The following is a 57671-nucleotide window of genomic DNA, read 5'->3' as shown; positions in this document are numbered from 1 at the left end:
CCAACAATACCGTCAAAGCAATCTCGTTGGGAGTCTTGCTGCGTTCTGCCCCTTCTACAAGGGAAATCATGCGATCAATAAAGCCTTGACCAGGATCAGCACTAATCCGAATTGTCAATTCGTCTGAGAGGAGGCGTGTACCGCCTGTCACCGAACTGGCAATATCCGTACCTGGTTGCTTCAGAACAGGGGCAGATTCTCCAGTAATGGCAGACTCATCAACTGAGCCAATGCCTTTAATTACATCCCCATCGGCGGGAATCATATTATTTGCAACCACTTTTACTAAATCGCCCCGTCGCAGTTCCGTAGAATTAACTTTTTCTATCGAACCATCAGGAAGGATTTTGTTAGCGATCGTATCCGATCGCGTCGATCGCAGTGAATCAGCCTGGGCTTTACCGCGTCCTTCAGCTACGGCTTCGGCAAAGTTGGCAAAAACGAGCGTGAAAAAGAGAATGAAGGTAATCAACCCGTTTAACAGGCGTTGTTGGTTGACATCTGCCTGGACTGTGCCAAACAGATTTGGGTTAAGGGTAACAAGGAAGGTGACAATTGTCCCTACCCAAACAACAAACATAACTGGGTTTTTGACAGTAATTCGAGGATCGAGCTTGACAAATGACTCACGAATTGCTCTCTGGTAAAGTCCCCGCATATCTGTTTTGGGGGTGTGCTTGCGCGAGTCACGAGTTCCAGATGGAATATGGGGCGAAAGAGAATCAGTAGTAGTTGGCATAGATTAAATTTTGGAAATGGGGCATGGGGCATTGAGCATGAGTATCAAAGGTGGATGAATGAGTATCAAAGGTGAATGAATGAGTATCAAAGATGGATGAACGAGTATCAAAGGTGGATGAATCCAGTTCTAACTCCCCCCTGCTTCTCCTGCTCCCTTACTCCCCCTTGTCTTCCTTGTCCCCCTTGTCCCCTCACTCCCCCTAGCCCATGCCTTTAGCGATAAAAAAAGCTTCACCGATGGGCCCCAATGCCAGCACTGGGAAGAATGTCAGTGCGCCCAAGATTAAAATTACGCCTGCGGTGACACCTGTAAATAGTCCGGTATCAGTTCGCAATGTACCAGTTGTGTAGGGAACAGCTTGCTTGCGGGACATGCTATCTGCCAAGAACAGCAAACCCAAAATTGGAATATAGCGTCCAGCTAGTAAACTGAAGCAGGTACTTAGATTCCACCACAAGGCAGTTGCAGTGGTTTTTGCACCCGTAGCGATCGCAAAAGGTGAAGGTTGTGAATCGCCTAAGCCTTCAAATCCAGAACCGTTGTTAGCAGCAGCAGAGGCATATTCATAGATTACTTGAGCAAAGCCGTGGAAACCGGGATTGCTAATTCCTGATAATTGGTCAGGAAATGCCAAGGCGATACCTGTGGGAATCATAATTGCAATCGGGTGAACTAGCAGAATCAGGAAACTAGCAAGTACAACCTCGCGCTTCTCAATTTTGCGTCCGAGAAATTCTGGTGTGCGTCCCACCATCAACCCTGTAGCGAACACAGCCAGAATCAAATAAGCAAACAGGTAAGCGGTTCCTGTACCCTGTCCACCCCAGATAATTTGCAGGAACATATTGGAAAGGGTAATAAAACCGCCGTTGGGCATGAAGGAGTCGTGCAAACTGTTGACTGCACCGCACATGGTGCCAGTTGTACTTACTGCAAATAGCACAGATTGCGCCCAACCAAACCGGACTTCTTTACCCTCTAGATTCGGTTGCTGATTACCTAGCAGTGTATTCACAGCCGGATTGCCGTTGTATTCACCAATGGCGGTGACGATGATAAATACTATATAGAGAATCCCAACCATGCCATAGACTAACCAGGCTTGCTTAGTGTTGTTCGCAAACAAACCATAGGTGTAGATTAGGGACGTAGGAATTGAAAGCATGGCCACAATCTGAATCAAGTTTGAAAATCCGCTGGGGTTTTCAAAAGGGTGTGCCGAGTTGATGGCAAAAAAGCCGCCGCCGTTTTCCCCTAATTGCTTAATAATTTCAAAATGGGCAACAGGGCCACGAGCGATCGCCTGACTAATATTCGGATCTTCCAAGGTAGGGAATACAACTGCACCCGCCAGGGTTTCTGGAACGCCAGCTGCCATCAAGGCGATCGCGCCCACAATACAAATAGGCAGTAAAATTCGGGTAATCGAGCGAATTAGGTCTACATAAAAGTTGCCCAACGATCTACCCGTCAATCCCCGAATAAAAGCAATTCCTACTGCCAAACCAGTCGCAGCAGAGGTGAACATGTGATAACCAAGTCCCCACATTTGGCTGGCATAACTCATGTAGGTTTCACCAGAATAGTGCTGCTGGTTGGTATTAGTAATAAAGGAAATGGTAGTATGCAGCGTTGTGTCCCAAGTTGGGGCATTTATCCCTGTGGGGTTGAGGGGTAACCATCCTTGATTCATGATGATCAAGAAAATCAGCAACCCCATTGCTACATTGCTATACAGGATTGCCCGCCCATACTGCCAGCCCGTCATGTTTTCTTTGGTTTTAACGCCAACCAAGGAATAAAGTACTCCTTCAACTGGATTCAAAATTGGGTCGAGAAAAGTACTTTGCTCTAGGTAGACACGCGCCATATAGCGCCCAAAAAAGGGAGTAAGCGCTACTACAATTAGTAGCGTTAATACAATTTGAATCCATCCTTCTAGCATTGGATTAATCGAACTCCGACATGAATAATTTTCAGATTAATATTAGATATTTTCTTGCCATGAATCAGAAAACATAACGAAGTCTATTGGCATTATTGTTAACTAACCTATAACTATGTGCTTCTTCAATCAATCATGGAGCTTTTTATTAAAGAACACAAGGTATAAATTAATATTTAAACTAGCCTATACAAGGAATATATTTGTCTATATATACAAGTCTTCCAGGCATTTATATCAATATATATAGGACTCATATTTGATTTATGAAAAAATTTAAGTATCTATAGCTCACCAAAACCCTTATGTGGTAGGCATTGCCAGTTATAAGTATATTTCAATATTCAAGTATGAATCCTATATCTGCAAGTATAGAAGGATAGCTAAATGCTAAACAAACAGCTATTTTGTGCTGGGAGCATCTCACTTTGGCTTGTGAACCATAGACTGAAGCTACTGGCTCACAAGCCAAGCTTGCGAAGGCAGTTGTAATACGTCTGTGAGAGGTTAAAATAAAGCGCCTTTTGTCAATCAGTTAAAATACTCAAAATATTCTTAATAATGTGGAGATGGTGAATGTCGTTCACCTCCTCCACTCTTTTTTTAACTATCATTATCGCCAAAGATTTTGACAACTCAAATAGGGCATGAAAAAGCAGGCGATCGCACAGAATAACTTTATAAAAAAGTGAGTTTAATTCTCAGGTAAATAGGACTTACGCAAAATATCTCTCGAACTCTGATTTCTCCGTGTCCCCTGCGCCTCTGCGGTAGCCTGCGGCAAGCCGCTCCGCGTCTACGTTACTCCGTAACTAGTGCGTAAGTCCTGGTAAATTCAAGTAGCAAACGAGGTCACGTCACTTCTCTACGAGACCAAGGCGTAGCTTGCTTAAGAGAAGGGGTACGCTCTGAATTCAAAATTCCAAATTAACAAGCCCCTAAATTTATTTAGGGGCTTGTTAATTTTCCGTTTCAGTCAGGAGTCTAATTCATAATTCATAACTGATTTTGGCGACAAATTCCAAATGCTGAAGTGTAAGCGTGTAAGAAGGTTCTGCCACCAACAGGGCCGATTTCACCGCCACAGAAAAAGCCGCCCACAGGAATATCGTTAAGGTAGCGCCGAAATAGTTCAGAATCGAAATTGGGTTTACCATACAGTCCTTCACCTCGCCCCAGACAGGAAAACATCAAGGCAGCTACGGCAGAGGGTTCAGATTCTCGTTGGTGTTGATAACTTTGGAGGAGTAATTCTAGGTCTTCAGCAGAGGCTTGGGCATCGCGTAGGTGGAATTGCAGCCTTTGACCAGGACGGACGCGATCGCCAATTGCGATCGCCCCAGCTGTTGGATCGACCCCAAGAATACCACGAATTAAAAAGTCTCCTTGCTGCAAAGCCATCTTAAATTCATCCATTGCCACACCAACAAACAGAGAGTGCTGTGCTAAAGTCCGTTCTTGTTCGCTGAGACTGGCAATCAAATCTCGCAACACCATCAGAGGTACTTTCTCATCTAACTCCAAAATAATATTGCGATCGGCTTTTGTGACTTGCAATGGTTTGCCAATCGGTCGGCATCCTTGGGCTACAATCGTCTCCAAAACAATATTACCAGTCAAAGCTATACCAACAGTGCCCTCACGATACAGGCTTTGGTGTTCCTCACTGCTAGCATCGTTACAAAATAGGGCAACACGACCACCCATACCCCCACCACTAGCCTGTCCCCCCACTATCACCGATCCTGGGTAAGCAAAATCCAACCCCTGCAACAAATCGTTGATTCCAGAGGCGAAAGAACTAGACAGCAAGATGAACTGGGGTGTCGGTGATGCTGGCACACCGATCAAATCAACCCAAGCATCTGGTGAACTGTCTAAGTCAGGTAATTCTTCAGCAACAATATGAAAAACTTGAACCTTCACTCCTGGAAGGTGTGCTAAAGTCAAGCTAATAGCTGGTTCTGTTTCCAGTTCTTGGGTATCTCCGCTAACTGTTGTCCCAATCACACCTCCACCACTACAGCCAATTAGCACTGGCACAGAAAGTTTCTCAGCTAACAAGGGTAACAGTCGGGAATACTCACTCGTAAAAGCAGACGAAATGAATACCAGTCCTAGATCCGCAGGTGCTGTTAACGATGAGACAGCTCGTTCCACCACATCTGTAACAGCGGCTTCCAAAGAATGACGGGTTGACAGGGCGTTTGCCCACTGCATTTGGTCTGCCATGAGTTTTGAGCTTCTTTCTCTTTTTAGGCTAGTAGGTTTTGATTTTTTATTTTGGGAAGAATTGCATCCTACAAGAATTGACGCCAGCCCTTCGTCTACTTCATCCCAAGAAGCTGGGGTTGTCATTCCCTAATATATTGCATCTAAATATATTGTATGATTATTTATCTATGCTACTGATTCCACAAAATCTTAAAAAATAAAGGTAAATGCATTACAGATGCGCTAGTTTGCTGTATTGGTTAGAAATCAATAGGCAAAAACCCTAACTTATGATCAGCTAAATGGTTAGAATGGTTAATAATCAAGCCAAAAACTGCCATATCTGAACTTTTTCTATACTAGTATTAACAACACACAACGAGATTAAAGCAATGACCAACATCCAAGAAACAGTAAAGAGCGACATCCAAGAACAAATCCAACAAGAAGTGGAACAAGCGCGTACTGTCTGTGATCTAAGTGGTAGCAACTCACCAGAGTGTGCTGCTGCTTGGGATGCAGTAGAAGAATTGCAAGCCGAAGCTTCCCACAAGCGCCAAAGCAAGCCAAAAAACTCTCTAGAACAGTATTGTGATGACAACCCAGATGCAATTGAATGCCGGGTTTACGATGATTAGAAATTAAGGCAAGTGAATTTTCTGTTCGGTGGGTCAGCAAGCAACCAGGATTGACCAAAAAAGACGCAAAGAGTGGGGGACGCGGCGAGTTGCCACGTCCCCTGCTTGCAAGCGTTTAGTTTAAAGCGCCCGACTTTAGTCGTCGTGTAGACAAAAAAATAAATTCCTTATTTGGGCTATTGGTGACAATTTAAAACAAAATTATTTTTGTCAACAATAATTAAGCTATAAATAAACTGAATATTGAGTATTACATTTAGCTTCATACCCTGGTTTGAGGACAAGGGTAAACGATGCTTTTAAAATATGACGTGAGCGCTAGCTTAAAAATTGTGTTTCAACCTCGATTTCGGACAAGCTTTTAAGCACTATTGCTTATTTAAAAATAGCTCATAACCTTAAGTTGTCACCAATGGACAGAGGTTCTTAACGAGGTTTGAAAAGGTTTTGGCTTAAGTTGCACACCAGTGTGCATGTAGACGCCTCTACAAACAATGTTTATAGTAAATTTTGTGAAATCCTATGAGTTGGAGAGCCACTCAATACGGTTCGGTTAAGATCCCCCGCCTGCCTTTACCCACTTAAAAAGGGGGTAAAGGAAGAAAAGAGCAAGTGGCGTGGGTTGGGGGGAGCTTCACAGGGTAAACAAGCTAACGAACCTGGAGATCCACTTGCTTACAGAAAGAAGTTAGAGCGCAGTCTTGAGGCTAACTACTGAGCTTTGTGCTTTGATTAAACTATTATCAAGAAGAATTCATGCTGAATTCAGGAGTCAAAATTCAGCATGAATTGGAGTCCGATTGACTCCTGAATAAAAAGGTTTAAGACCCCTGCCTTATTAAGCGGTCTACAATCAGGTAGTGGTATAAAATACCACTAGATTAATTCTGACTCTTGACTTCTGAATTCTTTTTTATCTATTGTTTGAGAAAAACTATGGACTATAATACTTGGTTTCGCCCTTTTGTCTGGATTGATTACCGACTGGCAGTATTATTCCTGGTAATTATTCCGCTAATTCTTTTGATTTGGGCATTTGTGCAAAAAGCAGAAAGCATACAACGCTTATTGAGTATATACTGGCGAGTATCAAGCCTAGTAGCAATCACGATTTACTTAATGATTGCCCAGTATCCAGTTAGCTTTATCTCTGGGTTGACGGCTCGGATTTTGATCCCGATTTCGCTGTGGTTCTGGGTGGATCTCAACGATGAAATTGAGTATCAAACCAGTGGCTCTTTGAAATTTATTTTTACCTCTTGGCGCTGGGCTACAACTGTTTATTGTATTTTGGGTACACTAGCTTTTATCCCTTTTTTGGGTTGTGCTTTTTCTGGCAATATGCTGAAGACTCCCAATTGTCGCGTCTGGTTCGAGGCTCCCTTGCTATTCAAAGAATATTTCCATGCTAATAGCAAGGCTGAGTTCTTAGGTTTTCTTGGCATAATTAGTTTAGTCATTTATGTGCTTTACTTAAGCTATTTTGTTCTGATTAAGCTGGGCAAGCAGGGACGCTCGGCAACACCACAGTAATGATCGCTGCGCCACCGTACCCCTACTCTTAAAAAAATGAATTCCATTGGCAAGCGACTGGAACAATACACTGCTAAACGCCCTCAAGAAGTCTTACTTGTAACGCTGGAAATTGCTGATGAGCAAGATACAATTGCTGTTTTCAAAGGCTTTTCCAGTTCTTTGATGCGTCCAACAGCATTTGATGCAGATGTACCAGTTCTACCAGATGGGGCAAACATCCTCAATATTGACCGAGTAGCTAGTCCTTACAATCCTGAAGCACCCCGTTATATTCAACAAGGACTCTCTTGGGAAGCTATGCAAGCTCTATTATCAGAAGTGGGAGTCTAACTATTTAATTAGGCAGTTATGTGGAACTAGCAAAATAGGGAGCAGGTGGTGTAATTAACTAAAATGCCTACTGCTGCTCAAGTAGCAAGTTTGTATTGTATTAGCTATCAGCTGACGTATATCATGCTTCAGCCCATATATCTCATTTGCATTGATAATTGGACTCGTAATGTATACATCCTTGCTGGGTATGACGAAGAGATTGAATTCCAAATTTTACCCAACAGAGAGTTGTCTGATGAGCCGAATTAATTACGATTCAATGTCTGATGTTGAATTGAAACAGTATTTTCTCAAACATCGCGGTGATCAAGCTGCTTTTCAAGCATACTTGGACAGGATTAATCAGCGCCCGCGTAGGATTGTTGCAAGCCCCGACGATCCCGATTTTGATGAGAAGGTTCAAGCAGCGATTCGCCAAAAGCTAGAAGCAGCAAGAGGCAGTAATCAGCAGGCTAACACTGCGTTAAAGCCGACTGACCAAGAGTGATCTTTGAGAGCCAAAGGTTATCTGCGGCGGCTCAACTGTGCCATTGTGCAGCTTCGTCTTTTGGTGATAGCGTAGTTAAGAATCTGTCTTTTCGTGTTCAAAGTTAAAGTAGTTTGAGATTTTTGATCGAGCGATGTCTACGATGGGCTGTGAGGCTCGTTCGCGTAGCGTGTCGCAGACAAGACTCGCTAACGCCTCGCTATCGGTAACGCACTGGGAGCATTATTATTCGGGATATAATGCCGAATTGGGCAGTTATGAGGAAAATTTCGGGATAATGTCTGAAAAGAGGTGTTATCAAGAAATATTCAGTATAAATACCCTGTGTGGGGTAGTTATTTGGAAAATTTCGGTATATTTAGCTGTATTAGAGTGTTATATACAAAAATCTGTATAATTACTCAATATAGGGTAGTTATATAAAAAGTTTCCGTATAATCAATAGTTAGATGCATTACGCATACCTTACAATCGGGAGCTTCTAAAAAATAATTTTGTAGACTAAAATGATGGCAACGTCAGGTGTCGGCGAATCGGTAGGAGCTAATGAGTACAAGTAAACGCATAGAACTTAAATACGAATTACTCATTGAGCAGTGGAATTTGTTAAGCGAAAAGCTTAGCCGATTGAGAAGCGTTTACGTAATTGAAACTGATATTGCTAGAAAATTCCAATCAGAAAAACAAATTGAATCAGTTGTAGTCGAACTAAACACAATAGAACAAGAACTAGATTATCTAGAAAGAGAACTCCGTCTCAAAAGTACAAAAGAAGAGAAAGGCAATCAACAAATTGATGATGAACAGGTAATTAGAGAACCAAAATCTCAGCGAGAAACTCCAGTCACTATCTTCTGCTCTTACTCAAGAATAGATTTAAATTACTATGCACAGTTAAAAACGCATATGTCTATTCTTAAAAGACAAGGAATTATTGATGCTTGGTATGAGCGAGATATAGATGCTGGTAATGATTGGAGGGAAAATATTTCCGAACAATTAAAGCAGTCTCAAATCTTATTACTTTTTGTTAGCTCAGATTATTTAGCTTCAGATTATTCTTATACAAGAGAGATGGAATATGCTTTGCAAAGACATAGAGCTAAAGAAGCAATAGTAGTTCCAATAATAGTAAGGCCTGTAGATTGGTCTGATGCACCCTTCAGCAGTTTACAAGTACTTCCGCGTGATGGCAGACCTATTTCTCGGTGGGAAAACCGTGATGAGGCATTTATTGAAATCGCACAGGGTATCCGACTAATAGCAGAGCAATCAAAAACAGCGCGAGAAGTACAAACGCCTAATACTCACGACTTTAATTTAGCACCTGAAAAAAAGTATCTACTTTATGAGGTTTTCAAGGAATCGGGTGTACCTAAAATCACGTTTGTAGAACCTGCGAATTTTTACCGATTAAAAATGGCTTTAGCTCACCCAGGGAGAGGTGTAGTTATCGAAGGGCCATCTGGTATCGGAAAAACAACAGCATTAAAAGAGGCACTTTTTCAGCTAGAAATAGTTGGTGATGATAGTAAGGTTACAATTTTGAGTGCTCGTTTCCCAGAGCATGTAGAAAGACTAAGAAATATAGATGTATGGCAAGAAGGAATTATAGCCATAGATGATTTTCATTTTCTTGATCGAAATCTTGGGAATCATTTAGTGAATCGCCTCAAATACTTTGCAGATCAAGAGTCTTCTCAAAAAATTGTTATTGTTGGAATTCCACATACAAGGACACAACTCATTGATGTTGGCTATGACGTAGCCACAAGAATTGAAGTAGTATCAATGGGCAAAACTTCAGATATTCTCGTAGAGCAGATGATTGAAAAAGGTGAATTAGCTCTAAATATTCGTTTTTCAAGAAAGGCTGAGCTTGTTAATGTCGCTAATGGAAGCTTAAATATTGCACAAATGCTTTGTGCAAAGCTGGCTGCCCGTGAGGGTGTTACACAAACTGAAGAAAGACTTAAGACAATTCATGACTATTTAGAAGAAGAGATAGAAGAAACTAAAAAAGTAATGGATTTGAAATATGGAAATTTCATACGCTTCTTCTCTCTTTTAAACGGGCGTAAAAATCATAATTTTCTCAATATTTTACTAGAGCTTGCAAGATGCGAAGAAGGTTATTTACCTCTTGTTCATACCAAAAAGACTCATCCTCACCTGCTATCAGGAATCGAGGAGTTTTTAACGCAGAACTATATAGATAAATTGGAAAAAGAATATCCTCAATACAAGCAGTTCATTTTTTATGATAAATATGCACTGGCTCTAGTGATAGATGATCCTCAACTTATATTTTATTTACGACAATCTTCTCCTAGTTATTTACGCAAAGCAATTGGTATGAGTGAATCTAGCACACGCAATAAAGTTTTCATAAGCTATAACCATTCAGATAGTGAATGGCTAAAAAAACTACAGATTTATCTTAAGCCATTAGAAAAAAAAGGTTTGGTTGATCGTTGGGACGATAGTAGAATCAAAACGGGCATGAAATGGAGGGATGAAATAAAGAAGGCTCTAGATTCAGCAAAAATAGCTATCTTACTCGTCAGCTCAAACTTTCTAGCTTCTGATTTTATTTCAGAGAATGAGTTGCCACAACTTCTGAAAGCTGCTGAAGATGAAGGTGCTCTTATTTTTTCTATCATCCTTGATCCTTGTAAAACTGCTTTCTCATTATCTGAACTAGAGCAATTTCAGACGCTTAATCCACCTAGTAAACCTATAAGTGGAATGGAACAACATGAGCAAGGAGAAATGTTTGATAAGTTGTTGACGGATATTGTAGGCACTCTAAATTTTAAGTCTTAAAAGAGTATCTAAAGGCTATAGGATGCATCTAACAACCCCAATGCAGCCGGACAGACGAAAGCCGTTTGTGCTGTTGCCGAAGTTATCTACTGCCGCTGAATGGGAACGTTACCCTGAAGGAAGCAAGCAGCTACAGTTGGGATCTAAATTGCTGTCTGAAACTGTCTTCTCTACGAGACGCTACACGAACAACTTTGAATAATTATTTTGACTTCTGAATTGAAAAAATGTCCCGTTCTGGATACACACTCCCGGTATTTGCGTGCGCTGCTGCTGTTGCAGCTTTACATTGGTTGCACGATCGCCAACCATTAACCATAGCGTCCATATATCTAATTGAACCCAGCCAAATCGCCGAAATCCCCATTGAACAGGTAGCAGGATTATCTGAGAATACAGCTTTAGCGATCGCTCGTAGTGACCCTGGTGATAATCTTGACCTGACTAAAGATACACCGATTTGGGCACTGGTGGAGTGGAGGGAAGAGGGGGAAGCAGTAATTATAAAAGGCGGGGAAGGAATTGGCAGACAGATGAATGCTGATGATAAGCCGGCTATTTATGCCTATGCTCAAAGGCTCTTAAAAGAAAACTTACAACGGATGCTAGCACCGGGGGAAAAAATCACGGTGACGATTATTTTACCCCAAGGGCGATCACTAGCTGTTAGAACTTCAAATTCTGCTTTTGGTGTGGTTGAAGGACTTTCCCTTTTAGGCACAACCGGCATTTCTCAACCCTTAAGTACACCAGATCAGCTTGCAATTTTTCGGGCGGAATTACAAAATAAAGCCAGTCGTTTTGAGAGTTTAGTATTCTGTATCGGCGAGAATGGCCTAGATTTGGCGCCCAAACTAGGGATTAATCCTGAGCAATTGGTCAAGACTGCTAACTGGCTCGGCCCAATGTTAGTAGAAGCTGATGTATTGGGTGTGAAAGAAATCTTATTATTTGGCTATCACGGTAAGCTGATGAAACTGGCTGGGGGGATTTTTCACACCCATCACAATTTGGCTGATGGACGTCGAGAAATTTTGGCAGCGCACTGTGCGATCGCAGGTTTAAAATTACCAGATATCCAAGCTGTGTTTAACAGTGCGACTGCAGAAGCAGCACTAAAATACCTGAGATTGCTAGATGCTTCCACAGGCAGTGATTGGGTAAATCAAGTTTACACTGCGATCGCCGAAACCATCGATGTTCGTTCCCAAGAATACATTCAAAGCCATAGCGAAAGGCGCACAGGAGTAACAGTCTGTGGCTCTATCCTCTTTGATCGCGATCGCAAAATTATCGTGAAGAGTAAAACTGCTGGTCTGTTAATCGGAAAATTATGTTAATTTATTATGAATAATCGTAAACAATCCAAATAAATAATCTCTTAAGTAACCACTTTCGGGTAAGTTTATCGTTCTAATACCATCTCTGACTCCGGGACTAGACAAATGCACATAAAGTTGCGTTTGTAAAGGCTCTCTATACCATTATCAGCCTGCCCAGGCTGAATAATAGCATCACCATAGACCACAAAGCATCTATTTATCCTTAACAGATATAACTTTCCCGTCATGAATACAGCGGTGACTCTACCAACAGAACTAGCGCCCCAAAGATTGGAAAATTTTGGGCGGCTTGATCGTCAATTGATTGTAATTCTGGACTTCGGCTCTCAATATTCTGAGCTGATTGCCCGTCGCATCCGCGAGACTCAAGTATACTCGGAAGTTTTGTCCTATCGCACGACTTCTGCACATCTGCGCCAACTCAATCCTAAGGGAATCATCCTCTCCGGTGGCCCGAGTTCGGTTTATGGTGATAACGCTCCCCATTGTGACTCAGAAATCTGGAATTTGGGAATACCCATCTTGGGTGTTTGCTATGGGATGCAGCTGATGGTGAACCAACTCGGTGGGGAAGTGGCAAAGGCCGATCGAGGTGAATACGGCAAAGCCTCATTATATATTGATGATCCCACAGATTTGCTCACTAATGTCGAAGATGGGACTACCATGTGGATGAGTCATGGAGACTCAGTTACCCAAATGCCATCAGGGTTTGAATTGCTGGCACATACAGAAAATACCCCCTGTGCGGCGATTGCCGACCACGAAAGGAAACTTTACGGCGTTCAGTTTCATCCAGAGGTGGTGCATTCTGTTGGCGGTATAGCATTAATCCGTAATTTTGTCTATCATATCTGCGATTGCGAACCTACTTGGACAACAGCGGCTTTTGTCGAAGACGCAATTCGAGAAATTCGCGCCAGAGTTGGTGAAAAGCGGGTGCTGTTGGCGCTGTCTGGGGGAGTGGATTCTTCTACCCTGGCCTTCTTACTGTATAAAGCGATTGGTGAACAACTGACTTGTGTGTTTATCGATCAAGGCTTTATGCGAAAGTATGAGCCAGAGCGATTGGTAAAGCTATTCCAAGAGCAGTTTCACATTCCTGTAGAGTATGTTAATGCTCGCGATCGCTTTTTAGCTAAGGTTGCCAATATCACAGATCCTGAAGAAAAACGCCGCCGCATCGGACACGAATTTATCAGTGTATTTGAGGAAACATCCAAGCGCCTCGGTCACTTTGACTATCTGGCTCAAGGGACTCTTTATCCAGATGTGATCGAATCTGCTGACACCAACGTTGATCCCCAAACTGGTGAGCGGGTAGCGGTAAAAATTAAGAGTCATCACAATGTTGGCGGTTTGCCCAAAGACCTAAGATTTAAATTGGTGGAACCACTGCGGAAACTATTTAAAGATGAAGTCCGCAAAGTTGGGCGTTCCATTGGTTTACCAGAAGAAATTGTCCAACGGCAACCTTTTCCTGGGCCTGGTTTGGCAATTCGCATTCTGGGGGAAGTCACATCTGAGCGGTTAAACATTTTGCGCGATGCCGATTTGATTGTCCGGCAAGAAATTAATCAACGCGGCATGTATCATGATTTCTGGCAAGCATTTGCTGTATTGCTGCCAATTCGTAGTGTTGGCGTTATGGGGGATCAACGTACTTACGCTTACCCGATTGTTTTGCGGATTGTGACCAGTGAAGATGGCATGACTGCTGATTGGGCCAGAGTCCCTTACGATGTACTGGAAGTGATTTCTACTCGGATTGTGAATGAGGTGAAAGGGGTGAATCGGGTAGTTTATGACATCACCTCTAAGCCGCCTGGAACCATTGAATGGGAGTAATCAAGTTTGAGTTGACTTAACTAAAAGTTAATCACCAAATTTACGATGTTTAAATTTGGGATTTTGAATTGAAAGATTCAAAATCCCAAATTTAAACAGGTCTGTTCGCGTACTGTCCGCACCAGGAGTGAGCGACGCTCAACTTTTCCTTACTTGTACAGGACTTACGCACGGATCATGGAAGAACGAACCACTCCAGACACAGAGAAGCCAGTGGGTTGGGCGGGTTAAGAGACTTGTTCGCGCAGCGTCTCCGATAGGAGAAGCAACTGGCGCGACACGGAGGAATAAGAGTTTGAGAGGTTTTTTGCGTAAGTCCTATTGTATTAGATTATCATTATCAATAATGTGGAAAAAATTCAATTTGGGGTGGCGATCGCTAACTTTTAGTCTAAACTCCAGTTATAAAGCAGTCAGTAATTAGGGACTTCCAGTTAAAAAAATATCCCATCTCCGTGGGATCTTGGACAAAATCCTCTACAAATTTACAAAGAATTTTGGATAATTTATTTTTTGTCAGTCCCTTAGCAAGATTATTCTTGAACTCCAACTATTCGTTAAAGTTATTTTTTTAAATATAAAGGAATTTAAACAATAAGATAATTTTATCCAGTCAATAATTATAAATGCCAGCGAATAATTAACCATCAATTAGATGGTGGCTAGACAAATTGAGCTATTGTCTAGGAAAATAGGCGCGATCGCAGTAAAATTACCAATGGTGTGGTCACTGAGAAAAAAACAAGCAGCTCATTAAAAATAACTTTCATTTGATCAACGTTAATGAAGATGTCATGGAACCTCCTCTCCCCCTTGCTAGCTTAAACATCCTCGTAGTTGATGATGATGACGATAGCCGCTTTTACATTACTACCGTGTTGGAAGCTGATGGAGCCACCGTCATGGCAGTTGCATCGGCAGCGGTAGCATTGAAAGTACTACCAGAGTTGCAACCAGATGTCTTGATTTGTGATATTGCTATGCCTGGTGAAGATGGCTACACTCTCATCCGCAAAATCCGGGCGTTGAAGCCTGATATTTGGGGAAAACTTCCCGCTATCGCCTTAACTGCCTATGGCGATAGTGAGTATCGTAGCCGTGCCCTGGAAGCAGGCTTTCAGACTCACGTGGCTAAACCAGTTGATCCAGGAGAACTAGTTGTGATCGTCGCAAATTTGGTTGCTTCTTATAAGAGTTAACACAAAGATGCATTCATTTGTCGGTCGTTATTTGTTATTTACCTGATTTTTTCTCATGTTCCTCATGATATTTTTAAAACAAAGAAATCAAGGTGCTACAACATCATTTTGGTGAGGTGTTGGTTTTTGAAAAAAATGTTGGTAATAATAAGTTTTTAAGGGGAAAACTGTTTCATCCTCTAAAAGACGCTGCTTTACATTTGAACAAGGCGTGATTTGGAATTGCTGAGACTACTTAGCTCCGGTTTCAAAGCTAATTTGCTCAGACTTATATGCTGGTGGCTCGACGTGAATTAAAATCCTCACTGGACGGAACCGCTCTTCTAATCGGCTTTCTACTTCTTCGGTGATATGGTGGGCGGTTTCTACGTCTGGTGCATCTACTATTAAATGCATTTCAATAAACACCTGACGACCAAGAACGCCGCGAGAAGCGATCGCATGACAGTTAATTACACCTGGAATAGAAGTAGTGATCGCATGTATTGCTTCTGGTGCGATCGCCATTTGATCCACAAGTGAAGGCAAATTCTCTTTTAAAACTGACCAGCCACTCCAAAATACCAACAAAGCGACAGGAAAAGCTAACGCCAAATCCATCCATTGATAACCTAGCCAAACTCCTATCAAACCGCCAATTACAGAGATTGTCACCCAAATATCGCTCATGGTATGTGTCGCGTCAGCTATGAGGATTGAGCTACCTACCCGCCTACCCACACTGCGTTCGTAAAACGCCACAAAAATATTCACACCCAGCACAATTAGTAATAACCACAACTCAGGTGGTGATATTCTCACAGGTTCACCACCACCTTTGAGAATTCGTTCGATTGCTCCTTGCAGAATTTCAAAACAGGCTATTCCTAAAAATGAAGCAATTCCTAGAGCTCCTACGGCTTCAAATTTGTGGTGTCCGTAGGGATGTTCGCGATCAGGTTGTGGAGAAGAAAATTTACTTGCAATTAATCCTAAAACATTGTTAGCGCTATCTGTCACACTATGCAAGGCATCAGCTAGCAAACTCAAAGAACCTGTCCAGTAGCCCACAAGTGCTTTCAATCCCATTACAAACAGGTTGAGCAGTAGGGTAATAATTAAAACCTTTCGCACTTCGGCGCGATTATCGTAAGTCATAAATAATTTATCACATCAAGTTCTATGACTTCTAATGTAGAACTCAAAATACAAATAAATACAAATAAAGTGTATCAAAGTCTTACGCAGTAAGAATTAAGTCTCTCTATAGTCTCTATGTTTTATCCCAATTTGTTGAGATTCTTTTTAACTAACAACAGCTACAAGCTGGATAGACATTAGTAATGGCTTTACAGAGCACAGCGTATTTTTAGCATTAATTACAGAAATATTTTAATTAATTTTGTTATTCATACATCCACTTAGGTCATACCGAATTGTATTGAAAAAGAGGCAAGTGAGCAGAGAGCAATAAGCAAGAGGGACAGAACAAAATTGGGATTAGACCCCATATCTCCAACAAGTTAACCCGGAATCTGAGTCAGAATTGGCAAGGTAATCACAAATTCTGTTCCTTCACCTGGAGTAGAATTCACATCCAAAGTTCCACCATGTTTTTTTACAATAGACTGAGCGATCGCTAGTCCTAAACCCGTACCTATGCCAACACCTTTGGTAGTAAAAAGATGGTCAAATACTTTTTGTTTTACTGATTCACTCATGCCTTTACCATTATCAGCAATCTTCACCTCAATCTGTTTCTCTTTCAATGAGGTGGTAATTGTAATTCGGTTGGGATTAACTTCAATTTCTTTAAAACTCCGACCTGTATTTGATTCATCCAATGCATCAATGGCATTCGCTAAGATGTTCATAAATACCTGATTTAATTGCCCTGGAAAGCATTCAATTTTTGGTAAATTGCCGTACTCATAGTTTACTTCAATGGCTGGACGTTCTTCGTTAGCTTTCAGGCGATGTTTGAGAATTAAAATCGTACTGTCAATACCTTCATGGATATTAAACAGCACTTTGTAGGCTTGGTCTGCACGAGAGAAAGTGCGGAGACTGGTACTGATATTTTTGAGCCTGTCACACGCCATAGTCATCGAATCCATCATTTTAGGCAAATCTTCTAAGCTATATTCCAAGTCGATTTCTTCAGCATGGGTGAGAATTTCATCTCCGGGAGTAGGAAAGCTTTGTTCATATAATTTCAAGTGTTCGATAATATCTGCAAAGGTAGGTTTAGCTTGTTTGAGACTCGCAGCAATAAAACCCAAAGGATTATTCATTTCGTGAGCCACCCCTGCGACTAAGTTACCCAATGCAGACATCTTTTCACTTTGGACGATTTGTAATTGAGCCTGCTGGAGTTCTTGTAAAGCTGCTTGTAGTTGTTGAGCATGTTCTAAGGAACGCTGATAAAGTCGGGCATTTTCTATGGAAATTGCCGCTTGAGCGCAAAGTAAGTTAAGCAGTTCGACGCGCTCATGGGTAAAGGTTCCAGTCGCCAGATTGTTTTCTAGGTATAACACACCCAGCAACTTTCCTTGATGTAAAATCGGACTGCACAGAATACTTTTGGGCTGCTGTTGCTGGATATAGGGGTCATGAATTAATTGCGGATGTACTATGGCATCAATAATCACGGCAGGTTGTAAGCTGCGTTTGACAGTATTAATTAAGCCAACTGGCAGATGCGTTGACTCTTCAATTGGCTGTGAGTTGAGCAACATTGAGGAAAAATTGACTTTAGTATTTCCCTTGCTCTCTATAGCGGTAGCACTACTAGTAAGTTCTGCTGATGCCTGAATCAGTAAATTACTTGACTCCACAAGCATTAACACGCACTTATCTGCTCCGGCATTTTCAATCACGATATGCAGCAATGATGAAAGCAGTTTTTCAAATTCGATTTCGCCTGAGATGGTTTGGGAAGCTTTGAGAATGGTAGCTAAATCTAAAGCCAAAGAGATACTGTTACTACCGGAAGTATGATAAGTGCTAGCGGTCTCCAAGGTGAAGACAGTTTCGTTAGTTGAGAGAGGAAAATGGGTTTGCTCTAAGATGGGGGCGAGTAATTGGGGATAACGTTTTTCCAGATCGGCAACTTTGGCTTTGGCTCCCCAGCGTGCGTAGCAGTAGTAAGCTTCTTGCATATATGCTTGAGCCACTTTTTTTTTGCCCCAATCAAGGTAAAATTTAGCTGCTAGTTCGTTAGCTAGAGCTTCTTGTTGAATACATTCGTTTTCTTTAGCTCCAGCGATCGCGCGATCGTATAAGTCAAGTGCCTCAAATCGCTGACCTAAAACCCAATGACGCTCTGCCTCTACTAAATCAAATTGATGCTGAAAATTCATCGGTGCAACTATGGCTCGAACTTTTAGATGTTTCTGATTTTCGTCAACCTTCAAGAGCAATTTTGCTTGTTCAGAGGGTTCAACTTGAGAATAGATAGATAGACGAGCCAAAGAATCGTAGTAACAGAAAACAGACACAGATAGCATTCCTGCACCACCTTTAAGGTAGCGCTCTCCTTTGTCTCCATTGCTAACTGCCACTAGAGGATCATCAAACAAGTAGCTAATAATTAACTTAATTAGGTAAAATTCATGGAGTGTAAACTGATCATTCTCTTTGAGTAGAGCAGGTACAAGTTTTTCATCATTCCAGGATTCATCAATTAATAAATTTGAATTTTGACTAGATTCAGTTATGACTTCAATCGTTTGTCGAAGAATACTAAATCGAATCGAAAAAGATTCGCTACTTGCAAAATTAGACTCAGAGACTTTGATTTCTTCTAGCAAACTATCTAAATCTTCTGCACTCATCAAATAGGTATAAAGAAGTCGAAAAAATGTTGATACAATTATATGTACAAAATCTCCCACTTCTAGTCCAAAAATATAAGATTTTTTTAATAGATCGATGGCATCTTGGACAGGTAGTTTGTTAAATTGATTAAATGCAGCTACTTTGAAAATAGTCATGCTTTGAACAGATTTTGCTTCAAATTTGTCTACAACTTTTAAAGCCAACTGCCCAAATTCATAGCCTTTTTCTAGTTTATTTAATACTGCATTTAAAACAATGGCAAAATCAGCATATCCTGGTGCTGAGAGTGGTGCATTGCCATATTTAAGCGATAAATTAACTTGTTCACAGGCAATAATCGGAAATAGGTGGGGAGCAGCCTGATGCACAGAAGGAGTGAGGCTGATCATAATTTTCAGGGCAACTAAAGCTTGAGGATCAGTCATTAAAGGTAGATCAATTAAGCTTTCAATCTGACGCTCTCCCAATATTGACAACGTGTTTTCTATAGCTTGACCAATGTCTGAAGAGGTAACAGATTCAGATAAGGGTATTCCAAGCTGTTGGAGAGTTTGACACCCAATTTCAATTGCTTTAAGCAGCTGCCCTTGTACCTGATAAGACTGGAGCTTAATTTCATAAACCTTCACTTTATCTAATAGAGTTGTCGCTTGTTGGAGCACAACTTTAATCAGCGATTCCATCTGCTCAAATTCATTACTGAGAAAGGCAACTTCGGCAGCAGCTTGATATAAATTTCGTATTAAAGTATTAGCATTTTCCCAGCCATCACTAATTACTAACTGAATGCCCTGATTGAAATATTGTAGAGCTGCACCATAAGCGATCGCTTCTTTAGCTTTGCAACCTGCATTGAGATTTAGTTGAGCTAATTGTTGACGTTTACTTGGCTGGGTAATGAGTGGAATTCCACAATTTAAATGACCGACAATCTCAAAAAGCTGCTCTGCTTGCTGGGCTGATGACGTATTTTGTAAAAGTAATTGCCCGATTTGGAGATGGATCAACTGTTTCTGTTCTTCTGGAATCATAGAAGAGGCAGCTTGTTGGATACGATCATGCAAAAATTTGTATATAGCTACTTTTTCTCCTACGCTCCGATCAGCCGTTTGCGCTTCTATATTCTTTGTTATCTGGTCGCTGTTTTCTAATGACAAATCCTGATAAAACTTATAAGCTTCACTAGTAGGTAAAATTAATCCTGATTGTAAAGCTTTCCATAAAATAGCTGCCGTTTCTATTTCAGATTGTTCTGAAACTATTGCCAAAGTTGCTAAATCAAATTGATTTCCAATACAAGCAGCTAACTGTAAGACTTGTTGAGTGGATTCAGGGAGTCTGCGTAATTGACCTACCATAAATTCTACAACATCATCTGTAACTGCTTGCTGATTTATTTGTGTAATATCACATTCCCAACAACCAGAATCAAAGTCAAATTTAATGAATTTCTCTTGATGCAATACTTTGAGAAACTGTGTTGTAAAAAACGGATTACCTTGAGTTTTTTGATAGATCAATTGAGAAAGAGGCGATGCTAAATTTTCTATACATTTTAGTGTGTCAGCAACTAACTGATTCAATTGCTCTTGACTCAGAGGTGTTAAACTGATTGTATTAATTGTTACTTGCATTTTTTGAATCTCGCTCAAAGTCAACATTAATGGATGTGCTGGATTGACTTCGTTATCACGATATGCACCAACTAACAAAAGATAACCTGTATCAGCTATCAATAGCTGGATTAAGTTTAGGGATGCCGAATCTGCCCATTGCAAATCATCTAAAAACATCACTAATGGATGTTCAGCACTAGTAAAGACTTGAGTAAACTTTTGGAATAATAAATTAAATCTATTTTGTGCCGCAGTTCCTGATAATTCTAGAGCAGGTGGTTGTTCACCAATAATTCTTGATAACTCAGGGATAACTTCAATAATTATCTGTCCATTTTCCCCAATAGCTGCTAATATTTGACTTTTCCATTGCTGAATTTGAGCATCGTTTAGAGTTAACAATTGCCAGATTAAATCTCGAAATGCTTGTACAAATGCACTTAAGGGAATATTACGTTGAAATTGGTCATATTTCCCTTTGATAAAATAACCGCGTTGACGAACAATGGGTTTATGAACTTCGTTAATAATCGCCGTTTTCCCAATCCCCGAAAAGCCAGCTACCAGCATTATTTCTGTCGTACCTTTGCTGACTCGCTCAAATGCTTGCAGGAGGGTTCCTACTTCTGTTTCTCGTCCATAGAGTTGATCAGGGATAATAAAGCGATCGCACACATCTCGTTGAGCAATTGGGAAACTCTTAATTTTACCTGTTGACTGAAGTTGAGTTAAACAATTTTCTAAATCAAATTTAATTCCTAATGCACTTTGATAGCGCTCTTCGGCATTTTTAGCCATCAATTTGATCACGATGTCACAGAGAACTTGGGGAATCTCTTTTCTGTTCCCTATTAAGAGTTGTCTATTATTTAAAAGTGGTGCTTGTTTAGCAATATGACAATGCACTAACTCCATCACATCGTTTGATTTAAAGGGTAACTCTCCTGTAAGTAATTCATAGAAAGTGATACCTAAAGAATAAAAATCAGTCCGGTAATCAATCCCTCGATTCATTCTTCCTGTTTGTTCTGGAGAAATATAAGCGAGTGTCCCTTCTAACACATTAAGACTGATCAGCGTTTGAGTTGATCGTGGTAATAGAGATGCAATACTAAAGTCAATTAATTTAACTTGTTTGGTTTCTGGATTAATTAAAATATTCGCGGGTTTAATATCTTTATGAATAATCTGAGCGCGGTACAGTATATCTAAGCTATTGCACAGGGCGATCGCTATTTGTAAAAATTCCGTGAGATTTCGTAGACTTTTCCCTGTTCCCCATTCTTTAAGAGAAATTCCCCCAAAGTCTTCCATCACTAACGCATAACCATTTTGGTATGTTATCAAACTGTAGCTTTGGATGATTAGAGGTGAGTTGAGATTTTTGGTAATGGTGTATTGATTGCGAAACGACAAGAGTTCACAGAAGCGAGGATAAGCATTTTTCAGTAGTTTAATCACCACAGGTTTGTGATCAGTCTCTCGATACCCGCGATAAACTAGAGTCCTCGAACCATTGTAGATTTCTTCTGTTGCGTAGTATCCGGGAATACTGACAAGAGTGTTGACCATGCTGCTAAATTCTGGTGATTTTCAATTTATTGTTCCCAAATCAGTAAGGCCAGTTTGATGTCAGATAGTAAACATCAATAATTTACAGGCTGAGAAAGCCATCGCTACAACGGAAGTTCTTCCCAAGGGGAGCAACGCCAAATAGTGAGGTGCTAAAATCTGGGTAATGACTCAGGCTTTTTCTGTTGCCAGAGATGCAGTCCTGGCTGTTGATACCGCTTGGGCAAATCTAGAATTTATACTCAAAGATGCAGAATCGCAAATTCTCTTAGGGCAAAACTTAGCTGAATCACTCAATCAAGCTTATTGTAGTGAATTGGTGCAAGCTCGTAAGGTGATTGCTTCAGTGCAAGGAAGGATTGAGCAAGATCCTTTATGAGTGATCGCAGAGATAAATGGACAAATCAAACCACTGCTGGCACAAGTAAAATTAGTATTAGAGCAAGCCCAAAAACGACAGGCTCAGTTACAAGAGAAACTAGCGATCGCTCGGCTCCTGGGACTCAAGAACTCAAAGCCACTTCCGTGGCCATTGAAGCACTGACATTAGAAGGTAGCGATCGCTATCGCCTGACTAAACAAGTATTAGAAACTGCTCTCAATTTACTAACCTCACGTCAACTACAAGCTGCTGCTGATTTAACAATTTTGGGACGGCCATTAGAAGAAGTACATCTGAGAAAGGGATTGGAAAAAGCCTTACGAGACATGGCACACCTAGCAACTGGAGACGAAAAAATATCTTTAGTCAATCAAGCAAATCGGGTACGTCCCAGAACCCTAATTTAAACTTAGTCAGGGGGAAATTATGCAGTGTATGAATTGCGGTGCATCCATCTTAGTTGGTGACAAATTTGTGAACAATGCGGTGCAGGAATTACAAGTAAACCACCAACCGTCGTCAATCGATGTGAAAAATGCGGTGCAGGAATTGATCCTGAAGGCTACTGTTCCCAATGTGGATTTCGCCAAGAACAAGGGCAGCGAAATTGGCTAGAAGTAATAATTAATTCACAGCTAGCAGGAATTAGCGATCGCGGACTCAAACATCACCGCAATGAAGATTTCCTCGCCTTACAACAACTGCATGGCACTCAGTCAAATATTCTCATAGTTTGTGATGGGGTTTCTAGTTCCCAAAAACCTGATTTGGCGGCTAAAGTTGCTGCTGAAAGCACCTGCTTGGCTCTAGCGGCGGCTGGGGAAAGAGGGGAAAATCCCGACTCAGCAATTAAATCAGCTTTTGCTACTGCCTTAGCAAATGTATGTAATATTACTTTTTTGTCTAGTGTAAATTCGGAGCCACCATCAACGACGATTGTTGTTGCTGTTGTTCAAGAAGGTATCGCTACTATTGGCTGGTTGGGAGACAGCCGTGCTTACTGGATTTCTGCTTACAGTTGTCAACAATTGACTCAGGATGATTCCTGGTTAACCGAAGTAGTCGCAGCCGGGAAAATGACCGAAGCAGCAGCCAAAAAATCTCGCAAAGCTCATGCAATTACGCGCTGGCTAGGAGCAGATGCCGTTGAAGATGCCGTTCCCTCAATTGTGAACTTTACTATTCCTAGTTCAGGATATCTGATTTTGTGTAGTGATGGGCTGTGGAATTATACCTTGGATGCTTCGCATTTGGCTAACCTAATGCAGCGATCGCCTGATACAGATGCTATCACCATATCTCGCACCCTTGTAGAGTTTGCCCGTAATAGTGGTGGGCATGATAACATCACCATTGCTGTTCTGTGCTTATAAATTAAATAAATTCTCATAAGTACTTAAACAGAATTAATTACACACCTTGTTTCCTGTTCCCTCTGTTTCAAATTAACAAAACATTATGTCTAATCAATTTAAAGCAGAAGTTTTTCAAAACCAGTATTTACACCAAGGTGCCAGAGAAGTTGATGCCATTATGACTATTACCGTCGAAAAAGGTGATAGTGCGATCGCCACTGCAAACAATAGCAGACTTTTTGGGATCATCTGCGATACATCCGGTTCAATGGGAGGTGACAAAATACATGCTGTCAAAGATGCAATGACCAAAATTGTGAATTTGCTACCAGAAGATGCCCATTTCTTCATCGTCATCGGTGCTGGTAGAGCTACTGTAGTTTTTCCTGTTTCTCCAGCCACGACAGAAAAAAGCAGTCAGCGATCGCCCTGGCTTTATTAACTTATACGACAGGAACGTTGCAGGCTGCTGCGGAAAATCTCAGGACGGCTAAAGAAGATGCGTTCAATTGTATGCACGTTCTGCGACAAGCTCGTGCTGCTGCCTACACTGCTAATACTGCCGAAAGCCGCTATTTGCTTGACCCAGTTTTTGCTCCCAACTACGAACAGGTTTTTTTCAGTAATATAGCTCAAATTGCCCAAATTCCTCATGGACAAACTGTTGAGACTATAGCATCTGCCTATAATTTTCAGGGTAAAAAGGTAGATGGTTTTAAAGGTTACATAGCTGACGAACTAAATAATATCACTTTCGCGGGTGAAAAAGAAGCTGCCCTCGCCAGTCTGATTACTTTGGGTAAATACCTTGCCATTGACCAACAAATTCGCCAGTTAGAGCGCAGTAGCAAGCATCAAGAAGCGATCGCTCTCTGCTTAGGAAACAAGTTTGGACAGTCCAACTGGCTGTTTGAGGAGTTCAAAACAGCTAATCAAAAGACATTTGACATCAACCAAGCAGCCTTTGACAAGGCAATTGGGCAAGGTTTCAGCAATGTGGATGGTTTTGAGATCAAAACGGGGATTGCAGTTGGGATGATTGCGCTTTTGAGTTTCTTAGGATTATTGCCTTGTCTCAAAGAATACTCAAATTGAGGGATAATTGACGTCGAACTACCCTACTTGCCCGCTATCAGAGATATCTCCGAAAACAATCAAAGTCCTTGTGTAGCTAGGCTCTAAGACATAAATGCAATAATTTTAAATTAGCTAGTACGCCACAGCGTAAATAGAGCAACCATTTAAAATGTCAATAGGTTTTGAGACGCGCTAACCCTGGATGTCAACGCCATTGAAAGAGTTTTTCCACCCGGAACGCAGATTTTTACACAGCTATAGACTCAATGCCGATTTTATCCTCATTTATTAGGAGCGCCCCACTTAAATGTTACCGCAGCTTTTTCAGGTATACTATATGTAAATGACTGTGAACCCCATTTAATTTTAACTGACTTCCGAATGGATGTTCTATTGGACAATACAACTACTTTAGAGCCATCAGGATTTTTGTATACTACGTCTTCAATATCCTCTGTGAATGAATTCGACTCTATTGTGTATGCTCCTGGGTCAACAAACTTGCTTGTATGACCCATTGAATAATATGATGTATTTTTTGTTACACTGTCTATCGAGTCTGACCTAATTGTTAGGAAACCACGGTTTGAATTAGATGTATCTACTCCTGCAAGCTTTGGAGCTGCGTTCTGGTCAAGAGCTATATTCCAGAATACTACAGACTTAGACCAGTTTCTGGGTGAACGGATAGTGTGATACATCTGGTCTGCAAACTGGGCAGAATCGTCACCTAGCCATGTACCGCTACCTGCCTCTGTCAGCCATACATCCTTAGCTGGGTATCTATTGTGTACTTCAGTCATTTTTTGGTGTACACAAGAAATACCCGTACAGTAAGGATGCCATCCTGAACCTGCACAGTAGTTATATGCACCAGATGCTAACACATTAGCAGCAAAATCTATACCTCCATCATCAAAATTGTGGTCAAAGCAGATAATTTTTGTGGTTATACCGTTTTGTTGAAATTTAGGGCCAATGTAGTCTTTAATAAACCCTATTTGATCCTGTATAGACATTTTCATTCCAGGATATGTATCAGGCGCATACTGAGGTTCATTCTGAATTGTTACCGCATCTATAGGGGTTCCTTTAGCTTCACATTCCTTAACGTATTTGACCAAATAATCAGCATATACGCTGTAGCATTCAGGACGCAGGTATCCGCCGTTCCCATAAAGTCCCTTGTTAGAGCGCATCCATGCTGGTGGACTCCACGGGGTAGCAAATATCTTTGTGCGACCAGGATTTACTTTATATGCCATATCGAGCATAGGACGGATGTAAGCGTCTTCCCTCCAAAGAGAAAAGTTGCTTAAAGACCAGTCATCAGTGTTATTGGTAGTATCATCAAATGTCCACGCTTCCCAGCTAAAATCAGATGCTCCTATAGGTTGGCGAAGCAAGCTTATATTTATTCCTAATGGTCCGAATAAATCCTGCATGACTTCAGCCCTTTTCTGGTCTGTAAGCTTATTCTTTAGTAGCCAACATGACGCATCGGTCAGTGAGCCACCAAATCCGTCTATCTGCTGATACTGTGTACCTTCATTAACAATTATTGTATAGTCATTAATATCGCTGTCAGCCGCAAAATAATTATCTGCCTGCCTTACCAGCATAGTGCTTGTGCCAGGTACAGATAACCATACCTCTACACTTTCCCCAGATGATTTAATGTTGAAGCTCATAAGTCTGCTTGTAGAATAACTTTCAAAAATCTTAGTTTTATAGTGCGGATGTATACCCTTTCGATTTGAGCAGGGCTATCTTAGGCTGCCAGTACGTGGAAATGTAGGCATCCCACTGCGCCTATTTTTGGTCATTGGCGATGGCATGGGATTGAAACTTGGACGCCCCAAGTGCCTGCGCGTTGACAAAGCCTCTCGTAGAGAAGCGTCTACATCTTTTTCTTTTGGTGGGCTTTAAACACACGAATGTCGGATTTTTGGAAAATTTACCTTTTGCCCTCTGCTTTCTCCTTTGGAGACACTACCTTGAACGTACTTTTGCCTTTTTTTTGTAATGGCTCTAAAGCTAACTTTCTATAGCACCACCACCAGCATTTCTCGCTGCAACTACCGTCCTTGTAACCGGAGTTGAGGATGGCGTGTTGGCAGTGATGTGCTGGTTGGTGACTTTGCCAGGTTAGGATTATTGGTCGCTACTGAGCATAAATCGGTGTTGGATAAGGGTCAGGGCAGACTGGTGTTTGAGTAATCCAGCTATCGTTACCGCCACCATCAGTGATCACAAAGTCTGTTCGGCAGTTAAGAATACCGCCGTGTCCCAGACCTGTCGCCGTTGTATTGCTGATTGTTACCGCACCCGCACAACGGATTTCCATCGCGTAAGTACCAGCGCCGATAATCTGGTTGCGGTTGAAGGTTACATTAATAACGCTGCTACCAATGAAATGAATGGCTTCATAGTTACTGTCGATGATCTGGTTATCTTCGACACGGATATCGCCCGTCATGTTTGCATCAAGCGCAAAGAACCACAGCGCACCCGTGCCGAAGTTCCAGCCGTTGTAGTAATCCTGTGAACCGGCGCGGACAATTACGTTGCGGGCAATTACTGTTGTACCGCTGATCGGGCGACTTCCGGGGAAGCGGTTGCCGACGTGGATACCACCCCCTTCAGCCTGCTGGTCAGCAACGTAGTTATCGGTTACGACGTTGGATTCACCCCCATAGATGGCGATCGCGTTTGCTAGTACTGGCATTTCAACGCGGTTGAACGAGAAGGTGTTAAAACCGCCACCTTGATCATTCCACATCGCGATCGCGTCATCACCTGTGTTGCGAAAAAACGACTGTGTAACAGTGGAATTGGTGACCTGCTTGTGGAAATTGATCCCGTCTGCGTTCTGGTTGCGGATACGGACATTACTGATCATCAGATGGTCAAATGGGCCATCCAGCCACATACCACACTTGGTATGCTCGATCCATAGGTTCGTAAACGTTGAGTTTGAGTATGCGCCGCCGATACCGTTGAGCTGGTCATTATCGACGCGTTGGGTAACCTCGCCCCAGATTGCAAAATCCGAGAAGTGGACATTCTGTGCAGATGTGCCTGTATTCCAGGGTCCCATGAGTCCGGCGTTGTTTCCAGTCTGCGCCACAAAGTGAATCTTGGAATACCAGATACCCGCACCCTTGAGCGTTACGTTGTCGCCTACCACAAGCCAAGTGCTAACTTTGTACTCGCCCGGTGGAATCCATAATCCCCTGTGCTGACTTGATGATGCATTAAGCGCATTTTGGAAAGCAGTCGTGGAATCCTGTACACCAGATGGATCTGCACCAAAATCAGTAGTTAGCGATAGATACCCATCTGGCATCGCAGAAGCAGGTGCTACTTGCTCAAAGTTGATCAGGTCGATGGTATACCAGGGTGCAGTACTCGACTCGACCTGAAGACGTACCTTATCGCCCGCAGACATCTGTGGTGTTAGTCGATTCACCTCATCATAAAAGTGATGCGGTCTGATATCACCGGGATTATTATTAAATGGATAGGTGCCGTAAATCCAGCTGTATTTCGATGTAAAGATCAGGTCGGGCTGTTTTGCGCCGTTGATATACAGACCAATGGGTGCTGTTAACCCTGTACCATCCGCTGAGTCAGGAATGGCGTAACGGACGACGATTGAGTTTGCATCGCGCGGTACGGTGAACTCGACATATTGCCCTACGGCATCAAGTGTCACAGCACGACGTTCAATCGCTTCATTCGCCAGCCCTGGATAGGTACGGTTATTGCGTGCATCAATTACCGTGCCATTATGGTCAGCATTTTCAGCTTGAATTTCATCATAGGGCATAGTGGAGGGACCTGCAGCGGCTTGAGTGGTGTAAGGACGATCGAGTTGATAAGTCATAAATGGCATCTTGATTATTGAGTGAGTTTGTCGAAGTATGTGGGATGGAATGTCTACAGTCCTTTGAACCGGGCATCTGTTATCCGTTGGGGGCTAGTGTTGCCTGGGATAATATAGTCTGCACCGACTCGTGCTTTGTAGATAGAGTAAACCTGGTGGACGATGGAGCCTATGGTGTAGGTGCTGTCGCCACGATCTCCACCAAAAATGGCCCAGTCAGTCTCTTTATCAATGTTGAAGTAACAAAGCATCTTGATTTGGGGTTTGACCGAGAGGTAGTCGAACATCTCTACAATCCACTGACCCTTTGCGCCAACATTGTTGTTGCCATAGTTATCACTAGTTGTGCCCCACTCTGGAATAGCTATCGGCTTGCTATAGCCCGAGACGCGGTTAATCATATCGTCTAGCAGTGCGACGGGAGGCGTCCAGTTTGACCAAGACGGACCAGTCCCCCAGTTGTAAGCGTCAATGCCGACCCAATCAACGTAGGTATCGCCTGGCCAGTAAGACTCAGCCTTGTGGAGTGGGTTACCTACGTCGGTGTTCATGGGTGTCCATAGCCACTGCAAATGATTACTGTCGATGCCTTTATTTTTGAAGACTGTCCAAACATGCTGCCACATATTGATATAATCATTGGGCGTATTTTGGGAGTTTTTATAGCTGGCAGACCAGGGGTACCAGTCGCCGTTCATCTCATGGGCAAACCGCAGGTAGACGCGGCGGTCATCAGTATCGCCGTATACGCCGCCAGAACCTGCCAGGAAACTCTTCATAGTGTCAGCCCAGTCGTTCAAATAGCTATCGTAGCTGCCATTGGCGATTAGTGCATCGATATTCGCTGGTGCATAGCGATTTTTGTCGTCAGTGAAGACCTCCCATGTCACCACAGGTACACTCCCACTATCCCATATCTGTTTCATCGTAGTGAAAGTGTGCTCCTTGTTGTTCGGGTCCCAACTTGTAAACATGACCTGCACGGCGTGCTTTTTACCCAACCAGGATTCTATGTCGTTGATATTGGCTACGCCAGGGAAGCAACCCAAGAGCATATTGTTGTGCAGGCGGGTGCCCTGGTTGATTTCAAAGCCGCTCACTGAGGGCTGATCTGCAGCGCCTGGTGTGAAGTCCACTACAATCTGCCCCCTGGTATCTGAGGTGATCACAAATTCTTCAGCGATCGCCTTATTGATGCCACCAGCTTGGGAGAAAATGTCATAATCCCATAGAACTTGCGTGTCGTTAATCACAACGTTAAATTTGCGCTTCCCAACCGAATTCCAGAAGTGTTCGTTAAAGTGGAGCTTGACATTATAGATGGCGTTCGGGGTCAGGTTCGTAAAGCTGTAAGTGAATGTGCCATAGCGTTCGGTCTGATAAACTTCCTGGTTTGCCGGGTAATAGACGCCCTTACCATCGATGGGAGCGTTGCTCAACGCGCTTTCACCGCCGCTGTAGTAGGCATCTGCACCATAGACTCCGATCGCTTCTCCACCAGCATTGATGCAAATTGAGGTCACCATAAAATTCTCCTGAGAAACTAACTATTAGACTTTTGGTTATGTTCCAAAAACCAGTAAAATAGCACTAGATAATCACTATCTGCCTTGCACAGGTGTTTTGCTGTTGTGAGTTTGCTGTGCCTGCATCTGAGTCTAAGCTTCGTGCCATGAGCCGCTTGGTTTTTCCTGGTAGATTTCCTTTTTCAAAGCGTACTATTCTACACTCTCCTCTCTCAAATTTTAGATGCGCTTACCCTGCTGAGAAACGCTATATCAATCCCAACTTATAATCACCTTCAATTTTTCAGGATTTGGATGTGCAATTAAAGAACTTTGCTCGCACACATCATCAACTGGGAATCCATAAGCTTTATTATCAATACTATGAAGATGCCAGAATTGAGCATAGTAATTAGCAGGACTATTTTTATAGAACTCTTCTGGGTTACAATTATTTGCCGGATTCTCTAATATGTGCCTGTTAAACATAGCGCTAATTTGAGCTTGAATTAGCCGTTGAATCGCCTCACCTGTCGTAAATACTCCATTACATCTAAAAATATCGGAAGATGTAGGATATTCTATTGTATATTTTGCATTAGAAGAATCAGTTTTGGTAAAAGTAAAAACATTATTTTCTACTTTTCCTATAAACGTTCCCTGCGGAATTCTAACCTGAAGTTGATTTAATGTGTAATATTGCCACATATTGCGAATATAATCATCGAAGTATGTTGCGTAATTGCCACCATAAACAAAACCTCCTCTAAATGGCGATATTATTCTGTATGGCTCCTGAACCAAAGATTGAAATTCAACTGGCACAGTTTTAACGTATTCACTGAATAAAGCACTCCTTGATTCAGTTATGCCAGCTTTTTTTGAGCCATCAGATGCTATTAATTCAATAACCATTGGAAACCCAAATTGGTCTACTTGAGTGGTATTGCCGTAGAAGAAGCCTCTATTATCAATGGTAAACTCTACCCAATCATAGTAAACGTCTGCATTGGGGTCAGATGGATAAGCTGGATCTGGCCAAACAATATCTTGCCCATTATTGATAACTCTGAGATACACTGGTGAACCCAAACTAATATAGGCTCTACCCCAATACATAGGTGGAACTTCTATCTCAGAAATCTCATTGAGAGTATATAAATAATGACACCAGTTTTGCCCATTTTTAGTTAGATGACCTGATGCATCATTATCGCTCTCATTACATGGAATTAAGTTGCCGCTTTTATCGACGTGACAAAATTGTCCTGATGTATTTTTACCAGTAATTACAAAGTATATCTTGTCTGAGGAATATTTTTGATTTGTATTGTTGACAAATGAAAACTTCATGATCTGTTTTTAAAGATTAAGTTTGGTGGAATGTATCGATTAAAAAGTAAGCTGTTGGGATTACATTTTCTGGTGTGACTATTACTACTGTAATTGGGTTATAGTAAGTTTTAATTACTCCTACTAAATCGGATATTTTTATCGAAATCTAGCGTCAAGTAATGCTTAAATTCATCGTCTTCTAGAAAGAAATAACCTTTGCTTTCTTTTCCTGGTAATTTTTTTCAAATATCGTTCAAATAGTTTACCCTTTAGTTGTAGTTGTTGTAGTCATAGCATCTGAACCAAAATGTTTCTTAATGTACTGCTCAATGTCTTTAAGTAGGTTGTCTGTTTCTTCAAAGATAGGAGATATCTCAAATTCGTTTACCGAAATTAAGCAATCTTTGTAAGAGTTAACCGCGTGGTAAACAGCTCTAGCAGCATTGTTGCTACCACTATAGTCAGGAACAACAACAATGTTGTTTGATTCAAGTTTTGAGTAAACACAGCCCTGAGACTTAACATCCTCAAAGAATTTTTTAGCCGCTTCTTCAGAACTAAAAGATAACGATATCCTCTGAAATGATGCTATGAGAGCCGAACTTTTGAATGTGCTAAGGGACATTAGAACCATAGCAATTATAGGATTGCCATTTGCTACATGGATTATCATTTGAAATTCCTCCTACTCTAATATCAGGTTCGGTTAAACACTTATAATATCTGTAGGTTGGGAAGCCACTGCGCCCTTGCGGTTTCTCGACTTGTTCGCGCAGCGTCTCTCTTAGGAGAAGCAAGTGGCGTTTCAGTCACAAAACCCAACATTTACTTGTTGTTAATGTTGGATTTCACTCGCGTTCAACACAACCTACATTGAGAGATTAGTAATCACCCGAACTTGATATAAGAATAGATAACGTGTCTCCTGCCCGAACAATGGATGAATTACCAAGTGTACAAGACATAAATGAACTTTAAAGAATGAAATTCCAATATTGCCATGACAATCAAAATTACAGGCCGAATACTTTATATCGTGTCTGATTAAAGCATTTATCATAAAAACCGCAGAGGTGCAAAGGAGAGGGTTTTTCAGATTTGTATGACTAATTAACCAGACTTGATATTACAAAGGTGTACCAAAATCCTGAGTCCAGTAGTGTTTGAACTGAGCCGCATCACTGAAGGCATACCCAATGCCAATTTCGCGATAATTGGGATTGAGAATATTTTGGCGATGTCCGTCATTGGGAGGTGTTTCATTCATCCAACTTGACGTTGCATCTTCAGGCGTGGATTGTCCTGCTGCAACGTTTTCTCCTGCAAACGAGAAACGATAACCCGCTTTTTGCATACGATCAAAGGGGGATGAACCATCTGAACCGTTGTGTGCCATGAAGTTGTGATCTGCCATATCTTGGCTGTGTCCCTGGGCTGCAACTGTCAACTGAGAGTTGAGCGAAAGTGGGGCTAAACCTGCTGCACCCCGTTGTTGGTTGACTAGTTCCAGCATCCTGCCAACAACATTCAAGGAAGGGGTACCATTTTCGACCACAATCGAGGAGGTAATATCGTTGAAGTCGTCACCGACATAAGGCGTATCAGCCGTAAAAGTCTTGCTTCGCCCACCAAATTTAATGTCATTGTAGAGAGTAACTCTCATCCCATTAGGAACTCGCAATGAACTGATAGTATCGTTATGAATCTGACCCCAGTCATATTTGCCTACATTTAAAGTTTGAGCAAATCCCTGATATTGAGAGTCATCATAAATAGTAACCTGATTGCTAGAACTCATAACCTGAATCTCCTTCTTTGTAATTTGTGTAGTGTTTAAGACAATTGAATGCGAGTAAGTCAAAGAGAACAACATCTTCTTAATTCCCCAAAGCTGTAACCCCACACCCTTTCATCCAGGAATACCAGGGATTTACGCTTTACAAGCGTGCCATTTGATTCCTATACTTTAGATACATTTGCCTTGGTTCAGATTCTTCTTAAATCGTTTTGACTCGACTCAACATTTCAGTTGTGGGTAGTTTGCCCTGCATAACGAAAAGCAGGGCAAGGTAGGCTTGTATCGTGATTGGGGTGGATAAAGGCTCCAAATCGGTTAACTCACGATACTCATTCGATGATGATCGAGGAAGTCTGATCGTTGAAATCATCACCTACATAAGGTGTATCAGCCGTAAACGTTTTGCTTTGCCCACTAAAGTGAACATCGCTATAGAAGGTAACTTTCATGTTTGCAGGAACCTTCAGCGAACTGATAGTATCGTTGTGAATTTGACCCCAGTCATATCTGCCTGGGTCTAACGCTTGAGCAAATCCCTGAAATTCAGAGTCATCATAAACAATAACCTGATTGCTGGGACGGGACTTGGGATAAATCTGAGCGATGAAATTATAATCCGATGGATCAATATCCGTACCCCCTGTAATTGGGTTGCCGTCTTTGGTAATCGAACCGGGGAGCTGGTAACACATGATTGAGTTGGGATCAGCATGGGGAGTGCCCAACAGTGATGATTCTTCGATCGGTGTTAAAACCTGTTGGCGAACCTGGTCTGGTGACCACCCCTGGTTTTGTGCAAAGAAGGCAATTGCTTTGTCCGGATCAATATGATCTACTAATTCTCTCCGCATATGCTCATGTGGAAAGCCCAGTGTGTGTCCAGTTTCATGCCGCACTACTCGGTGAAACTCTGAGTCGGGCGTATCCATACTGAACGAGTCAAGATTCATCGTAGGTTGGTTGGCAGGAATAGAAAGAATATCTGTTCCTAGGTATGACCAATATCCGTTTCTTGGTGTTCGGGCAATCCGCACTTGTGGGTCTGTGCCCGTTTCCACAAACTGGACATTCGCCGTCGCACTCCAAGCATTCATATGCGATAGGATGCGTGCTCTCAAATCAGCGGGAGCATCATCTAGAAAGCCTACGGTCAAATGCACTCCACCCGCTCCCCAGTATTTTGTGGTTAAGACTGCAACATGCTCTGGTTCTGGAATGAACCCTGGCATCACTTGTAACAAGCGTTCGATCGGTGGATGATTGACTGGGTTGATCTTGACTGCAATTTGAGCAGCAGATATCCATTGGTCGCGAGGTAGCCTTTTTGGTAAACAAACTATCTGGTTGCACATGGTTATAACTCCTATAAGAGAGATGTTTAACTACTTAGCAGGAAAGATTTTCGCCAGGTGATACCCCCAACTTCTGGCAAAAATCCTGATAAAAATTGATTCGATTTTGGGCTTCTTGTCTGCCTTGTGGGGACGCATTCGGTCCACATTCGATGCCACCATTAATGATGGAGATTGTCTTGCCAAAACCGGAGTTGCGGATAGCGTCGTGGCACGATGTCATCCAGAACCACAGGGCGGTCATAAAGGAAATAGCGCTATCTGTTGAGACCAAATCAGGGTTATTAAGCAGATCAATACCGAGAGCCGCCCCACATGTGGCATAGTTGTAGTTCCACGACAACTGGATCGGTCCACGACCGTGATAGGTTTTACCCGGCACACACGGATAGTTTGTGGGATCGCAGTAACTACCCCATACTGCTGTGTTCAGTTCATCAATGTATTGTAGAAACCCCGTCTCTTGGGCAACATTTGCCAGGAACGCAGCCGCCTCACGTCTGCGTTGTTCGTCTGATCCTTCATTGCAGAAGCTTGGGTATTTCTGCGTAGCGTTCACCAGACCGTCGTAGGAGTAAAAACCGTTTCGGTTTGGGAATAGAGCCTCGAAAGTTTGGCGTGATACAATACCTGTGAAACCATTGCCTGTTGGGTTTGGGGGAGGAGGAGTAGACCCGTTAGGAATGCAGATTTCCTGACCTATCTGTAAATTCGAGGCATCTGCGTCTGTGAAGGGAGTGCCATCAGGTTTTTTGAATTCATGCCAACGGTTACCATCACCTAATTGTTGTTGGGCAATAATAAAAAGCGTGTCTCCAGACTTAACACTGTATGAATTACCGATTGTACAAGACATAAATCAACTCCAAAAAATGAAATTACAAAATTGCTGTGACAGACTGTACACCTAGATTGATTGCTTCTTCAACAGTATCAACAAAGATGTCTATCTTTTTACCTATAATTGCCGTACCTATATCTACGGCGGCAGCAGGAATTTGCCTGCCATCCCAAAGCACTAAGGTAAAATTTGTTAACAAGGGAATCACATTTGGGTCTACTGCACACTGTAAACGTCCAACGCTTTGACCTTGGCATTTTGACTGCAATTGACCTGCAAGTGCTGCTTGCAATGTTACTCCATGCACGCCAGACGCAGGCAGATGGCAATTCGTTTCCTCCATGCTGTAAAATCTGGCTTCTAGATTTATTTGGTTACCGGAGGGAGGAGGTAAAGGAGTAGACCCAGGAATGCAAATTTCCTGACCCACTTGCAAATTAGAAGCATCTTGATCTGTAAATGGGGTAGCATCTGGTTTGAGAATCTCACGCCAGCGCTCACCATCACCTAATTGTTGTTTGGCAATGATAAAAAGCGTGTCTCCCGACTTAATAATGTATGAATTTCCACTTGTACAAGACATAAATGAACTCCAAACAAATCCTTCCAAGTATTAATCGCTATATCTACCTTTTTGGATGATTAACATAACTTTGCCTACGGGGGAACGAAGTTGTGCGATCGCTCTGCCATTCCTTAATATAGTGAGGCCATGTTGGCTTTGCCGTTCACTAAGTTTAGTGTGATGGAAAGCTATGAAGAAGGTGTAAATTTGAATTTACTTATGATCACCTCTACTTCTTGTAAGTCAGTTGGTGGCCGACCTTCAAATAACCAAAGGTTGATATGAATTGGTAGGGGCTGCTGGGGAATATATTGAGAATTTTTCTCTGGTTTGTAAGACCAATCAGCTATCTTGTTCTGCTGGTCGTTTCCGTGACCATAAAGACTTTGAAAATATACCTCCTTGCTAGTCCAGACAAATCGGTGAGTTGTGTATGTTCCATTTAGAGAAAAGTTGAAGGTATGACTATCTTGATGGAGTCCAGAAACAGCAGGAAAAACAGTGAAATTCCCGTTTGGATATTTAGAATTTCCCCATCTTGCTATTTCAATATCTATTTCATTGGTTCCGTCTGGGCCAATCGATGACGTAGGATAATTGAATAATCCTAAGACGATATTTGGGTCAAATAGGTCTATGCGATTAATCACGTAGAACTCATACTCTCCAAATCCCATACTTGTTGAATAGAGTTCGGCACAGTACCAGATTCCATTTTGTTGAGTAATTTTCAGGTGTAAATAACCATCTTGATCAACCCAGACATTATCACTGCTCCAGTTGTTTGGACCTGGGCCTTCATGATCGGAGGAGCGTACTTCCCATACATAGCCAGAAAAATTGATAGTTTTTTTCTCACCCATTTTTTTCTCTCAATTTTGATAACGGTTTTCAGTTGCTAGACATGCTTCTTTGTATAACCACCAGAGTCATTGAGATACCAAAGACCGTAGTGTCCCTCAGCACCATTCTGTCCTTGCCAAGGAGGATCTTGTGCGTTCTGATTGCTTTTCCAAGGTTCGTCAATTGCCTCAAACAAGTAAGTAATTACGCCTTCCTGTGATGCCCACTTATCGATCGCCTCAAAGTATGCTTGGAGGTTATTCACGTTGTTATCCGTGTTGTTGAAGCTAACTCCCTGTGAAGGCCACCCAGTCTCGCCAATCATCACCTCACATTGTGAGTTGATTCCAGCAACTGCTGATTTGATCGTATTGAAAGCTTGGCTTACCCCATTCACACCGTCTTGGGGAGTGGGTGTGTTTGAACCAGGATAAAGATTGCATTGAATAAAATCACAGTTTTGGATCAGTGTCTTAAGCTCGTTGTAAAATGGGCTACTTGGATTAGTAATATTTCCGAAGGTATTCGAGCGGACACCAACTTTGAGATTGAGGCTATGAGAATTTTGCTTATTAGCTACAATCATTGCGTTGACTGCATTAGTTGTTTGTGCGTCAACGACATATTCATTAGTAAAAACCAATGAAGTTACCGTGTTAGGAAACACAGCGTTTGCTGCCCTAGCTGCTGAAAACGCCGCTTCAATTTCTGCCTGTTGCAGTGCTGCATCCGACTGCTGATAAATACCCTGAGCTACCTCAATAGCAACTCGATCGCGAAGCTTATTTAACTCGGCAGCAGCTCCTGCAACACGACAGTTAGAATCAACCTGATTCCAAGGCGTTGTTGGTGAGTAGTACCCGGCATACCCCATACTGTAGGTACTGATTTTGGTAAACTCAGATGCAATGACCTCTAACATATTCACAATATCTTGCTGGCTGTAAGAGTTCCACTGCGGGGTTGTAGCGTTTGGAGGTGTTCCTGTCCAGTGACGGACATAAGGTTGAAAAGTGACACCGAAAAATTGAGACATAATAATACCTTCAATTAAAAAAATTGAGTGGAGTCTTGCATGGGGAGCAAAGTTCGGATCAACTTGTGCTTATCTTCGTGTTACTTGGATTTCGATTAGTGCATTGTTGGTATTGCTGCTCACCCGTTGCTGCTATATACTTTTCATCGCGCACGTTAGAGCTAATACCAATTCTGTATGAAGATGTACAAAATGATCCGCCTGAAATCCTTGCTAGATAAAGGGACTATTCTATGTAGGCTCAGATAGAATTGGTATAAGGCGTTGATTAATTAGATAAACTGCTGAATCAGTAAAAGAAGCACCGCCTCGTTCAAATTGTTGATCGGTTGATGATTTTCTTTTTATCCAGTTGAACAGAACCTAATCCCTAACGATGCCTTTGCGGAAGTTATTCCACTGAGCACTATCTCGTGGTAGAGTTTGGATTTCGTTTCGCCTGTCTATTATTTGCTGAACTACTTGAGCATCAAGTGTATAATCTAAATGATCTGTGACAGTATATGTACTATTTATCACATCTGTCAGATTAGTGTTAGCAGCCGCAGAGAGGTAGGCTGCTACGTAACTCGATCTCAAAATACTGGGATTAGAACCTCCACTTTCAGAAAGTGTATCCCAAGAAGTCCATCCGTCATTAGCAACGTACTTTAGCAGTTGTCTGTACAGATTCCAGTCATATTTGCTTTGCAAATCTAAAAACATCTTAGTTAGAGTATCAGATCGCTCCCTGTCAGCTTGTGCTCCATCTGTGTAACCCAAAGCTTCAAGGGTTTTAATTTTGACCATAAAGGGAAAAGGTGAACGATGATTTGCCCACCAATCGACAGGCCAGCCGCTTAAGATTAAACCTGTAAAGAGATTTACTGTTTCGTGAGTAATGAGTTCGTGGCTCCAATAAGTATTACCTGTAAACTGATTTATCCACGTATCCCAACTAATACCAATTCCTGGACCCTTTTGAATTTCAGAAATATTTCCAGCCGCAAAACCACCGCCTGTTTGTTCATTAACTAACAAGTAGAATCGCTTATCAGGTGTCCCTTGAATTGGATCAATTCCTAAAAATTATTTCAGTTTTTCGTACACTTGATCTGGAAAACTTAACTGAGCTTGGAAAGCTTGGGAATTTGCGTTCCACCGCTCCTCAGTTGCATACCAACTCCAATATTGTGAACTATACACCTGGGTGTATTGCGATTGAGATGTTGAAGAAATCATAAGTACCATTTCAACTTGAATTTGGTTAGGCTCGGTTTCGATAGCGTCGTCATTGGTATCGTAAATTAAATGCTATAGATTGCCATCTTTGTAAATGAGAACTTAGGGTTCAAAAAGTGGTTGCTGACAATTACCGAGTGACAAAGTTTGACATATCGCTTGTGCAATCATTTGAGCGTTTGGGCTGGTATCGCTTGGTGTTCCATTTGGCTGCTTTTGTAAACTCCATAGCATCATCCCAGCCGCGTTCGAGTCAATAACTGCTTGTGCCAGGTTACTAACTTCCGGTATGGTATAAACGTGTCCGCCCCATGCTTCTGGTGGCACTTCAACGCCCATGACAATTTTCTCTTTGAAATAGTTCTGATAAGCAGCTAGGGCGACTTGTGGGTTGTATTCAGGACTTGCATCATAGGACATGACATTCAGTTGATCAATGTAGCTAGCTTCAGGCGATCGCAACAAATTGAGCAATAAACCTGTTAACGCGGCTTTAGGTGTGGCATCTACCCATTGCCCTTCACCATAAGCACCAACACTCCAAGCTGCAACAGTAACTAAGTATGGTCTGGGTAGTGCTTGGCGAATTTCATTGACAATGCGACGATATTCAGCATCAGTAGTACAGGTAACTTGACCGTTTGAGGATGAACACTGACCGTTATTGAAAGGCTCGTAGTCAATATCTACACCGTCAAATCCAAAATCTTTTACCACATCTGCGATCGCCTTAGTATTCAGAGCCGCAAAATTCTGATAAGTAGCTCCGCCTAGTGCCACCAACACTTTTGTCCCAGGATTTTTGCTTTTGAGATAGGCGATCGCATCTTTTACCACTGCTCCATCTGCACTAAAATCAAGCCCTGTGCCCGCCAGTTTATTGTTACCGTTGTAAGCAGCATCTGGTCTGATAAAAGACACAATCACCATATTCACATAGGGCGCTATATTAGCCAGTTGCAGTTTTTTGGGATCGTCGCTCCACTTTTCAGACCAACTCTGGAAATAGGCAACAAGAGTTTTGTTGTTATCAGCCATTAGTTTCTTCTCTTAATAAGGTTTTTCACTGTACTTTGGGTGTTGTTTGAAGGTGCAAAACAGCAATTACAAGATTGCTATTCGCTATATGGATTACATTTGTTTGAAATTCCTTCTACTCTAAGAAGTGATGTTGTGTGAACGAAAAACTCTCAGACCGATTGAATCAAGCGATTAGTTTGTTTTTTACGTGAAGATTCTTATACTTCGGATAAGGAAATATGCGTCTCGTAATTTGGGATTATTTTTTGTGTCCCAAAGGTAGCCACCGCATTTTTCTAATCCTCCAGGGAAAACATTGCCCGCCCAGTCTCCGCATAAGGTCGTATTGATGACCATCTCCATGTCTTTGAAATATCCGGGACACGGATTGAAGCTGACGTAAGGGTTTCCCCATGTATTTGGGTCAGGTGAATCTCCAAGGACATTCGCAGGGATGTCAGCACGCTTCCAAAACCAAATTTTGATTGTCTGGTCGTAGAGCCACTCGCAAGCGTATGCTCCGCCGCCGTTCTCGTTGAATCCGTGGCCGAAAGAGTTTTCGGGTCCCATGATGCCACATCCCGTGAAAGCGTTGTTGGCGTTGCAGTCAGGATTCAAAATATTTGGGATGTTTTGGACACATCCGTTTCTGGTGTGCAATGTTGACTGGTTGCTGTTGTTCGCAGAGGGTGTCGAGTTGACTCCTTCGATGATGTCGATTTCTCCGTTCTCAGGCCATGTAGATCCAGTTCCAACCAGCCATATTGCTGGCCATACCGCCATTCCTTCAGGTATGTGGTCTAAATCGATAATGAACAGCCCTCCATTATACTTTTTATCTGTGTAAATACGGATTGCCTTTCTTTGGCGTTTCTCTTCAGGGTTGTAGCCCTCCGATTCAACGTCGATTTTAATTTTGTTTCCATCGACAATGTTGATGAGCTCGTCCCACTTCCCGTATTTTACATAGCCGTGGGTTGGGTCGTCCTGGTCGAAAAAACTCCATTTATCACCTTTTTCATTTCTGTTGATGAACTGATTTCCAATCCAACTATCTTTAAGAGTATATGCCATAGCTAATAATGCCTCCTTTGAAAAATTTGGTTGGGGTGGCTAGATTCCCGAATTCTCTAAGAAGTCGGGAATCTTAACTCCCTAGCAAGAAAGGTTCTCGCCTGGGGTAACACCTAATATCTCAGTAAACTGCTGGTAGAGTTGTATTCTATGTTGAGCCTGTGGAGTCTGCTGCCCTTTACCACATTCGATGCCGCCGTTGATGATGTTGATGGTCATTCCGAAACCAGACGTGTTGATGGCATTGTGGCACGATGCTTTGGGTGGTTGGGGAGTCATCCAGAACTACTTTTGCAATATACCAATAATGTTTCATTTCCGGTCATATAAGCACGCTGGCAAAGATTACTAAAGCGACCGTCCGCGCGAGCTTCCGAAGCTGATACAGCAAAAAAACAGAAGCTCATTAATATTGTTATTAGACTCAGGACTATACGTTTAGATTGTTTAATTAAATTAGAACTTACGCATTGACAAAACTTTACGTATGTAGTGTGTGCCCTTATAAACATAAATCACTTGAAATTGCTAAGTTTTGAACCAAGAAAACATAATTTGATTTTTACTTTTTATCTAGGTATAAGCAAAATCAAATCATATCCTTAACCAAACAGAAAATGGATATCTTAATCCCAACTAATAGTTACCTTCAATTCTCGAGGATTTGGATGTTCAATTAAAGTACTTTGCTCGCACACATCATCAAATGGGAATCCATAAGCTTTATTATCTATGCTATGAAGATGCCAGAATTGAGCATAGTAATTAGCAGGAGCATTTTTATAGTACTCTGTTGGTTGACAATTATTTGCCGGATTCTCTAATATGTGCCTGTTAAACATGGCACTAATTTGAGCTTGAATTGCCTTTTGAATCCCATCACCTGTCGCAAATACTCCACTACATTCAAAAACTTCCCAAGATTTAGGATAGTTTATTGTATATTTTGTATCAGGAGAATCAGCTTTGGTAAAAGTCAAGATATTATTTTCTACTTTTCCTGTAAATGTTCCCTGTGGGATTGTAAGTTGAAGTTGATTTGACGTGTAATATTGCCAGATATCACGAATATAATCATCGAAATATATTGCGTAATTACCACCATTAGCAAAACCACCTTTAAATGGGCATACTATTCTATAGGGTGCCTGAAGCAAAGATTGAAACTCGACTGGCACAGTTTGATATTTACTGAATAAATCACTCCTTGATTCAGTTATGCCAAGTTTTTTTGAAAATCCATCAGATGCTGTTAATTCAATAACAATTGGAAATCCAAATTGGTCTACTTGAGTAGTATTGCCGTAAAAGCCTGTATTATTAATGGTAAACTCTAACCAATCAAAGTAAACGTCTATATTGGGGTCAGATGGATTAGCTGTATTAGGCCCAACAAACCCAAATCCGTTATTGACAACTTTGAAATACATCGGTGAACCCAGACTAATATAGGCTCTCCCCGAATCAATAAGCGGAACTTCTATCTCAGAAATCTCATTAAGAGTATATGAATAATTACACCAGTTTTGCCCATTTTTAGTTAGATGACCTGGCGCATCATTATCGCTATCATTACATGGAATTAAGTTGCCGTTTTTATCGACATGACAAAATTTACCTGATGTATTTATCCCAACAATTACAAAGTAAATTTGTTCGGAGGGATATTTACCTTTTGTATTATTGCTAAATGAAAACTTCATGATGTTCTTCCTTGAAACTTCAGTTTTGGTAAATGTATAGAATAGAAAATAATCAGTCAAAGAATTGCTTGATCTGGCATCTATCTAAATTAAGGTACAACCATTTCATAAGCAATTAACAAGACAAAACAAATGGACATTATCAGCAACTATATGTAAACTATTCGTTAATGATTCTCCTTCTGGATTGCAAGTGGCAGACTAACCTAGTAAGTTGCTCAGTTAATAGCTTTATATTAAACATTCACCCTTGCTGAAAACATCTGAAGAACGTCTTGTCTTTTGGCTCAACCAAAGTCCTAACTCAACTACGACTTTCGTTGAGATATGGCAACGATCTCAACGAAAGGGGCATGGCAATTTGAGGCTATTGACAGTATTTTTGAAGAAAATCTTTGTGTGGCGTGCATCTATGCTATCTTTTCTTAAATTCCAGCCAAATCCATTTCGCTTTTTGGTGTATACCGAATGGGTGATGCTTGCAAGCTGCGGTTCCTTAGCCGTATTGGAAGCGATCGCCGGGCGGCGGTTGCCTCTCCAGCATATTTCTGTTTTGCTGTTGCTTTGTGTCATGGGGTGGGTGCTGCCAATGGGCAAATTACTCGTCAAAATCCTCTACACATTTGCCGAAATTGGCTTAATTTTCTACGGAACGGCGCTGGGATATCTCCATATTTTGCCGACGCTGTACGTAATTGTGTTTATTCGCACTTGCTTCATGTTCGGTATGATCGGACGTTGGGTAATTGGCGGAATGTTGCTTGTGCTGTTTTTGGAGCATCAGACCATCTACGTACAGAATATGAAAGTATTCGCGCCCGGACTGGAGGAGCAGTTTTGGATGCACCTAGTTGCCAAAACGCTAATGTTTGGGTTGGGGCTGTTTCTGGTGCTAATGCTAGTCAATACACTGCTGTCTGAACGTCAGGCACAGGAGGATCTGGCGACAGCGCATCAGCAGCTTACCCTGTATGCCTACCAGGCAGAAGAGTTGGCAGCTGCCCAAGAGCGCAATCGGATTGCCCGTGATATTCATGATTCTTTGGGGCACGCGCTGACGGCGCTGAATGTGCAGCTACAAACGGCAGTGTTGCTCTGGCAACAGGAGCCAGTCCGGGCAGAACCTTTTTTGCAGCAAGCCCGACGGTTGGGCATGACTGCCATGCAAGAGGTGCGAAAATCGGTGCAGGCATTGCGTGAAGATAATCAAGCAGAGCAGTCTTTGACTGAGACGATCACTGCTGTGGTTGATGATTTTCGTCAAGGAAGTGGCATTGAAACGCAAGTGCGGATAATAGGGCAGACAGCAGCAATGGTTAATCCGCCGATGTCCGCGGCGATCGTGAATGCATTATACCGAATTGTTCAGGAGGCGCTAACCAATATTTCCAAGTACGCTCAGGCAACAGCGGTGACCATAGAAATTGAGACAACGTCCAAAATCGTGCGGCTGAGTGTGGTAGATAATGGACGTGGGTTTGATCGGGGTAGCTCCATTGGCAGAGGATTTGGACTGCAAGGGATGCAGGAGCGAATCGCTGCATTGGGGGGCACGTTAACCCTGGAGACAGAACCAGGAAGAGGCTGTCGAATTGGGGTGGAAGTACCTTTGACAATTACTCAACTAGAAGTGTCGTCTAGCTAGTACAGCACGGCGGAAGTAAGCAGACTATTAAATACCGAGACCTCGCTTTTATATGTCTAGGACTTGAGAGGGCGACAAGCAAGGTGAAAACAAGCCAGGGAAAGGGTTTGACGCATTAGACTCATTGAACAAATGCAGGAAAAAAAGGGGCTTATTGACAATGAACCTAATTCCCCGTCCATGCCTCCCGAATTATTATCTCCATTTTGATAATTTGGGGGTGTAGACGGAGGATGAATCCTATACTGAGCTTGCATTTGAGCCGCATAAGTTGCATAACGTTTTTGCTCCGACTGCCATTTTTGTTCCTTCTCTTCCCGTTGCCTTTAGCGATACTCCAATAGCTGCTAGGCAAACGTGGCATTTTCAGTATTCAAGCGGTAATACCGAACCCGCAAACCATCCTCGTTTTTCGAGTCCTTGTCGCAACTCCAGAAGCGTGCAGATGGCGAGGCTCACGCGTTCTGTTGTATCCAGTTCCACAACCACAGAGGGCTGGCTTCGTCAAATAGGAGTAGTTAATTTTGCGTATCTTTACTTACTGTTTATTGGGTCAACGGTGAGTATACAGATTTATTTTACTGATTTACCTAGTAGATTTATATATAATAAATATTTAGATTTAAATATATATACTGAGAAATATTCACCAAAATATATCTAACTTTTACAGTTTTAAGTGTATTTTTTGATACAAAAACATCTAAAGTTGCTTAAGATGTATTTACAGTCAATCAATACAAATACATGAAAAAATTTTGGGGTGCTTTAATGGTTTCTAGTCTGGTAGGACTGGGAGCGTTCTTTACCGTCAACAAAGCTCAAGCGGCATCGTTGACAATCGACCCGACATACACCTTTTTGAGAACCGAGGCTGACGCAACTTATTATAATAATATAAATACTGTTGCTGGTAACACTAAAGCCATATCCTTAGCAGATTTGGGTTTGCGAGGTGGCGACTTGATCAGTCTGAATGTTTCTAGTACATTTAACACGAGTGTTTGGAATCCAAGTCAAAGGAGCGACATGATCGGGGTGTTCAGTACTTCAGATCAGCTTCTTGATACATCTTCTGAAAAACGTGTGGTTGATGCTGTAGCCCTAAATAAGCAAGACACCAATCAATATGGCTACACTCAGAACACCTGGACTTCTCGGACTTTGTTTGATTCTACCGCTTCCCCAGGCTCTAGTTTTGACAGTGCCAAAAATGCTTATATGTGCAGTGGTGCAAGCCTGGGTGACCCTACCAGAACCTGCGGTCAACAAACATTATTTGATGGTGTCTTTGGTATCTTCGGTGAGATGGCACTTAAGATTCCTACCACAGCGAGGTTTTTGTTCCTGGCTGTAAACGATAATTTCTATAGTGACAATACTGGAAAGATGTTGCTAGATATTGACAAAACAGGAACTGTGGGTAATCAGGTTTCAGTCCCAGAATCTAATACTGTTCTTGGTGTGCTGGCAACGATCGCACTAGCATTGAAAATGAAACGTAAACACAGAGCAACAAACTCTGACTCCCCACTGATATAAGCAGATTCTGGGCGATCGCTCTTAAGTGCGAGTTAACAAGTTTTGCTTTGAGCGTGGATATTTCCAATTTTGATGGAACAACTACAGACAACACACAACGCCTGATAATTCACGCCGTCAGGACACCAGTTAGTCCTTGGCGCAACTTTAATCATTGATTTGATAAGGGCAAGCAAACGGTAAAACAAGTTCTGCCTGGCTGCGACTCAAATGAGAGCGTACCGTGATGGCGATTTTCTACAATCCGGCGAACGGTTTCTAAACCGAGTCCTGAACCATGCCCCACTGATTTGGTGGTGAAGAAAGGTTCAAAAATGCGGGTTTTAATTTCAGGTAGAATTCCACTGCCAGAATCGATGATGTCAATATGGGCAAAGCGATCGCAATGCTGTGTTGTAATTTCCAGGAGTCCCTTACCATCCATTGCATCAATGGCGTTATCAATTAAGTTTGTCCACACCTGATTCAGTTCACTGCCATAGGCAAGAGTTTTAGGAAGATGTTGATCGTAATTGCGTTGTACTTGAATGCCGCACTTGAGTTTATGAGCAAACAATCGCAATGTATCTTCTAAACCTTGATGCACATTCACTTCTTGCTGAACGCCTTGATCGAGGTAAGCATAGGACTTCATTGCTTGCACAAGTTCGGAAATCCTCTCGGCTCCTCGCAAACCATGTTTAATCATTGACATGACTTCAAACGAGAGCGATAACCAGTGCAATCCGATTTCTCGCAATTCAGTCTCGTCATTGCGCCAACGTTCCATTAGATCATCTAGGGTTTCGACCTCAACACCACCTTCTGCTAAAGGTTCTGCTAATTTCCATGCCTGCTTCACACCATAATCTTCTAACCATTCCAGCAACACGGTTTCGCGATCGCTTAGTGTCACCGGATCTACACGATTATTCAAAATCGCATCATGGCCCTCTTCACGCACTCTCAACCAGTTTTGAGTATGCGCTTGGTCAACATTGCGTTGCCCATAAACTAAGTTCATTCGTTGTAGCTCCAGAATCGCGGGTGGCATTGACTCTAAAGTCCGAACCAGGGCTGCGGCTGGGTTGTTGAGTTCATGAGCCAAACCTGCGGCAAGTGTCCCTAAAGCTGCCATCTTTTCCCGTCCCCGAATAAAGGACTCTAGTCCCCGAAGACGACGTTCCATAATCCGAAAAACCATCCGCTCAAAATCACGACATTCATGCAGCAATCTACGGAAGTCTTCTGCCTTAACTTCATAGAGGTTACAATCTGTTAATGCCCGCATTGTCACAGGTACAGGTTCGTCTGTGAGGACTGGAATTTCACCAAAAAAGGATGGGGCTTGATGTTGACCGATGGGAATTTCAACTCCTTGACTGCGGCGGGTGAGATTAATTTTACCTTTGACTAAGATAAATAAGCCATGTCCCGGATCTCCCTCATGTGCCAACACTTCTCCGGCATGGAGTTCAACTGTGCCAGCGCGATCGCAAACCCACTCCAATTGCTCTTTAGGAAGCTGTTGAAACGGGTCTAAGTTGATCAATTCTTCAATACACAACATCAATCAACCTCCTTAGTTTTTCTAGATCCAGTTAAACATTGCTCAGATAGCGGTGAACGAATTGAATGGCGATCGAACCTTCACCCACGCCGGATGCCACCCGCTTAATTGACCCGTAGCGCACATCTCCGGCTGCAAAGATACCAGGAACACTGGCTTCTAGCAAAAAAGGTGAGCGTTCTAAACGCCAACCCAAAGGAGATTTGCCATTATCCATCAAGTCGGGGCCTGTGATGATAAACCCCTGAGCATCGCGTCGAATAACACCATCGAGCCAATCAGTTTTAGGGCTAGCACCGATGAAGATAAAAAGCGATCGCGCTGGCATGGTTTGGGTTTGTCCAGTCTTGGCATGAGCAATCACAATTGCTTCTAGATGTTCATCTCCCTTCACTTCCATGACGCTGCAACCTGTGCAAACTTGGATATTTGCAGTAGCTGCAATCTGGTCAATCAAATATTGAGACATACTTGATGAAAGCGACTCACCCCGCACCAACATGATCACTTTACTGGCATACTTAGAAAAGTGCATTGCTGCCTGTCCGGCAGAATTTGCCGCGCCTACTAGGTAAACCTCTTCATTGCTACAGGCGATCGCCTCAGTCATGGCAGCACCGTAATAAATTCCTGCTCCTGTGAGCTTCTTGGCTCCTGGGACATTTAGCCAACGGTAGGAAACGCCGGTTGCAACTAAAAGTGCATGGCAACTAATCTCGCTGCCATCTGCCAATTGCAAAACCCGATAAGGATCTTGCAGCCTAACTCCAGTTACTACTTGAGGAGTGAGAATCTCTACCCCAAATCGTCGCGCCTGAGTGACTCCCCGCCTTGCCAAATCGCTACCACTCAAGCCAACAGGAAACCCCAGATAGTTCTCAATGCGCGAACTCGTGCCTGCTTGACCGCCTGGTGCCTCACGTTCAATTAAGACTGTACTCAATCCCTCAGAAGCGCCATAGACAGCGGCTGCTAGTCCGGCAGGGCCACCACCCACGATCGCCAAGTCATAAAAGGGGCGTTCTGCCTGGGTTTGTAGTCCAATTTTAGCGGCAATCTCTAAATTAGATGGTTGGATTAATCGGGAACCATCGGGAAACAGCACCAAGGGCAATTGCTGTCTGCCATCAGCTTCTGCGTATTCTACTAATTTTACTGCATCTGGCTCCAGTTCAATATCTAACCACTTGTAGGGAATCTGGTTACGCGCCAGGAAGTCTTTCGCCTGATGGGACAAAGGCGACCAGCGATTACCAATTACTCGAATCCCTTCAAAGGGTGGGCGAAATCTAGCTAGCCAGTCATCTAGCAAATCATCCAAAACCGGGTATAGCCGTTCTTCTGGTGGATTCCAGGGCTTAAGTAAGTAATAATCAAGTCTGGCACTATTAATTGACTTAATAGCAGCATCCGTATCTGCATAGGCCGTCAGTAAAGCACGTTTCGCATCAGGAAAAATGCCTTTTGCCTGTTCAAGGAACTCCACACCTCCCATTTGGGGCATTCTTTGATCCACCAAAAATAGAGCAACTGCTTCATTCCGTAATTTGAGTTGCTGCACCACGTCCAGAGCGGCAATACCGGAATCTGCCCGGACAATGCGGAAGCGATCGCCATACTGATGCCGCAAGTCTCGTGACACCGCTTGCAACACTTCTGGATCATCATCGACGGTTAAAATTGCAGGTTTTGCCATAACTACTGTTACTCAATAATTGCAGTACTTAGCCGTTATCTTCAAAATCTGTCGTGAAAATATCTACTGTTTAGTCAGTCGTTTTAAACGAAAGTATGCCTCTTCTGGTGTTAAAGGTTCGGATTGACTTTCATTAGGTATATAAAATACCCAGGTATCGCGAAAGTAATGCACCACAAAGCTTGGAATCAAACCCAAGGTTAATGCTTGCTTTGCGAGTTTTTCTGCTTGTTCCTCTAAACTCAGTTGGTCATGAAATGGGTGTTCAGCCATACTTTTTCATCTCCTTGCACTTTATTTAACCCTGAAAGAAGGTTCAACACCAGCATTGTCCAAATCACCTAAAGGTGATTCACCATGTTCAAGAATGAGCTTGAGAATATTTTGGTAGTAGACCTAAATAATTTCAAATATGCTTTGTAGAGAATCATAAAACTATTTTGGTCATTCCATCTAACCAAGTTTTAGGAGGTATTCTGATTCGCACCGACGAACTCGGATCACAAGGAAAAAAGGTGGCTACTCACTGTTTGCCCCTGATGTTACTTGCACTCCAAAAACACTGCTGAATGTCGCTAATTCTTGTTTTCCCACGAATACTGGAACGAACAAAGGGATAGATTAGACCTCTTGCAAAAGTCCCTAACACCCCACCCCCATTGGTCTCAATTTAAGCCCAAACACTCAATTTCCTGTTCTTTTAGATCCCCCAACCCCTCCTCGCTCTACGGGAGGGGAGACAAAGCCAGGACTTACGCACGGGTCATGGAAGAACGTAGAGGCATACTCCTACGGAGAAGCAAGCTACGCAAAGCGTCTGTCTGCGACACGCTGCGCGAACGTAGAGAAGCGGCTTGCCACAGGCTACCACTCCAGACACAGAGAAGCCAGTGCGCCCTTCTCCCTTGGCGTTAGCCTCTCCCTTTGGGAGAAGGGGAGACGCCAAGGGCGATAGCGCAGCGGTAGCGAGCCTGCGAGCGTCTGCGATTAAGAGATTTGTACCCCTCCGGGGAAGCAAGCTACGCTCTTAGCGTTCCCGCTATGAGAGCAACTGGCGCGACACGGAGGAATAAGAGTTTGAGAGGTTTTTTGCGTAAGTCCTAAAAGCGTAGCTTTGGCGGGGGTGGGGTTCTTATTTTTGATTTATGCAAAAGGTCTATTTAGCTGCACCTAATCTAGGTGCCGTCTTTTTGGAGAGTCAGTGAGCGGCAAAAAACTTTTACAACCAAACTGTCAAAAAGCTTCTACTACAAAGTAAGACCTTGTATTAAACCTGATGAACTAATTTCCAACTCACCATCATCAAGATGGCATAAATGATAAACCGTAGTGGGCGTTGTGGAGCTACTTGGCAGATTTTAGCACCTAGTAACACCCCTGGCACAGAGCCTAGCCAGATAGGCAGTACCAAATTCCAATCAACTGTTCCCAGGCTGAGGTGACCGAGGGCTGTAAACAGCAGTAAAATTGCTGCGTGTGAAATATCTGTACCCACTAACTTCCGTGCATCAAGGCGGAAAAACCCAATCAGCACCAGGGCAAACATTGAACCTGATGAGACGCTAGTTAGACCAACCAAACAGCCTAAAATTGCTCCCAAAGTGATTGTCGCAAAGCGACCAAAGTTAGTTTCTAAGTCTAACTTTGGCAGTTCGGGTAAATTAAATTTGGGGAAAAAAGTCAATAACAACAATTGCACTAGTGCTAAAACTGTGACTAGCAAAATCATCCCGCCAAGCAAACGGAGCAAGATGTTATCCAGGTTATACTCACCTGTACGTTTAATGAAGTGCAAAATCCCCACCCCGAACAGTGAGCCTGGAACACTTCCAAATGCCAGCCATTTGACAACTTTTGTATCAAGGGTTTTCTGTTCCCAATGCTTGACACTACCAACAATCTTCATCAATGTGGCAGCCACAACATCAGAACTCACAGCAATGGAAGGCGGAACCTGAAAAACAAAAATCAACATTGGGGTGATGAGAGAGGCTCCGCCAATTCCCGTCAAACCAACGATGATGCCAACAAAAAAGCTTAAGAACGGTAGTAATAAATAGTGCATACTGTTCGGGGGTTTCAACAATCAGTTATCAGCTATCAGTTATCAAAGTCCTGTTGAGTCTCCCACTTCTATAAGTGAGCAGTGTAGGTTAGGTTTAAATTCTCAAACGAAGCCTTGATAACTGTTCACTGACTTAACTACGAGCAGCTAAAACTGAAAGTCAGCTAAAGCTTCACTGCTAGAGAGCAGCAATTGTGCCAAACTATAGCCCAGTTGCAGACAGAGCTAATGATGGCAAGTTATTGTGTTGCTCAAGGCATGAGTGATACAAAGGTTATCCAGCTAAAAGTTAGGGCAGAGGATTTCTGGAAAACTTAAAACCTGTGTGGAAGTTTTTGTCAGCATGGCAACTGGCATTTAGCTGAAACAGACTTTGATAACTGCTTATGGATCAGTTGCTCTGCTAAACTCAACTTCTAACTGACTTTTCTGCGGTTTTACATGTAAAAGCCCCTAAGGCGATGCACTTACCGTATTTTACTTGTAAGGATGATCAAACGTCCAGCGTATTCGCGTTGTATATCGCTAAATTAGCTGGAGAATACACCGCAGTCACATTTAATCTCAAATATTTCTTTAGTTTCCCTGTGTGTTGTATGTGCAACTTTACACACAGGGAAACCAAGATGTAGCTTAATATCTCGCTCAGTGAGAATTTGCTGAGTTTGATGCCGCACTGATGAATGGTAATTGGGCATTAGTTCCGTGTAACGCTGGAATAAATGAATTTCCAGATTTTGAGTTGGTTGTTAAGTTTGACGTAAAATCTGATGTAAATGAGATTGCATCGACAGCGCTAATTCTACACCGCCAGCATCATCGCCTGCGATCGCAATGCTAATTGGTTTTTGAGGATTTTATACCTACAGCTAACTGCAATACTGGTTTAACTGCGATCGCATATTCTGCTGCACCTGATACAGACACTCTGGCCGGAGTGCTGCCAATATCAATAGACAGCACATCAAAATCTACCACAAGTCCGTTAGCACAGAGAACTTAGTTATTTTCCAGGTCTAGGGCACTTACTTTGTCAATATACAACTGTGCTTAAGCAAAGTTTGCTCAAGCTCGCAAGTCAATATGACATTCATCGTGGCTGTAAAATCCGGCAATATGTCCTGGTAACATTCCAGAGTAGGCTGTCTTTTTGGCTGCGGTAATCAACATTAAACGGACTCTGGGTAACGGCTTCATCTCAAACATTTTCAGGACAATTGCATGACTGTGACAGCCACCAATCAGCACTAGCTCTTTAACTATCGGGTGTAAGTTTTGCTGCATTGAAGTACTTAAGAGCAATCCTATTTGAGTTGTAAGATTTTTCGTGTTAGCCTAACAGCGATCGTAGTAGAGGACTGTCTGTGAAGTTCTGATACCTGCCTTGAAAAGTTTTGATTTGAGGGAACCCTCCGCTCCAACGCCAGAAGATTCTGACGCAAGGCGACAGGAATGTACTGGCTCAACTTTTCACTGCGACGGACTGCGCCTAACCAACGCCGGAAATCTTTGCTCAGACTTTTCTGTTTGTCATTAGTGGTTTTTCACAAATGATTTATGACTGTTCTTTCACTGATTAGGCATCAATAAAAATTATCAGGATCAGGGCTAGTTGATAGTGAAGAATGAAAAGTAGTGAGTAGAACTAATAATTGAGGATAGCAGGCAGCATATATGTTAATGTCTACTTACTCAACAGTTATGTTTTCTATTTTGTTGGTTGCATTAGCATATTCAAATATTGACCATGCATGAAACAATAGCATCCGTGGCTAAATTGTTAAAAACTACTGTGATTGCTTGGGTATGTTGACAATAATTATTAATGCTTTTCATGCTATGAAAAATATTTCACCGACAAATAACCATCAATTATCAAAAATATATCTTAGGATAGATGCTTTTCAGGAAAGAGTTAACCAAACTCAGTATCAGTCGCCAAAACAACGTTTAAGAATAGCAATTGAACAACTAGGGAATAAGACAATAGAAACCAATCTAGCTGTAATTAATGATTTAGAGCAAATTGCCCATAATTATCCACAGTATCACTGGATAATCATGGACATGCTTACTATTTTTGTCCGAGAAAATGCTCTTTACATGCCCCAAGAGGAAATAACAAGCAACTTCAGGGCAAAAATTCGTGCAGATATTCAAGCAGCCCTTACCGTTATTGCTAGAAGAGATGTAAATAAAGACCCAGAAAATGAGCAACTTGATTTGAGTCACACGGACATGAGGGGGGCAAACCTAAATGGGGCGAACCTAAAACAAACAAATCTCTATCAAGCCAATCTTGCTGGGGCTAACCTCAGAGAAGCTAATCTAGCGGGGGCAATTCTCAGTGCAGCTAACCTAGAAGGAGCTAACTTATATCTAGCTAACCTAGAAGGGACAATTCTCAGTGCAGCCAACCTAGAAAGAGCTAACCTCTCTGGAGCTAACCTGCATCGTGCAACTTTATATCTAGCTGCGTTGCATGGGGCAGTTCTCAATGATGCCACACTCGATGGGGCAAATCTCAGGCAAGCCAAATTCTCTGAGTGAAACACTAGTACCGCAAGGCGGAAGTCACTCATTCACTCATTCACTCATTCAAAAGAAATACAGTGTAAACGTTTCGTTGATTTGAAACGGGTTGTTTACAGCAGATTGCAACTTCTCTTCTTAGGCTACGCCAAGGTGAGGTACAGATTATTGTAGGGGCACAACATGTTGTACCTCTACCTGTGTACTTCATTTACCTACAATACGCTGTATTTCCGCCGCGCTGTACTAGTATTGCAAGGGGTAAATCTACTTCCTATCTCAATTCACAAGACTTGGGGCAAAATCCCCTTGTTAAAGGTAGGCAAACTTCTGGCATAGTTTACTAGTATGACTTCTCTACAAGAAGCCAGAATTCGTAATTCCTGTACCGCAAGTGTTTCATTGTTTTGGAATGAGTGATTTATTTCTGTCGTAATCTACAAGTATATTCGATATCATTCCTTAGTTCAATGAGTGTCTTGGCATCTATTATAATTTTCTGCTAAATGCTATACTATTTTTCCCCAACATCTAAGTAATAATTCTAGGTTGTAAGGAAAATCTTTACCATGTCTTCTAAAAAGACAGACGCTCTATTGAATTGGTTGATAACTATAACAGCTATATTTGGCTTCTCATTGACTGTAATTTTTTTCGCCTTGTCCAGTGTTAAAGAATTGTCAATTCCGGAAAAAATTCAGTATAGAAACCAAGCATTAACAACTACTGCCATAGTTTTCCTCGCATCGGCAGCAATGTTTAATACTTATTATGCAGCCAGGCGTGCCCAAGCGATGCAGAAAAACGCGATCGCAGCTGAGAAAAACGTCGAAATTGGCATTCAAAATGCAAAACTCAATCAAGACAGATTGATTGCAGAGCGTTTTATGGGGGCAATTGCCCAGCTTGGTCATGAAAAGGTTGAAACCCGGACAGGCGCAATTTATGCATTAGAAAGAGTTGCTCAGGATTTTTCTAAAGAACACTGGACAATTATGGAAATTCTCACTGCCTTTGTGCGAGAGAATGCACCAAAAGAGCAGCTAAAAGCAGAGCAACAAAAGGCAGAATATCAAGAAGCAGGTTACTCAAGTCGGCACAGAGGTGGGCCGCGTCTGACACAGCAGTTAGAGCAAAACCTCCATGAAGAATTGCCAAAAATACGTACCGATATTCAAGCAGCCCTAACTGTCATCGGCAGGCGTAATATACTCGAAGACCCAAAAGAGCAGAAACTTGATTTACGTAATACCGACATTAGAGGGGCAGACCTGCTCAGAGCTAACCTGCAACAAGTAGACCTCCGTGGGGCTGACCTGAGTGGGGCTGACTTGCGTGAAGCAGACTTGAGTGAGGCTGACCTCAGCGGCGCTAAACTCGTTAGGTCTATTCTTTATGAAACAAAATTGCTAAAAGCCAGCTTATGTGGAGCTAACCTCTGTTGGGCTAATCTCAACCGTGCCAACCTCTCTGGGGCAAATATGCGGTCAAGCAACCTCACTGGAGCAAGTCTGCGTGTAGCTAATCTGCAAGGAGCAAACCTCTATAAAGCTAACTTGCAACAAGCGACCTTGAAAGTCGCCAACCTCTCTGGGGCAAAGCTGTTTTTAGCTAACTTGCAAGGAGCAAAACTGGGGAAAGCCAACCTGCACATGACAGGTTTGATTGGAGCCAACCTCTCAGGGGCTAACTTAAATGGGGCCAACCTTTCAGGGGCTAACTTGAATGCAGCCAAACTCCACCAAGCAGAAGTCTATTTTGCTAACCTCTCAGAAGCCAGCTTAACGGAAGCTGACCTACATCAAGCAAACCTGATTGGAGCAAACCTTTATAGGGCAACCTTTTATCAAGCTAACCTGACTCAGGCAAACCTGATGGGAGCTAACTTCTCAGAAGCTAACCTCAGTGATGTCAAACTGGAAGGGACAATTTTAACAGGAGCTAAAAACTTAGAATTACAGCAGATTAGAAACGCACTTGGCGATCGCACCACTCGCCTACCTGATTATATCGAAGCACCGACACATTGGCGGCAGTCTGGTTAAGTTACCGCAGCATCATTAGTTATTTGGGCGCATTCTACCGTTTTCATTTAATGCTATAGTTTCCACTAAAAGTCTCTGTAAAATTTTTAAAATATTTTATAATTCTTAAAAACAGATAAAACTCAACTTGCCTTTACTGGAATTTGAATTACAAACTGCGTTCCCTCTCCCCAAGTTGAATAGCATTCCAATGTTCCGCCATGTTTGCTCGTGATGATTTGATAACTAATAGATAATCCAAGTCCCGTACCTTTACCGACAGGTTTTGTCGTGTAGAACGGATCCAAGATGCGTTTTATGACAGATTCAGGCATTCCGGAGGCGTTGTCTGCAATTATAATTTTTACCTGATTTTGAGTGTTGATATCAGTTGAAATTGTGATTTGGCTGACGTTCTCTAACATCTGTTGATAGCTGCGATCGCGATTATGTTCCTCTAACGCATCAATAGCATTTGTGACAATATTCATAAACACTTGATTGAGTTGACCTGCATAACATTCCACTAACGGCAGATCACCATAGTGTTTAACAAGATGAATTTCTGGGTGTTCTGGTCTGTCATTGAGACGATGTTGGAGAATCATCAGCGTACTATCAATCCCAGCATGAAGGTTAACAGGCTTTAGTTCTGCTTCATCCATACGAGAAAATGTGCGGAGCGATTGAACAATATCACTAATTCGTGTTGTTCCCACTTTCATAGAAGCAAGCGTTTTAGGCAAATCTTCTGCTAAAAATTCCAAATCAATCTCCTCAATCACTTCCTGAATTCCCTGACTTGTTTGAGGATGCTCCTGTTCATACATCTTGATCAAAGCTAGTAGAGCAGTTACATACTGATCTAGATAAGTCACATTCGCATGAATGAAATTGACTGGATTATTAATTTCATGAGCGACTCCCGCTACCAACTGTCCTAAGCTCGACATCTTTTCTGTCTGTACTAATTGGGACTGAGTTTTTAAGAGAGTCTCTAGCGCCTCTTGCAATTCTTGAGTTCGTTCTTCAACTCGATGTTCCAGCGTATTATAAGCTTCCTGGATCGGTTGAGCGATCGCCCGACTCAGCAGCCATGCCAGTGTCAGTGATGCGCCCAATCCCACTAAAATGCTGATCATAGCCGCAAATTGGTTTTGCTTTGCTGCCTTATTGCCAGATTCCTGAATTTGAATCGCAAAATCTTGATTATTTTTGAGCAGATTTTGTAATGAAGTATTAGCTTTTTGATAGAGTAATTCTCTGGTTGGTCTATTGGACTGCAATTGAGTGTAGAGACCTAAAGCAGACTCAACGCGCTTTACTTGAGGGAAATTCTGTTGTCCCCGATGCCCTAGTTTTGCTTGGATTAACTCAGGTTGAGAAATATTAAGCTCATACAACTTTCGCTCTAATACCAATTTTATATGAAGCTGCATATAATGGAGAAAAGAAACTCGATAAATTAAAATAGCCATGAGCCGCCCTTTTAAGATTGAAATCG

50 protein-coding genes (1 of these 50 running past the window's edge) are annotated in these 57671 nt (G+C 42.3%); 21 read left to right on the top strand and 29 right to left on the bottom strand.

The features are described 5' to 3' along the window. The 3 genes from kdpB to V7K48_RS07490 all read right to left on the bottom strand — a co-directional run. On the bottom strand, positions 1-739 hold the beginning of the coding sequence (gene kdpB, locus V7K48_RS07500; protein WP_335071065.1) for a potassium-transporting ATPase subunit KdpB. Its footprint begins 1403 nt before the window's first position; 739 of the gene's 2142 nt are visible here — the first part of the coding sequence; its start codon is at positions 737-739; its stop codon lies off the left edge, out of view. A 202-nt stretch (positions 740-941) separates the two neighbouring features. Continuing rightward, on the bottom strand, positions 942-2687 hold the full coding sequence (gene kdpA, locus V7K48_RS07495) for a potassium-transporting ATPase subunit KdpA (protein WP_335071063.1): 1746 nt from the start codon (positions 2685-2687) through the stop codon (positions 942-944). A 996-nt stretch (positions 2688-3683) separates the two neighbouring features. Beyond that, complete coding sequence (locus V7K48_RS07490; protein ID WP_335071061.1) at positions 3684-4919, bottom strand: FIST signal transduction protein; 1236 nt, start codon at positions 4917-4919, stop codon at positions 3684-3686. Between the two features lie 374 nt (positions 4920-5293). Here V7K48_RS07490 and V7K48_RS07485 point away from each other — a divergent pair, with 374 nt between their 5' ends. The 10 genes from V7K48_RS07485 to V7K48_RS07445 all read left to right on the top strand — a co-directional run bounded on the left by V7K48_RS07485 (position 5294) and on the right by V7K48_RS07445 (position 15111). Further along, complete coding sequence (locus V7K48_RS07485) at positions 5294-5539, top strand: Calvin cycle protein CP12 (RefSeq protein ID WP_335071059.1); 246 nt, start codon at positions 5294-5296, stop codon at positions 5537-5539. A 936-nt stretch (positions 5540-6475) separates the two neighbouring features. Beyond that, the gene (locus tag V7K48_RS07480) at positions 6476-7072 is read left to right on the top strand and encodes a DUF3177 family protein (RefSeq protein ID WP_335071057.1); all 597 of its coding nucleotides are present in this window, start codon (positions 6476-6478) and stop codon (positions 7070-7072) included. A 36-nt stretch (positions 7073-7108) separates the two neighbouring features. Continuing rightward, positions 7109-7405, top strand: a complete 297-nt coding sequence (locus tag V7K48_RS07475; protein ID WP_335071055.1) for a DUF7734 family protein — start codon at positions 7109-7111, stop codon at positions 7403-7405. A 63-nt stretch (positions 7406-7468) separates the two neighbouring features. Then, the gene (locus V7K48_RS34930) at positions 7469-7657 is read left to right on the top strand and encodes a DUF6888 family protein (protein ID WP_442949421.1); all 189 of its coding nucleotides are present in this window, start codon (positions 7469-7471) and stop codon (positions 7655-7657) included. Next, positions 7644-7895 carry a DUF6887 family protein gene (locus V7K48_RS07470; protein WP_335071052.1) on the top strand — a complete coding sequence of 84 codons (252 nt, stop codon included), beginning with the start codon at positions 7644-7646 and terminating at the stop codon, positions 7893-7895. The genes V7K48_RS34930 and V7K48_RS07470 overlap by 14 nt, the downstream gene beginning before the upstream one ends. 546 nt (positions 7896-8441) lie before the next feature. Then, positions 8442-10721: a TIR domain-containing protein gene (locus V7K48_RS07465; protein ID WP_335071050.1), complete on the top strand. Its 2280-nt coding sequence runs from the start codon at positions 8442-8444 to the stop codon at positions 10719-10721. A 22-nt stretch (positions 10722-10743) separates the two neighbouring features. Then, on the top strand, positions 10744-10923 hold the full coding sequence (locus V7K48_RS07460; RefSeq protein ID WP_335071047.1) for a hypothetical protein: 180 nt from the start codon (positions 10744-10746) through the stop codon (positions 10921-10923). A 25-nt stretch (positions 10924-10948) separates the two neighbouring features. Then, entirely contained in the window at positions 10949-12061 is a 1113-nt protein-coding gene (gene cbiD / locus V7K48_RS07455; RefSeq protein WP_335071045.1) for a cobalt-precorrin-5B (C(1))-methyltransferase CbiD, read from the top strand. A 228-nt stretch (positions 12062-12289) separates the two neighbouring features. Further along, positions 12290-13912 carry a glutamine-hydrolyzing GMP synthase gene (guaA, locus tag V7K48_RS07450; RefSeq protein ID WP_334971867.1) on the top strand — a complete coding sequence of 541 codons (1623 nt, stop codon included), beginning with the start codon at positions 12290-12292 and terminating at the stop codon, positions 13910-13912. Positions 13913-14706: 794 nt separating this feature from the next. Then, positions 14707-15111 (top strand): response regulator, encoded by a 405-nt coding sequence (locus V7K48_RS07445; RefSeq protein ID WP_335071043.1) that lies wholly within the window; start codon positions 14707-14709, stop codon positions 15109-15111. A 231-nt stretch (positions 15112-15342) separates the two neighbouring features. On the opposite strand, the gene V7K48_RS07440 is transcribed toward V7K48_RS07445, so the two are convergent. Together V7K48_RS07440 and V7K48_RS07435 are read right to left on the bottom strand one after the other, a co-directional pair. Next, positions 15343-16248: a cation diffusion facilitator family transporter gene (locus V7K48_RS07440; RefSeq protein ID WP_335071041.1), complete on the bottom strand. Its 906-nt coding sequence runs from the start codon at positions 16246-16248 to the stop codon at positions 15343-15345. Between the two features lie 365 nt (positions 16249-16613). After that, on the bottom strand, positions 16614-22118 hold the full coding sequence (locus tag V7K48_RS07435) for a trifunctional serine/threonine-protein kinase/ATP-binding protein/sensor histidine kinase (RefSeq protein ID WP_335071039.1): 5505 nt from the start codon (positions 22116-22118) through the stop codon (positions 16614-16616). A gap of 166 nt (positions 22119-22284) precedes the next feature. On the opposite strand from V7K48_RS07435, the gene V7K48_RS07430 reads away from it, so the two are divergent. The 6 genes from V7K48_RS07430 (at position 22285) to V7K48_RS07405 (ending at position 24950) form a co-directional block, all read left to right on the top strand. Continuing rightward, positions 22285-22497, top strand: coding sequence for a hypothetical protein (locus tag V7K48_RS07430; RefSeq protein WP_335071037.1), 213 nt, complete (start codon positions 22285-22287; stop codon positions 22495-22497). Beyond that, positions 22494-22907 (top strand): tetratricopeptide repeat protein, encoded by a 414-nt coding sequence (locus V7K48_RS07425; RefSeq protein ID WP_335071035.1) that lies wholly within the window; start codon positions 22494-22496, stop codon positions 22905-22907. The genes V7K48_RS07430 and V7K48_RS07425 overlap by 4 nt, the downstream gene beginning before the upstream one ends. Before the next feature lie 28 nt (positions 22908-22935). Next, the gene (locus V7K48_RS07420; RefSeq protein WP_335071033.1) at positions 22936-23115 is read left to right on the top strand and encodes a hypothetical protein; all 180 of its coding nucleotides are present in this window, start codon (positions 22936-22938) and stop codon (positions 23113-23115) included. Beyond that, positions 23049-23873: a PP2C family protein-serine/threonine phosphatase gene (locus V7K48_RS07415; RefSeq protein ID WP_335071084.1), complete on the top strand. Its 825-nt coding sequence runs from the start codon at positions 23049-23051 to the stop codon at positions 23871-23873. The genes V7K48_RS07420 and V7K48_RS07415 overlap by 67 nt, the downstream gene beginning before the upstream one ends. 85 nt (positions 23874-23958) lie before the next feature. Then, on the top strand, positions 23959-24297 hold the full coding sequence (locus V7K48_RS07410) for a hypothetical protein (RefSeq protein WP_335071031.1): 339 nt from the start codon (positions 23959-23961) through the stop codon (positions 24295-24297). A gap of 17 nt (positions 24298-24314) precedes the next feature. Next, positions 24315-24950, top strand: coding sequence for a hypothetical protein (locus V7K48_RS07405; RefSeq protein ID WP_335071029.1), 636 nt, complete (start codon positions 24315-24317; stop codon positions 24948-24950). A gap of 263 nt (positions 24951-25213) precedes the next feature. On the opposite strand, the gene V7K48_RS07400 is transcribed toward V7K48_RS07405, so the two are convergent. The 17 genes from V7K48_RS07400 to V7K48_RS07320 form a co-directional block, all read right to left on the bottom strand. Then, entirely contained in the window at positions 25214-26623 is a 1410-nt protein-coding gene (locus V7K48_RS07400) for a glycoside hydrolase family 30 protein (RefSeq protein ID WP_335071027.1), read from the bottom strand. Positions 26624-27096: 473 nt separating this feature from the next. Next, the gene (locus V7K48_RS07395; protein ID WP_335071025.1) at positions 27097-28821 is read right to left on the bottom strand and encodes a glycosyl hydrolase family 28-related protein; all 1725 of its coding nucleotides are present in this window, start codon (positions 28819-28821) and stop codon (positions 27097-27099) included. Positions 28822-28874: 53 nt separating this feature from the next. Then, the gene (locus tag V7K48_RS07390; RefSeq protein WP_335071023.1) at positions 28875-30347 is read right to left on the bottom strand and encodes a malectin domain-containing carbohydrate-binding protein; all 1473 of its coding nucleotides are present in this window, start codon (positions 30345-30347) and stop codon (positions 28875-28877) included. A 252-nt stretch (positions 30348-30599) separates the two neighbouring features. Further along, positions 30600-31679 carry a glycoside hydrolase family 64 protein gene (locus V7K48_RS07385; protein ID WP_335071022.1) on the bottom strand — a complete coding sequence of 360 codons (1080 nt, stop codon included), beginning with the start codon at positions 31677-31679 and terminating at the stop codon, positions 30600-30602. A 244-nt stretch (positions 31680-31923) separates the two neighbouring features. Further along, positions 31924-32334 carry a hypothetical protein gene (locus tag V7K48_RS07380; RefSeq protein ID WP_335071020.1) on the bottom strand — a complete coding sequence of 137 codons (411 nt, stop codon included), beginning with the start codon at positions 32332-32334 and terminating at the stop codon, positions 31924-31926. Between the two features lie 453 nt (positions 32335-32787). Beyond that, positions 32788-33459 carry a CAP domain-containing protein gene (locus V7K48_RS07375; protein WP_335071018.1) on the bottom strand — a complete coding sequence of 224 codons (672 nt, stop codon included), beginning with the start codon at positions 33457-33459 and terminating at the stop codon, positions 32788-32790. 329 nt (positions 33460-33788) lie between these two features. Beyond that, on the bottom strand, positions 33789-34811 hold the full coding sequence (locus V7K48_RS07370) for a M12 family metallopeptidase (RefSeq protein WP_335071016.1): 1023 nt from the start codon (positions 34809-34811) through the stop codon (positions 33789-33791). 34 nt (positions 34812-34845) lie between these two features. Further along, complete coding sequence (locus tag V7K48_RS07365) at positions 34846-35667, bottom strand: chitinase (RefSeq protein ID WP_335071014.1); 822 nt, start codon at positions 35665-35667, stop codon at positions 34846-34848. 22 nt (positions 35668-35689) lie between these two features. After that, a complete protein-coding gene (locus V7K48_RS07360; protein ID WP_335071012.1) occupies positions 35690-36235 on the bottom strand; it encodes a 3D domain-containing protein in 546 nt (181 codons plus the stop codon). A gap of 170 nt (positions 36236-36405) precedes the next feature. Continuing rightward, positions 36406-37080, bottom strand: coding sequence for a glycoside hydrolase family 16 protein (locus tag V7K48_RS07355; protein WP_335071010.1), 675 nt, complete (start codon positions 37078-37080; stop codon positions 36406-36408). 35 nt (positions 37081-37115) lie between these two features. Continuing rightward, entirely contained in the window at positions 37116-38096 is a 981-nt protein-coding gene (locus tag V7K48_RS07350; protein WP_335071008.1) for a glycosyl hydrolase family 17 protein, read from the bottom strand. A gap of 363 nt (positions 38097-38459) precedes the next feature. After that, positions 38460-39116 carry a hypothetical protein gene (locus V7K48_RS07345; protein ID WP_335071006.1) on the bottom strand — a complete coding sequence of 219 codons (657 nt, stop codon included), beginning with the start codon at positions 39114-39116 and terminating at the stop codon, positions 38460-38462. Positions 39117-39164: 48 nt separating this feature from the next. After that, on the bottom strand, positions 39165-39326 hold the full coding sequence (locus tag V7K48_RS07340) for a hypothetical protein (RefSeq protein ID WP_335071004.1): 162 nt from the start codon (positions 39324-39326) through the stop codon (positions 39165-39167). Positions 39327-39419: 93 nt separating this feature from the next. Beyond that, positions 39420-40355, bottom strand: a complete 936-nt coding sequence (locus V7K48_RS07335; RefSeq protein WP_335071002.1) for a glycoside hydrolase family 18 protein — start codon at positions 40353-40355, stop codon at positions 39420-39422. Between the two features lie 186 nt (positions 40356-40541). Next, on the bottom strand, positions 40542-41411 hold the full coding sequence (locus tag V7K48_RS07330) for a hypothetical protein (protein ID WP_335071000.1): 870 nt from the start codon (positions 41409-41411) through the stop codon (positions 40542-40544). 81 nt (positions 41412-41492) lie between these two features. Beyond that, entirely contained in the window at positions 41493-41690 is a 198-nt protein-coding gene (locus V7K48_RS34925) for a chitinase (protein ID WP_442949420.1), read from the bottom strand. A gap of 347 nt (positions 41691-42037) precedes the next feature. Next, positions 42038-43114 (bottom strand): glycoside hydrolase family 64 protein, encoded by a 1077-nt coding sequence (locus tag V7K48_RS07320; protein ID WP_335070996.1) that lies wholly within the window; start codon positions 43112-43114, stop codon positions 42038-42040. A gap of 250 nt (positions 43115-43364) precedes the next feature. On the opposite strand from V7K48_RS07320, the gene V7K48_RS07315 reads away from it, so the two are divergent. Then, a complete protein-coding gene (locus V7K48_RS07315) occupies positions 43365-44759 on the top strand; it encodes a sensor histidine kinase (protein ID WP_335070994.1) in 1395 nt (464 codons plus the stop codon). Between the two features lie 747 nt (positions 44760-45506). Then, positions 45507-46301 (top strand): hypothetical protein, encoded by a 795-nt coding sequence (locus tag V7K48_RS07310; RefSeq protein WP_335070992.1) that lies wholly within the window; start codon positions 45507-45509, stop codon positions 46299-46301. Between the two features lie 151 nt (positions 46302-46452). Here V7K48_RS07310 and V7K48_RS07305 read toward each other — a convergent pair whose 3' ends face one another. The 4 genes from V7K48_RS07305 to V7K48_RS07290 form a co-directional block, all read right to left on the bottom strand. Continuing rightward, positions 46453-47850, bottom strand: a complete 1398-nt coding sequence (locus V7K48_RS07305; protein ID WP_335070990.1) for a sensor histidine kinase — start codon at positions 47848-47850, stop codon at positions 46453-46455. Positions 47851-47881: 31 nt separating this feature from the next. Then, positions 47882-49546: an FAD-dependent oxidoreductase gene (locus tag V7K48_RS07300; protein ID WP_335070988.1), complete on the bottom strand. Its 1665-nt coding sequence runs from the start codon at positions 49544-49546 to the stop codon at positions 47882-47884. A 63-nt stretch (positions 49547-49609) separates the two neighbouring features. After that, positions 49610-49819: a hypothetical protein gene (locus V7K48_RS07295; protein WP_335070986.1), complete on the bottom strand. Its 210-nt coding sequence runs from the start codon at positions 49817-49819 to the stop codon at positions 49610-49612. Positions 49820-50813: 994 nt separating this feature from the next. After that, positions 50814-51611: a sulfite exporter TauE/SafE family protein gene (locus V7K48_RS07290; protein ID WP_334972071.1), complete on the bottom strand. Its 798-nt coding sequence runs from the start codon at positions 51609-51611 to the stop codon at positions 50814-50816. Positions 51612-52290: 679 nt separating this feature from the next. Here V7K48_RS07290 and V7K48_RS34920 point away from each other — a divergent pair. After that, positions 52291-52452: a hypothetical protein gene (locus V7K48_RS34920; RefSeq protein WP_442949419.1), complete on the top strand. Its 162-nt coding sequence runs from the start codon at positions 52291-52293 to the stop codon at positions 52450-52452. Here the strand turns inward: V7K48_RS34920 and V7K48_RS34915 are convergent. Next, positions 52449-52589, bottom strand: a complete 141-nt coding sequence (locus tag V7K48_RS34915) for a hypothetical protein (protein ID WP_442949418.1) — start codon at positions 52587-52589, stop codon at positions 52449-52451. The two genes, V7K48_RS34920 and V7K48_RS34915, sit on opposite strands and share 4 nt — an antisense overlap. Before the next feature lie 87 nt (positions 52590-52676). Next, the gene (locus V7K48_RS34910; protein WP_442949417.1) at positions 52677-52895 is read right to left on the bottom strand and encodes a hypothetical protein; all 219 of its coding nucleotides are present in this window, start codon (positions 52893-52895) and stop codon (positions 52677-52679) included. A 555-nt stretch (positions 52896-53450) separates the two neighbouring features. Between V7K48_RS34910 and V7K48_RS07280 the strand changes: the two genes are divergently transcribed. Beyond that, positions 53451-54161, top strand: coding sequence for a pentapeptide repeat-containing protein (locus tag V7K48_RS07280; RefSeq protein WP_335070984.1), 711 nt, complete (start codon positions 53451-53453; stop codon positions 54159-54161). A gap of 551 nt (positions 54162-54712) precedes the next feature. Beyond that, on the top strand, positions 54713-56188 hold the full coding sequence (locus V7K48_RS07275; protein ID WP_335070982.1) for a pentapeptide repeat-containing protein: 1476 nt from the start codon (positions 54713-54715) through the stop codon (positions 56186-56188). A 122-nt stretch (positions 56189-56310) separates the two neighbouring features. Here the strand turns inward: V7K48_RS07275 and V7K48_RS07270 are convergent. After that, positions 56311-57671, bottom strand: a 1361-nt coding sequence (locus V7K48_RS07270) for a sensor histidine kinase (protein ID WP_335070980.1), incomplete at its 5' end; no start/stop codon positions are given.

The sequence above is a fragment of the Nostoc sp. genome, from assembly GCF_036919615.1.
Lineage (GTDB): Bacteria > Cyanobacteriota > Cyanobacteriia > Cyanobacteriales > Nostocaceae > Nostoc.
This window is presented reverse-complemented; position numbering and strand designations above follow the sequence as displayed.

Coding starts and splice junctions, on each gene's coding strand:
- kdpA (WP_335071063.1), bottom strand. CDS start 2,687: ATGCTAGAAGGATGGATTCAAATTGTATTAACGCTACTAATTGTAGTA.
- V7K48_RS07490 (WP_335071061.1), bottom strand. CDS start 4,919: ATGGCAGACCAAATGCAGTGGGCAAACGCCCTGTCAACCCGTCATTCT.
- V7K48_RS07485 (WP_335071059.1), top strand. CDS start 5,294: ATGACCAACATCCAAGAAACAGTAAAGAGCGACATCCAAGAACAAATC.
- V7K48_RS07480 (WP_335071057.1), top strand. CDS start 6,476: ATGGACTATAATACTTGGTTTCGCCCTTTTGTCTGGATTGATTACCGA.
- V7K48_RS07475 (WP_335071055.1), top strand. CDS start 7,109: ATGAATTCCATTGGCAAGCGACTGGAACAATACACTGCTAAACGCCCT.
- V7K48_RS34930 (WP_442949421.1), top strand. CDS start 7,469: ATGCCTACTGCTGCTCAAGTAGCAAGTTTGTATTGTATTAGCTATCAG.
- V7K48_RS07470 (WP_335071052.1), top strand. CDS start 7,644: ATGAGCCGAATTAATTACGATTCAATGTCTGATGTTGAATTGAAACAG.
- V7K48_RS07465 (WP_335071050.1), top strand. CDS start 8,442: ATGAGTACAAGTAAACGCATAGAACTTAAATACGAATTACTCATTGAG.
- V7K48_RS07460 (WP_335071047.1), top strand. CDS start 10,744: ATGCATCTAACAACCCCAATGCAGCCGGACAGACGAAAGCCGTTTGTG.
- cbiD (WP_335071045.1), top strand. CDS start 10,949: ATGTCCCGTTCTGGATACACACTCCCGGTATTTGCGTGCGCTGCTGCT.
- guaA (WP_334971867.1), top strand. CDS start 12,290: ATGAATACAGCGGTGACTCTACCAACAGAACTAGCGCCCCAAAGATTG.
- V7K48_RS07445 (WP_335071043.1), top strand. CDS start 14,707: ATGGAACCTCCTCTCCCCCTTGCTAGCTTAAACATCCTCGTAGTTGAT.
- V7K48_RS07440 (WP_335071041.1), bottom strand. CDS start 16,248: ATGACTTACGATAATCGCGCCGAAGTGCGAAAGGTTTTAATTATTACC.
- V7K48_RS07435 (WP_335071039.1), bottom strand. CDS start 22,118: ATGGTCAACACTCTTGTCAGTATTCCCGGATACTACGCAACAGAAGAA.
- V7K48_RS07430 (WP_335071037.1), top strand. CDS start 22,285: ATGACTCAGGCTTTTTCTGTTGCCAGAGATGCAGTCCTGGCTGTTGAT.
- V7K48_RS07425 (WP_335071035.1), top strand. CDS start 22,494: ATGAGTGATCGCAGAGATAAATGGACAAATCAAACCACTGCTGGCACA.
- V7K48_RS07420 (WP_335071033.1), top strand. CDS start 22,936: ATGAATTGCGGTGCATCCATCTTAGTTGGTGACAAATTTGTGAACAAT.
- V7K48_RS07410 (WP_335071031.1), top strand. CDS start 23,959: ATGTCTAATCAATTTAAAGCAGAAGTTTTTCAAAACCAGTATTTACAC.
- V7K48_RS07400 (WP_335071027.1), bottom strand. CDS start 26,623: ATGAGCTTCAACATTAAATCATCTGGGGAAAGTGTAGAGGTATGGTTA.
- V7K48_RS07395 (WP_335071025.1), bottom strand. CDS start 28,821: ATGACTTATCAACTCGATCGTCCTTACACCACTCAAGCCGCTGCAGGT.
- V7K48_RS07390 (WP_335071023.1), bottom strand. CDS start 30,347: ATGGTGACCTCAATTTGCATCAATGCTGGTGGAGAAGCGATCGGAGTC.
- V7K48_RS07385 (WP_335071022.1), bottom strand. CDS start 31,679: ATGAAGTTTTCATTTGTCAACAATACAAATCAAAAATATTCCTCAGAC.
- V7K48_RS07380 (WP_335071020.1), bottom strand. CDS start 32,334: ATGATAATCCATGTAGCAAATGGCAATCCTATAATTGCTATGGTTCTA.
- V7K48_RS07375 (WP_335071018.1), bottom strand. CDS start 33,459: ATGAGTTCTAGCAATCAGGTTACTATTTATGATGACTCTCAATATCAG.
- V7K48_RS07370 (WP_335071016.1), bottom strand. CDS start 34,811: ATGTGCAACCAGATAGTTTGTTTACCAAAAAGGCTACCTCGCGACCAA.
- V7K48_RS07365 (WP_335071014.1), bottom strand. CDS start 35,667: ATGTCTTGTACAATCGGTAATTCATACAGTGTTAAGTCTGGAGACACG.
- V7K48_RS07360 (WP_335071012.1), bottom strand. CDS start 36,235: ATGTCTTGTACAAGTGGAAATTCATACATTATTAAGTCGGGAGACACG.
- V7K48_RS07355 (WP_335071010.1), bottom strand. CDS start 37,080: ATGGGTGAGAAAAAAACTATCAATTTTTCTGGCTATGTATGGGAAGTA.
- V7K48_RS07350 (WP_335071008.1), bottom strand. CDS start 38,096: ATGTCTCAATTTTTCGGTGTCACTTTTCAACCTTATGTCCGTCACTGG.
- V7K48_RS07340 (WP_335071004.1), bottom strand. CDS start 39,326: ATGGTACTTATGATTTCTTCAACATCTCAATCGCAATACACCCAGGTG.
- V7K48_RS07335 (WP_335071002.1), bottom strand. CDS start 40,355: ATGGCTGATAACAACAAAACTCTTGTTGCCTATTTCCAGAGTTGGTCT.
- V7K48_RS07330 (WP_335071000.1), bottom strand. CDS start 41,411: ATGGCATATACTCTTAAAGATAGTTGGATTGGAAATCAGTTCATCAAC.
- V7K48_RS34925 (WP_442949420.1), bottom strand. CDS start 41,690: ATGACTCCCCAACCACCCAAAGCATCGTGCCACAATGCCATCAACACG.
- V7K48_RS07320 (WP_335070996.1), bottom strand. CDS start 43,114: ATGAAGTTTTCATTTAGCAATAATACAAAAGGTAAATATCCCTCCGAA.
- V7K48_RS07310 (WP_335070992.1), top strand. CDS start 45,507: ATGAAAAAATTTTGGGGTGCTTTAATGGTTTCTAGTCTGGTAGGACTG.
- V7K48_RS07305 (WP_335070990.1), bottom strand. CDS start 47,850: ATGTTGTGTATTGAAGAATTGATCAACTTAGACCCGTTTCAACAGCTT.
- V7K48_RS07300 (WP_335070988.1), bottom strand. CDS start 49,546: ATGGCAAAACCTGCAATTTTAACCGTCGATGATGATCCAGAAGTGTTG.
- V7K48_RS07295 (WP_335070986.1), bottom strand. CDS start 49,819: ATGGCTGAACACCCATTTCATGACCAACTGAGTTTAGAGGAACAAGCA.
- V7K48_RS07290 (WP_334972071.1), bottom strand. CDS start 51,611: ATGCACTATTTATTACTACCGTTCTTAAGCTTTTTTGTTGGCATCATC.
- V7K48_RS34920 (WP_442949419.1), top strand. CDS start 52,291: ATGAATGGTAATTGGGCATTAGTTCCGTGTAACGCTGGAATAAATGAA.
- V7K48_RS34910 (WP_442949417.1), bottom strand. CDS start 52,895: ATGCAGCAAAACTTACACCCGATAGTTAAAGAGCTAGTGCTGATTGGT.
- V7K48_RS07280 (WP_335070984.1), top strand. CDS start 53,451: ATGAAAAATATTTCACCGACAAATAACCATCAATTATCAAAAATATAT.
- V7K48_RS07275 (WP_335070982.1), top strand. CDS start 54,713: ATGTCTTCTAAAAAGACAGACGCTCTATTGAATTGGTTGATAACTATA.